The organism is Arthrobacter sp. 01N442, from assembly GCF_056399345.1.
Map to the genome: position 1 here is coordinate 446,117 of NZ_JBFTRD010000002.1, position 53,572 is coordinate 499,688.

Annotated in this window: 58 protein-coding genes and 1 tRNA gene (2 of these 59 cut by a window edge); 28 read left to right on the forward strand and 31 right to left on the reverse strand. The window is 67.8% G+C overall.

All coding sequences use genetic code 11. The features are described from left to right. Positions 1–31, reverse strand: the 5' end (the start) of a protein-coding gene (locus AC1DNC_RS04475; protein ID WP_476861344.1) for an MFS transporter. Its footprint begins 1,259 nt before the window's first position; 31 of the gene's 1,290 nt are visible here — the first part of the coding sequence; the start codon lies at positions 29–31; its stop codon lies off the left edge, out of view. Between the two features lie 117 nt (positions 32–148). On the opposite strand from AC1DNC_RS04475, the gene AC1DNC_RS04480 reads away from it, so the two are divergent. From AC1DNC_RS04480 to AC1DNC_RS04490, 3 genes are all read left to right on the forward strand, one after another. After that, positions 149–526, forward strand: coding sequence for a ClpX C4-type zinc finger protein (locus tag AC1DNC_RS04480; protein WP_476861345.1), 378 nt, complete (start codon positions 149–151; stop codon positions 524–526). Positions 527–607: 81 nt separating this feature from the next. Continuing rightward, complete coding sequence (locus AC1DNC_RS04485) at positions 608–2,230, forward strand: HNH endonuclease signature motif containing protein (protein ID WP_476861346.1); 1,623 nt, start codon at positions 608–610, stop codon at positions 2,228–2,230. 153 nt (positions 2,231–2,383) lie between these two features. Beyond that, positions 2,384–2,854: an N-acetyltransferase family protein gene (locus tag AC1DNC_RS04490; RefSeq protein WP_476861347.1), complete on the forward strand. Its 471-nt coding sequence runs from the start codon at positions 2,384–2,386 to the stop codon at positions 2,852–2,854. A 34-nt stretch (positions 2,855–2,888) separates the two neighbouring features. Here AC1DNC_RS04490 and AC1DNC_RS04495 read toward each other — a convergent pair whose 3' ends face one another. Both AC1DNC_RS04495 and AC1DNC_RS04500 read right to left on the reverse strand, forming a co-directional pair. Continuing rightward, positions 2,889–3,521 (reverse strand): class I SAM-dependent methyltransferase, encoded by a 633-nt coding sequence (locus AC1DNC_RS04495; RefSeq protein ID WP_476861348.1) that lies wholly within the window; start codon positions 3,519–3,521, stop codon positions 2,889–2,891. Between the two features lie 49 nt (positions 3,522–3,570). After that, entirely contained in the window at positions 3,571–4,356 is a 786-nt protein-coding gene (locus tag AC1DNC_RS04500; protein ID WP_476861349.1) for a GNAT family N-acetyltransferase, read from the reverse strand. A 140-nt stretch (positions 4,357–4,496) separates the two neighbouring features. Between AC1DNC_RS04500 and AC1DNC_RS04505 the strand changes: the two genes are divergently transcribed. Next, complete coding sequence (locus AC1DNC_RS04505) at positions 4,497–5,171, forward strand: class I SAM-dependent DNA methyltransferase (protein ID WP_476861350.1); 675 nt, start codon at positions 4,497–4,499, stop codon at positions 5,169–5,171. Here the strand turns inward: AC1DNC_RS04505 and AC1DNC_RS04510 are convergent. Further along, on the reverse strand, positions 5,168–5,677 hold the full coding sequence (locus AC1DNC_RS04510) for a GNAT family N-acetyltransferase (RefSeq protein WP_476861351.1): 510 nt from the start codon (positions 5,675–5,677) through the stop codon (positions 5,168–5,170). The genes AC1DNC_RS04505 and AC1DNC_RS04510 overlap by 4 nt on opposite strands. A 114-nt stretch (positions 5,678–5,791) precedes the next feature. Between AC1DNC_RS04510 and AC1DNC_RS04515 the strand changes: the two genes are divergently transcribed. Beyond that, the gene (locus AC1DNC_RS04515) at positions 5,792–7,147 is read left to right on the forward strand and encodes a uracil-xanthine permease family protein (protein ID WP_476861352.1); all 1,356 of its coding nucleotides are present in this window, start codon (positions 5,792–5,794) and stop codon (positions 7,145–7,147) included. Between the two features lie 94 nt (positions 7,148–7,241). Here AC1DNC_RS04515 and AC1DNC_RS04520 read toward each other — a convergent pair whose 3' ends face one another. Then, entirely contained in the window at positions 7,242–7,772 is a 531-nt protein-coding gene (locus tag AC1DNC_RS04520; protein ID WP_476861353.1) for a hypothetical protein, read from the reverse strand. 220 nt (positions 7,773–7,992) lie between these two features. Between AC1DNC_RS04520 and AC1DNC_RS04525 the strand changes: the two genes are divergently transcribed. Continuing rightward, positions 7,993–8,484 carry a DUF6328 family protein gene (locus AC1DNC_RS04525; protein ID WP_476861354.1) on the forward strand — a complete coding sequence of 164 codons (492 nt, stop codon included), beginning with the start codon at positions 7,993–7,995 and terminating at the stop codon, positions 8,482–8,484. A gap of 3 nt (positions 8,485–8,487) precedes the next feature. Continuing rightward, a complete protein-coding gene (locus AC1DNC_RS04530) occupies positions 8,488–9,198 on the forward strand; it encodes a DUF6766 family protein (RefSeq protein WP_476861355.1) in 711 nt (236 codons plus the stop codon). A 7-nt stretch (positions 9,199–9,205) separates the two neighbouring features. Here the strand turns inward: AC1DNC_RS04530 and AC1DNC_RS04535 are convergent, their stop codons facing one another. Together AC1DNC_RS04535 and AC1DNC_RS04540 are read right to left on the reverse strand one after the other, a co-directional pair. Beyond that, the gene (locus tag AC1DNC_RS04535) at positions 9,206–10,780 is read right to left on the reverse strand and encodes an MFS transporter (RefSeq protein WP_476861356.1); all 1,575 of its coding nucleotides are present in this window, start codon (positions 10,778–10,780) and stop codon (positions 9,206–9,208) included. A gap of 139 nt (positions 10,781–10,919) precedes the next feature. Next, a complete protein-coding gene (locus AC1DNC_RS04540) occupies positions 10,920–12,044 on the reverse strand; it encodes a glycerate kinase (protein ID WP_476861357.1) in 1,125 nt (374 codons plus the stop codon). A 101-nt stretch (positions 12,045–12,145) separates the two neighbouring features. On the opposite strand from AC1DNC_RS04540, the gene AC1DNC_RS04545 reads away from it, so the two are divergent. Together AC1DNC_RS04545 and AC1DNC_RS04550 are read left to right on the forward strand one after the other, a co-directional pair. Continuing rightward, a complete protein-coding gene (locus AC1DNC_RS04545; RefSeq protein ID WP_476861358.1) occupies positions 12,146–12,913 on the forward strand; it encodes a histidine phosphatase family protein in 768 nt (255 codons plus the stop codon). Further along, positions 12,897–13,790 (forward strand): NAD(P)H-hydrate dehydratase, encoded by an 894-nt coding sequence (locus AC1DNC_RS04550; protein ID WP_476861359.1) that lies wholly within the window; start codon positions 12,897–12,899, stop codon positions 13,788–13,790. The genes AC1DNC_RS04545 and AC1DNC_RS04550 overlap by 17 nt, the downstream gene beginning before the upstream one ends. 52 nt (positions 13,791–13,842) lie before the next feature. Here the strand turns inward: AC1DNC_RS04550 and AC1DNC_RS04555 are convergent, their stop codons facing one another. From AC1DNC_RS04555 to AC1DNC_RS04575, 5 genes are all read right to left on the reverse strand, one after another. Next, positions 13,843–14,634 carry a glycerophosphodiester phosphodiesterase family protein gene (locus AC1DNC_RS04555; RefSeq protein WP_476861360.1) on the reverse strand — a complete coding sequence of 264 codons (792 nt, stop codon included), beginning with the start codon at positions 14,632–14,634 and terminating at the stop codon, positions 13,843–13,845. 44 nt (positions 14,635–14,678) lie between these two features. Further along, the gene (locus AC1DNC_RS04560) at positions 14,679–14,924 is read right to left on the reverse strand and encodes a hypothetical protein (RefSeq protein ID WP_476861361.1); all 246 of its coding nucleotides are present in this window, start codon (positions 14,922–14,924) and stop codon (positions 14,679–14,681) included. Between the two features lie 104 nt (positions 14,925–15,028). Further along, positions 15,029–15,847: an HAD family hydrolase gene (locus AC1DNC_RS04565; RefSeq protein WP_476861362.1), complete on the reverse strand. Its 819-nt coding sequence runs from the start codon at positions 15,845–15,847 to the stop codon at positions 15,029–15,031. Between the two features lie 133 nt (positions 15,848–15,980). Continuing rightward, entirely contained in the window at positions 15,981–16,478 is a 498-nt protein-coding gene (locus tag AC1DNC_RS04570; RefSeq protein ID WP_476861363.1) for a YbhB/YbcL family Raf kinase inhibitor-like protein, read from the reverse strand. 9 nt (positions 16,479–16,487) lie between these two features. Next, positions 16,488–17,453: a carbohydrate kinase family protein gene (locus tag AC1DNC_RS04575; RefSeq protein WP_476861364.1), complete on the reverse strand. Its 966-nt coding sequence runs from the start codon at positions 17,451–17,453 to the stop codon at positions 16,488–16,490. A 74-nt stretch (positions 17,454–17,527) separates the two neighbouring features. Between AC1DNC_RS04575 and AC1DNC_RS04580 the strand changes: the two genes are divergently transcribed. Continuing rightward, the gene (locus AC1DNC_RS04580; RefSeq protein WP_476861365.1) at positions 17,528–18,805 is read left to right on the forward strand and encodes an MFS transporter; all 1,278 of its coding nucleotides are present in this window, start codon (positions 17,528–17,530) and stop codon (positions 18,803–18,805) included. 32 nt (positions 18,806–18,837) lie between these two features. On the opposite strand, the gene nhaA is transcribed toward AC1DNC_RS04580, so the two are convergent. From nhaA to AC1DNC_RS04600, 4 genes are all read right to left on the reverse strand, one after another. Next, positions 18,838–20,199, reverse strand: a complete 1,362-nt coding sequence (gene nhaA / locus AC1DNC_RS04585) for a Na+/H+ antiporter NhaA (RefSeq protein ID WP_476861366.1) — start codon at positions 20,197–20,199, stop codon at positions 18,838–18,840. A 77-nt stretch (positions 20,200–20,276) separates the two neighbouring features. Further along, a complete protein-coding gene (locus AC1DNC_RS04590; protein WP_476861367.1) occupies positions 20,277–20,972 on the reverse strand; it encodes a potassium channel family protein in 696 nt (231 codons plus the stop codon). Next, on the reverse strand, positions 20,965–22,356 hold the full coding sequence (locus AC1DNC_RS04595; RefSeq protein WP_476861368.1) for a TrkH family potassium uptake protein: 1,392 nt from the start codon (positions 22,354–22,356) through the stop codon (positions 20,965–20,967). The genes AC1DNC_RS04590 and AC1DNC_RS04595 overlap by 8 nt, the downstream gene beginning before the upstream one ends. Before the next feature lie 79 nt (positions 22,357–22,435). Next, on the reverse strand, positions 22,436–23,230 hold the full coding sequence (locus AC1DNC_RS04600; RefSeq protein ID WP_476861369.1) for an alpha/beta hydrolase: 795 nt from the start codon (positions 23,228–23,230) through the stop codon (positions 22,436–22,438). 206 nt (positions 23,231–23,436) lie between these two features. Here AC1DNC_RS04600 and AC1DNC_RS04605 point away from each other — a divergent pair, with 206 nt between their 5' ends. Beyond that, entirely contained in the window at positions 23,437–24,543 is a 1,107-nt protein-coding gene (locus tag AC1DNC_RS04605; protein ID WP_476861370.1) for a GTP pyrophosphokinase, read from the forward strand. Positions 24,544–24,602: 59 nt separating this feature from the next. Here AC1DNC_RS04605 and AC1DNC_RS04610 read toward each other — a convergent pair whose 3' ends face one another. Next, the gene (locus AC1DNC_RS04610; protein WP_476861371.1) at positions 24,603–25,043 is read right to left on the reverse strand and encodes a protein-tyrosine phosphatase family protein; all 441 of its coding nucleotides are present in this window, start codon (positions 25,041–25,043) and stop codon (positions 24,603–24,605) included. 130 nt (positions 25,044–25,173) lie between these two features. Between AC1DNC_RS04610 and AC1DNC_RS04615 the strand changes: the two genes are divergently transcribed. Then, a complete protein-coding gene (locus AC1DNC_RS04615; RefSeq protein WP_476861372.1) occupies positions 25,174–25,467 on the forward strand; it encodes a DUF4287 domain-containing protein in 294 nt (97 codons plus the stop codon). A 39-nt stretch (positions 25,468–25,506) separates the two neighbouring features. Here the strand turns inward: AC1DNC_RS04615 and AC1DNC_RS04620 are convergent, their stop codons facing one another. After that, positions 25,507–27,030, reverse strand: a complete 1,524-nt coding sequence (locus tag AC1DNC_RS04620) for a SulP family inorganic anion transporter (RefSeq protein WP_476861373.1) — start codon at positions 27,028–27,030, stop codon at positions 25,507–25,509. A gap of 173 nt (positions 27,031–27,203) precedes the next feature. Between AC1DNC_RS04620 and AC1DNC_RS04625 the strand changes: the two genes are divergently transcribed. The 3 genes from AC1DNC_RS04625 (at position 27,204) to AC1DNC_RS04635 (ending at position 29,533) form a co-directional block, all read left to right on the forward strand. Next, complete coding sequence (locus AC1DNC_RS04625; protein WP_476861374.1) at positions 27,204–27,596, forward strand: MerR family transcriptional regulator; 393 nt, start codon at positions 27,204–27,206, stop codon at positions 27,594–27,596. A 125-nt stretch (positions 27,597–27,721) separates the two neighbouring features. After that, positions 27,722–28,732 carry a bile acid:sodium symporter family protein gene (locus AC1DNC_RS04630; RefSeq protein ID WP_476861375.1) on the forward strand — a complete coding sequence of 337 codons (1,011 nt, stop codon included), beginning with the start codon at positions 27,722–27,724 and terminating at the stop codon, positions 28,730–28,732. 201 nt (positions 28,733–28,933) lie between these two features. Beyond that, positions 28,934–29,533, forward strand: coding sequence for a DUF6919 domain-containing protein (locus AC1DNC_RS04635; RefSeq protein WP_476861376.1), 600 nt, complete (start codon positions 28,934–28,936; stop codon positions 29,531–29,533). Between the two features lie 32 nt (positions 29,534–29,565). On the opposite strand, the gene AC1DNC_RS04640 is transcribed toward AC1DNC_RS04635, so the two are convergent. From AC1DNC_RS04640 to AC1DNC_RS04660, 5 genes are all read right to left on the reverse strand, one after another. After that, the gene (locus AC1DNC_RS04640) at positions 29,566–29,862 is read right to left on the reverse strand and encodes an antibiotic biosynthesis monooxygenase family protein (protein ID WP_476861377.1); all 297 of its coding nucleotides are present in this window, start codon (positions 29,860–29,862) and stop codon (positions 29,566–29,568) included. An 89-nt stretch (positions 29,863–29,951) separates the two neighbouring features. Then, on the reverse strand, positions 29,952–31,724 hold the full coding sequence (locus tag AC1DNC_RS04645) for an acetyl/propionyl/methylcrotonyl-CoA carboxylase subunit alpha (RefSeq protein WP_476861378.1): 1,773 nt from the start codon (positions 31,722–31,724) through the stop codon (positions 29,952–29,954). Next, entirely contained in the window at positions 31,724–33,436 is a 1,713-nt protein-coding gene (locus AC1DNC_RS04650) for a 5-oxoprolinase subunit B/C family protein (protein ID WP_476861379.1), read from the reverse strand. Before AC1DNC_RS04650 ends, AC1DNC_RS04645 begins: the two co-directional genes overlap by 1 nt. Before the next feature lie 41 nt (positions 33,437–33,477). Continuing rightward, on the reverse strand, positions 33,478–34,839 hold the full coding sequence (locus AC1DNC_RS04655) for an MFS transporter (RefSeq protein ID WP_476861380.1): 1,362 nt from the start codon (positions 34,837–34,839) through the stop codon (positions 33,478–33,480). Positions 34,840–34,945: 106 nt separating this feature from the next. Continuing rightward, a complete protein-coding gene (locus AC1DNC_RS04660; protein WP_476861592.1) occupies positions 34,946–35,704 on the reverse strand; it encodes a LamB/YcsF family protein in 759 nt (252 codons plus the stop codon). 121 nt (positions 35,705–35,825) lie between these two features. Between AC1DNC_RS04660 and AC1DNC_RS04665 the strand changes: the two genes are divergently transcribed. Beyond that, positions 35,826–36,512 carry a GntR family transcriptional regulator gene (locus AC1DNC_RS04665; RefSeq protein WP_476861381.1) on the forward strand — a complete coding sequence of 229 codons (687 nt, stop codon included), beginning with the start codon at positions 35,826–35,828 and terminating at the stop codon, positions 36,510–36,512. A 23-nt stretch (positions 36,513–36,535) separates the two neighbouring features. Here AC1DNC_RS04665 and AC1DNC_RS04670 read toward each other — a convergent pair whose 3' ends face one another. Continuing rightward, positions 36,536–37,057: a hypothetical protein gene (locus AC1DNC_RS04670; protein ID WP_476861382.1), complete on the reverse strand. Its 522-nt coding sequence runs from the start codon at positions 37,055–37,057 to the stop codon at positions 36,536–36,538. A gap of 130 nt (positions 37,058–37,187) precedes the next feature. On the opposite strand from AC1DNC_RS04670, the gene AC1DNC_RS04675 reads away from it, so the two are divergent. Next, positions 37,188–37,523 carry a hypothetical protein gene (locus AC1DNC_RS04675; protein WP_476861383.1) on the forward strand — a complete coding sequence of 112 codons (336 nt, stop codon included), beginning with the start codon at positions 37,188–37,190 and terminating at the stop codon, positions 37,521–37,523. A 22-nt stretch (positions 37,524–37,545) separates the two neighbouring features. Here AC1DNC_RS04675 and AC1DNC_RS04680 read toward each other — a convergent pair whose 3' ends face one another. After that, entirely contained in the window at positions 37,546–38,283 is a 738-nt protein-coding gene (locus tag AC1DNC_RS04680) for a LysR family substrate-binding domain-containing protein (RefSeq protein ID WP_476861384.1), read from the reverse strand. 78 nt (positions 38,284–38,361) lie between these two features. Between AC1DNC_RS04680 and AC1DNC_RS04685 the strand changes: the two genes are divergently transcribed. Next, the gene (locus tag AC1DNC_RS04685; RefSeq protein ID WP_476861385.1) at positions 38,362–38,766 is read left to right on the forward strand and encodes a DUF5997 family protein; all 405 of its coding nucleotides are present in this window, start codon (positions 38,362–38,364) and stop codon (positions 38,764–38,766) included. Positions 38,767–38,858: 92 nt separating this feature from the next. Here the strand turns inward: AC1DNC_RS04685 and AC1DNC_RS04690 are convergent, their stop codons facing one another. After that, the gene (locus tag AC1DNC_RS04690; protein ID WP_476861386.1) at positions 38,859–39,236 is read right to left on the reverse strand and encodes a VOC family protein; all 378 of its coding nucleotides are present in this window, start codon (positions 39,234–39,236) and stop codon (positions 38,859–38,861) included. Positions 39,237–39,382: 146 nt separating this feature from the next. On the opposite strand from AC1DNC_RS04690, the gene AC1DNC_RS04695 reads away from it, so the two are divergent. Both AC1DNC_RS04695 and AC1DNC_RS04700 read left to right on the forward strand, forming a co-directional pair. Next, a complete protein-coding gene (locus tag AC1DNC_RS04695) occupies positions 39,383–40,012 on the forward strand; it encodes a hypothetical protein (protein WP_476861387.1) in 630 nt (209 codons plus the stop codon). Next, on the forward strand, positions 40,009–40,647 hold the full coding sequence (locus AC1DNC_RS04700) for an NADPH-dependent F420 reductase (RefSeq protein ID WP_476861388.1): 639 nt from the start codon (positions 40,009–40,011) through the stop codon (positions 40,645–40,647). The genes AC1DNC_RS04695 and AC1DNC_RS04700 overlap by 4 nt, the downstream gene beginning before the upstream one ends. A 20-nt stretch (positions 40,648–40,667) precedes the next feature. On the opposite strand, the gene AC1DNC_RS04705 is transcribed toward AC1DNC_RS04700, so the two are convergent. The 4 genes from AC1DNC_RS04705 to AC1DNC_RS04720 form a co-directional block, all read right to left on the reverse strand. After that, a complete protein-coding gene (locus AC1DNC_RS04705) occupies positions 40,668–41,150 on the reverse strand; it encodes a pyridoxamine 5'-phosphate oxidase family protein (RefSeq protein ID WP_476861389.1) in 483 nt (160 codons plus the stop codon). A gap of 136 nt (positions 41,151–41,286) precedes the next feature. After that, a complete protein-coding gene (locus AC1DNC_RS04710) occupies positions 41,287–42,813 on the reverse strand; it encodes an APC family permease (protein WP_476861390.1) in 1,527 nt (508 codons plus the stop codon). Further along, positions 42,810–43,724: a universal stress protein gene (locus AC1DNC_RS04715; protein WP_476861391.1), complete on the reverse strand. Its 915-nt coding sequence runs from the start codon at positions 43,722–43,724 to the stop codon at positions 42,810–42,812. The genes AC1DNC_RS04710 and AC1DNC_RS04715 overlap by 4 nt, the downstream gene beginning before the upstream one ends. A 68-nt stretch (positions 43,725–43,792) precedes the next feature. Next, positions 43,793–45,184, reverse strand: coding sequence for a flavin monoamine oxidase family protein (locus AC1DNC_RS04720; protein ID WP_476861392.1), 1,392 nt, complete (start codon positions 45,182–45,184; stop codon positions 43,793–43,795). Between the two features lie 169 nt (positions 45,185–45,353). On the opposite strand from AC1DNC_RS04720, the gene AC1DNC_RS04725 reads away from it, so the two are divergent. Both AC1DNC_RS04725 and AC1DNC_RS04730 read left to right on the forward strand, forming a co-directional pair. Beyond that, a complete protein-coding gene (locus AC1DNC_RS04725; RefSeq protein WP_476861393.1) occupies positions 45,354–46,043 on the forward strand; it encodes a TetR/AcrR family transcriptional regulator in 690 nt (229 codons plus the stop codon). Between the two features lie 75 nt (positions 46,044–46,118). Continuing rightward, positions 46,119–47,114 (forward strand): zinc-binding metallopeptidase family protein, encoded by a 996-nt coding sequence (locus tag AC1DNC_RS04730; protein WP_476861394.1) that lies wholly within the window; start codon positions 46,119–46,121, stop codon positions 47,112–47,114. Between the two features lie 81 nt (positions 47,115–47,195). Here the strand turns inward: AC1DNC_RS04730 and AC1DNC_RS04735 are convergent. After that, positions 47,196–47,278, reverse strand: a tRNA-Leu gene (locus AC1DNC_RS04735). Positions 47,279–47,663: 385 nt separating this feature from the next. On the opposite strand from AC1DNC_RS04735, the gene AC1DNC_RS04740 reads away from it, so the two are divergent. The 6 genes in view from AC1DNC_RS04740 to AC1DNC_RS04765 are tightly spaced (at most 2 nt apart) and all read left to right on the forward strand, a layout consistent with a single transcriptional unit that may run on beyond the window. Continuing rightward, positions 47,664–48,407: an FhaA domain-containing protein gene (locus AC1DNC_RS04740; protein WP_476861395.1), complete on the forward strand. Its 744-nt coding sequence runs from the start codon at positions 47,664–47,666 to the stop codon at positions 48,405–48,407. Next, on the forward strand, positions 48,404–48,886 hold the full coding sequence (locus AC1DNC_RS04745; RefSeq protein ID WP_476861396.1) for an FHA domain-containing protein FhaB/FipA: 483 nt from the start codon (positions 48,404–48,406) through the stop codon (positions 48,884–48,886). Before AC1DNC_RS04740 ends, AC1DNC_RS04745 begins: the two co-directional genes overlap by 4 nt. Positions 48,887–48,888: 2 nt before the next feature. Beyond that, positions 48,889–50,556 carry a PP2C family protein-serine/threonine phosphatase gene (locus AC1DNC_RS04750; RefSeq protein ID WP_476861397.1) on the forward strand — a complete coding sequence of 556 codons (1,668 nt, stop codon included), beginning with the start codon at positions 48,889–48,891 and terminating at the stop codon, positions 50,554–50,556. Beyond that, positions 50,553–52,010, forward strand: a complete 1,458-nt coding sequence (locus AC1DNC_RS04755; RefSeq protein ID WP_476861398.1) for an FtsW/RodA/SpoVE family cell cycle protein — start codon at positions 50,553–50,555, stop codon at positions 52,008–52,010. Before AC1DNC_RS04750 ends, AC1DNC_RS04755 begins: the two co-directional genes overlap by 4 nt. Next, positions 52,007–53,464, forward strand: coding sequence for a peptidoglycan D,D-transpeptidase FtsI family protein (locus tag AC1DNC_RS04760; RefSeq protein ID WP_476861399.1), 1,458 nt, complete (start codon positions 52,007–52,009; stop codon positions 53,462–53,464). Before AC1DNC_RS04755 ends, AC1DNC_RS04760 begins: the two co-directional genes overlap by 4 nt. Next, positions 53,461–53,572, forward strand: the 5' end (the start) of a protein-coding gene (locus AC1DNC_RS04765) for a protein kinase domain-containing protein (RefSeq protein ID WP_476861400.1). Its footprint extends 1,700 nt past the window's final position; 112 of the gene's 1,812 nt are visible here — the first part of the coding sequence; the start codon lies at positions 53,461–53,463; its stop codon lies off the right edge, out of view. The genes AC1DNC_RS04760 and AC1DNC_RS04765 overlap by 4 nt, the downstream gene beginning before the upstream one ends.

The window sequence follows — 53,572 nt, forward strand, 5'->3', positions numbered from 1 at the left end:
CGATGAAGAGCCAACGGAACGGTCCGCCCATGAGGTGCTCCCCTTCGGCGGCACTGCGGCTATTCTTGGAGGCAACTGGAGTACGTAAGGTCACACCTGACAGTGTCAGGTGTGACCTGACGCTGTCAATAGCAACTGGGAAAGGGGCATGATGAACGACGGCGGTGCAGACCGGCGCTATTGCTCGTTCTGCGGACATACTGGAGCGCCCGACCGAAGGCTTGTGGCCGGGCCGGGGATCTCAATCTGCGAACTGTGCGTCGGCGCGGCCCGCGAGCTTCTGGACGTCGCCGGGGACGCTTCCAAGAGTCCGGCCGCCTCTCTGGGTCCCGCTTGGGCGCAGCTGGCCGATGATGAAATCCTGCAGCACTTGCCTGAGATCTCGCGGGTCGGATCCGAACTCGAGGAGCAGTTGCGACGTTGGGTCGGTGCCGCCAGGGAGCGAAACATCAGCTGGTCCCGGATCGGCACCGCACTGGGCATCACCCGGCAGACGGCCTGGGAGAGGTTCAAAACCGAGGCCTGAGCCGGGGGCCCGAGCTGTGGCGCACAGCTGCCGGCATCGGGAGCTCCTAATAATGTCGGTGGTCTCTGATGGACTTAGCTCATGGGAATCGGTGCAGCTCTCATCGCTCGCCCGGCCGGTCGGCCTGGCGGTGATGGCCGCGGGGCTGCGTTGCTGGGCAGCGTCCTGGGTCAGTTGCGGGAGCTGTGCGCGACGGCGGTCGGGGATGCGGCGCTGCTGGGGTTCGGTGAAGCGGCGGAGTTCGCCAGCCGGGTAGAGGAGATTTCCCGGGCGGTGGAGTACCTGCAGGTGGTAGCCGCGGAGGCCGTGGACCGGACACGCAAGGAAGTTGCAGCGGATGCGCTCCCGGCCGCCGGCGACGGGTACCGCAAGACCGGGGACTTCCTCCGCGCCCGGCTCCAGATCAGCGCCGCCGAAGCCCACCGCCGGCTCTGCCTCGCCGGGACCGTGCTGCCGCGCACCGGGATCACCGGGCAGGTCCTTCCGCCCCTGCGCGAGGAACTCGCCGCAGCCGTGGCCGCCGGTTCGGTGCCCTCCCGGTCGGCCACTATCGTCAGCCAGGCACTGGAGCGGGTCCGGCCGGTGTGCGACCCGGACACGGCCGTCCGGATGGAACACGCCCTGACCGCTACCGCGGCGGAGCACGACCCGGATTTCCTGGCCCGGATCGCCCGCCGCTGGATGGACGCGATCGACCAGGACGGCGCCGAACCCTCTGAGGAGCTCCTGCGCCAGCTCCAGGGCGCGTTCGTCCGCAGGCCCCGCCACGGCCTGCAGCACCTGGAAATCTTCGCCACCACCGAACAGTTCGAACACCTCCTGACCGTGATGAACACCGCCACCAACCCCCGCACCGGTGCGGGTGCAGAGGCAGGCGCCAGCGGGGAGGACGGTGGAGCGGGCGCCGACGGCGGCGGGCCGGCCAGAGACAGCGACGGCGGAGCCGCGGACCTGGACCGGCGGTCGAGGCCGCAGAAACTTCTCGACGGACTCATCGGCGCCTGCAAAGTCGCCCTCGCCTCCGGCGGTCTGCCCGCCGCGGGCGGCCTACGCCCTCAGGTCATGGTCACCATCGACTACCGCGACCTCCTCGACCGCCTCCAGCGCACCACCCGCACAGCGACTAACTGGTTCGACAGGACCGCCGGCACCAGCACCGCCACCGCCGACATCAGCGCCGCCGGCACCACCCCGCCAGAAGGGACTGGGCACACCAACACCCCCGGCAGCACCTGGTGCTTCGACAGGCCTGGCGGCAAAGGCACCGGACCGCTCGGCTTCACCGGCACCGGCACGATGGCATTCACCGGACCCGTCACCGCCGCGACCATCCGCAAAATAGCCTGCGACGCCGACATCATCCCCGTCCTCCTCGGCACCCAAGGCAGGATCCTCGACATCGGCCGCACCACCCGGCTCTTCCCATCCCACCTCCGCAAAGCCATCACCGCCCGCGACCAAGGCTGCACCTTCCCCGGCTGCACCATCCCCGCACCCTGGTGCGAAGCCCACCACATCACCTACTGGTCCAAAGGCGGCAGCACGTCCGCCGACAACGGAACACTCCTGTGCTCCCACCATCACCACCTGACCCACAAAGAACAATGGACCATCCAACCGCGCAACGGCGTCCCCTGGTTCATCCCGCCACCCCACCTCGACCCCACCCAGACACCCCGAAGAAACCACTACTTCAGATCGTGAGCGGCGCCGCTCACCGGACGAATCACGGAGTCGAGGGCGCGCGGCACTGGTACCGACACGGACCCCCTACGCAGACACGTGGAGTACAACGGCTACCGCGAATGAAAGTCTGGGCAGCAAAGGACCGAAGCAACACACGGGAGGGACCGGTACATGCCGTTTGCGGAGCTCGTCGTGCGGCCGGCCACACCCGAGGACGCGGCCGAGGTGCGGCGGTTGTCCATCGCGTTCACATCAAGCGCCCAGGATCTGCCGCAGCAGGACTTCGACGGCCGGTTCGCTGGCCGGGTCGCCGACGCCGCATGGTGCGTCGCGGTGGCCCAGGCCGGCAGCCGCCTGATCGGCTATGGCGTAGCCCAGGACTTCAGACCGGGCCTACGCACCACGTTCACCACTGGCCGCGTACATGACCTGTACGTGGAGCCGGAGGCGCGCGGAAAGGGCGTCGGCAGGGCGCTCATGGATCATCTTTTCGGCTGGGCGAAGGCTCGCCCGCAGCCCATGATTCTCGACTGGCAGGCCAGCCCGTCAGCGGTCGCGTTCTACGAAGCTCTGGGCTTTGAGCCTGATCGTATCGGCGACTATTCGACTTACCCCGGCTTCACCCTCGACCTGCGCAAATAAAACACAGCCCGGCGCAGCCACCCACCCGCAAAGCTCAACTGCCGAGGACGAACACCCCGTCCGGGCCGCCGTCGGCGCGGCGCTTGCCGGCGTTCGCGTAGACACTCACTGACCACGGTAAGTCCTCGCTGAAGGAGCCCAGGTGCCAGTCCGAGAAGCGATGGGCCAAGGTGAGTTCCGAGCCGCTGGCCGCCAAATCTTGCTGCGCAGGTCCCCCGCGGGCCGCCGTGGAAGTGCCGACGACGAGGCAGCCGCCCGGCTTCAGGATGGAGGGGAGCCGCTCAAAAATCCCCGCCAGCTCGTCATCCGTGAGAAAGGCCGGGACGTTTCCTGACAGGAGTACGACGTCGTAGGCGGCGGGCAGCCCGTGACCGGCCAGCCCAGCGGCAGAAACGTCGCCGGCGCCGATGCTCCGGAACCATGCTGGGTCGAACCGTTCGCGGGCGACCGCCAGAACGGCCGCACTGGGATCGACGCCGTACGCCAAGTGGCCACGGTCTCGAAGGGCACCGACCGCGGATCCGATGCCGCAGCCAAGATCCAGGATGTGGGATCGTCTCGGGCACAGCATGTCGACGAAGCGTGCGTCGACTTCCAGGTCACAGCCGGACACGGCCAGGCCGCGCATCTTGGCGGCGTAGGCAGCGTAGTCCGGTCCGTGATTCACGGGTTCAGTCTGCCACGGCGTCCGCCGCGCCGGTGGTCAACGCCAGCGCTTAGCGCCGCCAGCGGTACGGCGTCGTCGTGGACACCCGGACCAGGCCGTAGCGCTCCAAAATCGGGCGTGAATACTCGGTCGAGTCGCTGTGGATGAGGGTCTTGCCCAGCGACAGCGCCGCCCGCGCGCGGGCTGCCGTCAGCGCCCGGTAAATCCCCCGGCCCCGCCATTCCTCCCGGGTGGCCCCGCCCCAGATGCCGGCAAAGTCCGTGTCCGGCACCGGTTCGAGCCGGCCGGCACTGACGATCTCCCCGCCGTGTTCGGCGACCCACAGCTCCATCCCGTCATCGCGCGCCATCCGGCGCAGGATTGCTTCGGCGTTGCCGTCAGAGGCCGGGCTGCCAAAGACTTCGTCCTGCATGGCGCTCATGGCGCGGATGTCCGCCTCGTCCGTCACGCGCCGCAGGCTCACCCCGGGCGGCAGGTCCACGTCGACGTCGAGCGCGCTGGCGGCCCCGATCATGACCGACTCGGTCTCATCGGCCTCAAACCCATTCTCGAGCAGCGCCTCATGCAGCCCGGGGGCATGGTCGTGGCCCCGGGTTTTCCATTCGACCCGAACAATCTGCGGATCCGCGCGGTAGAACGCCACCGCCTCGGCCACCCACCGCGCGATCGTCGCTGCGTCGGCCCCGGCTAGGTCCTGATAGGTCACAAAGCCGCGGCCGCCAGCGAAAGTCACCAGCCGCAGCGGGCCCAGCCGCTCGACGGAGACCGCGCTGGGGGTCTCCGCATCTGTCCGGAGCTGTTGGTCGTAGGCCGCAAGGAGTGTCGAAGTGTCCATCGGACCCCACGGTACCGCGAGGACCCAAGAATCCGGCTGCACGACGTGAGCCGAGGAATCGCTGGTTGAATCCAGAAACACCTGCCTCGTCGAACGTGAACTGTGACGCCCGCCGGCGCCGAGGTGGGTACGCTCAGGCAATGGGAAACTCCGAGGACCTGGCCCGGCTCAGCTCCACCTACAACGCGGTGGCCGAGTCGTATTCGGCAGCCCTTCCGGACACCCGCTTTGAAGCCCCTCTCGATATGGCGATGATCGAGGCGTTCTGCGCGCGACTGCACCCGACCCCCGATCGCAAAGTGATCGACGCCGGGTGCGGGACCGGACGACTGAGCAGCCATCTGGCCGAAGCCGGGCTGGACGTCACCGGCGTGGACCTCTCGCCGGGGATGGTCCAGGTGGCCCGGCGCCGCCATCCCGGGCTCGCCTTCGAAGTAGGCGAGCTGACCAGGATCCCGGCGGCGGAGGCTGCCGCGGACGGCATCCTCGCCTGGTACTCGATCATCCACTCTTCCCCGTCGGAGCTTCGGGAGATCGCCGTTGAATTCCGTCGGGTGCTCCGGCCCGGCGGCTTCGCACTTGTCGCCTTCCAGGTGGGCAGCGGCCAACGAACGATCCGCCGCGCTTACGGGCACGACGTCGACCTCCGGGCGGAACTGCACTCTCCCGCCGACGTCGCCGACTGTTTTGCGGAGCAGGGCTTCGTTTCGGAAGCGGAACTGGTCCGGGCTGCGCGGCCCAGCGAAAAGCACCCGCAGGCCATGCTGCTGGTGCGCAAACCGCCTGCGGCCGCCGGAGCGCCGTCGGCCCCTTAGTCCCTTTCCGCGGGCTGTCCGACGCTGATCCAGTAACGCCACACCTTGGCTCCGGAGTCACCGGCACTCTCGCGCACTCCACCCTGGCGCTCGATCGTTGCCGCTGAGGCGACATTGCCGGCCGCGCAGACCAGCAACACCCGTTCAATCGCGAGCCGATGCGCCACATCGACCATCTGCCCAAGCGCCCAGGCTCCCAAGCCGCGCCCGCGCGCGGACGGCCGGATGCCGAAGCCGATATGCCCGGCCCAGTCCACGCTTGCGTTACCCGCGTGCCGCAGCGCGATCCCGCCGAGCACCTGTTCCCCGTCGATGATCCACCGGTAGGTGCACTGCGCCGAGTCCCCGTCCAGCCGTTCCAGCCACGCCCTAAAACCGGCGGCGGTGTCGACGTCGTCCGCCGGCAGTAGCCCGAAGCCATCCTCGTGGAGGCCGGGTCCCCACTCGGCATGCGCTTCGAGCCAGGCGGCATAGAGACGTTCTGTCGGAGCAATCAGGGCGGCCATTCCGCAACTCTATCGATGCCGTCCCGGCACCGGAGTCTCCCGGCCGGCGCGGTAAAGTGGCACCCGGAAGATTCCTTCCCGGTCCCGCCACACATTCTTGAAAGGCTCGCTGCAATGAGCATGCTCGGCACCAAATGGAAGATCCACGGAAACGGCAAGTCCATCCGCCCCGGCGAGGTCGTCAGGCCGGATGAACGCCTCGCGTGGCCCCTGACCATCGGCGTGGGCATGCAGCACGTTGTCGCCATGTTCGGCGCCACTTTCCTGGTGCCGATCATCACGGGCATGCCGCCGGCCACCACGCTGTTCTTCTCCGGCATTGGCACCCTGCTGTTCCTGGTCATCACGCAGGGCCGGGTGCCCAGCTACCTCGGCTCCTCCTTCGCCTTCATCGCCCCGATCATGGCCTCACAACAGCAGTTCGGCATTCCCGGCGCGCTGGGCGGCGTGGTGCTGGCCGGCGTCGGACTGGCCATCATCGGCGCCGTCGTGCAGAAGTTCGGCGCGGGTTGGATCAACCGGCTCATGCCGCCGATCGTCACGGGCGCCATCGTGGGGCTGATCGGCCTGAACCTGGCTCCCGCGGCCAAGAACAACTTCGACGCCGCCCCCATCACCGCCCTGGTCACCCTCGTTGTGATCATCGTGGTCAGCGTCTTCTTCCGCGGCATCCTGGGCCGTCTCAGCATCCTGGTCGGCGTCGTGGTGGGCTACCTCGTCGCGATGATCCGCGGCGAGATCAACTTCGCCAAGGTCGACGCCGCCGCCTGGATCGGGCTGCCGCACTTCCAGACCCCCGAATTCCACCTCGGCGTCGTGGGCCTTTTCGTCCCGGTGGTGCTGGTGCTGGTGGCGGAGAACATCGGCCACGTGAAGTCGGTGTCCGCTATGACCGGCCAGAACCTTGACGGCGTGTCGGGACGCGCGCTGATGGCCGACGGCGCCGCGACTGTCCTCGCCGGCCTGGGCGGCGGATCCGGCACCACGACCTACGCCGAAAACATTGGCGTCATGGCCGCAACGAAGGTCTATTCGACGGCGGCGTACTGGGTGGCGGGCATCTTCGCCGTCGTGCTGAGCTTCTCGCCGAAGTTCGGCGAACTGATCGCAACTGTCCCGGCCGGCGTGCTCGGCGGCGCAGCCACCATGCTGTACGGCATGATCGGCGTCCTGGGCGTGAAGATCTGGGTGCAGAACAAGGTCAACTTCTCCAACCCGATCAACCTCACCACCGCCGCCGTGGCCCTGATCGTGGGCATCGCCGACTACACCTGGACCATCGGCGACCTCAAGTTCACCGGCATCGCGCTGGGCTCCGCGGCCGCCCTGGTGATCTACCACGGCATGAAGGCCATCGCGAAGGCCCGCGGCACCGTGGCAGAACCGGAGACCGAGGACGCCGCCCCGGTCGCGGCCGTCAAGGCTGCCGTCAACGCCGCCGCGAAGCGCTCATCGAAGAAGCGCCGCTAACCGCCGGCAGCCACACAACCCGCCGCACCAAAAAGGCCGGCGCCCTCCCACCTTACGGTGGCAGGGCGCCGGCCTTCGGCTTGTCCGCGGCGGCTTAACCGGCGTCGAACGATTCCTTGTCTTCGCGCTCACGGTCCTTCGGTGACTGCTCTTCCGGCAGGTCCGTGCCGCTGCCGTCCGGAATCCCGGCGGCGTCCTGGCCGGACTCCGAGGAGAAGGGCCGGCCCGGCTCAGCTTCCTCGGTGTTGGCTTCGTCCATCTCCGCGTCCGAGGAGGGGACCGCGCCGCCGGCCTGGGCGGCCGCTTCGTTGCCCTGCTCGAATCCGGCTTCGCTGCTTTCGTTTTCCGCGTTCATCTGTTCCTCCGTTCCTCCGAAGCGTCCTGCTCCGGGCTCTCCCGCACTGTCCTGGTCCTCGGCACCGAACTGGCTTAGGTCCGGCGTACCCGCAGGGTAGCTCTCACCGTCCGGGCTGTCCTGGTTGAGGCCCGCGGCATCAAAGGCCTCTTCATCGCGGGGCTGTGCGAACGACTTTGCGTCTCCACCGGGCAGTTCCTGCTCCGCGGTAGGGGTGCCGTAGCCGCCCGCTTCCTCTTCGATGGGGCGTCCTTGCTGGTCCTGAGTCATGTCGTTCCTCCTGCTTTCTGGCATTCGGCCGGTCGAATCTGGATGATCGGATCTTGAGTCCAGCTGCGCCCCGGGAGCGCGGCCTTCCCTTGATTTCCACCGTACCCGAAAAATCCTCAGTAAGCTTAGTAACGAGACGATTTTGTGTGGTTTCGGGCAGGCTGACCGTGCCCTTCCTGAGACTCAGGCAGGGCAGGGTGGAACTCGAAAGGAAACGACGATGCCAAACGCCGAGGAAACCCGGAAGGACAGCCGGGATGAAAGCTTCGACGAGAAGATGGACCGCAACTGGGCCGAACTGCTGCAGGAGCTGCGGGTCCTCCAGACCGGCGTCCAGATCCTGGCCGGCTTCCTGCTGACCCTGCCGTTCCAGTCCCGTTTCGAGACGCTGGACGGCTTCCAGTTGGCGCTCTACCTCGTAAACGTCGTCCTGGCGGCCCTCACCACGGCCCTCATCCTGCTGCCGGTGAGCGCGCACCGGCGGCTCTTCCGCAAGGGGCTCAAGGAGATTCTCGTGGCTAGCGCGGACCGGATCGCGAAAGTGGCCCTGGCCGGCGTCGCCCTCCTGAGTGTGGGCACCTCTGCGCTGGTTTTTGACGTCACGGCCGGACGGACCGCCGGACTTGCCGCGGGCGGCGCGCTGCTGGCCGTACTGTTGGTCCTGCTCGTGCTGATTCCCAACAGGCTCCGCCGCCGGGCCGGACGGGAATAGGACATGACTGAAACCGCACCTCACAAAATCCACCCAAAGTCGGGAGCGAAAATGCGCAAGTGGGCCAAGGAACATGGACTGCTGCTGGCAAACATTGGACTTTTCGTTGTCTTCTTCGGCGGCATGGTCATCAGCGGGGCCGCGGACTACAGCGAGGACCAGCTCGCCCACGGCCAGTCCGCCGTCGGAATCCTCGAGTACCTGGGTACCGGCGCGTTCCTGGAGGCGACGTTCGAGAACTGGGAATCCGAGTTCCTCCAGATGGGCATGTACGTCATCCTGACGGTGTTCCTCTTCCAAAAGGGCTCCTCGGAATCCAAGCCAATGGGCAAGAAAGCTCCGCAGGACGAGGATCCGCGGCAGGCTGCGCTCAAGCCGGCGGCACCGTGGCCGGTGCGCCGGGGCGGGTGGGTGCTGAAGCTCTACGAACACTCCCTCTCGATCATGTTCCTGCTGCTTTTCCTGATGTCAGTCGCGCTTCACGCGGTCGGCGGCAGCGAGGAGTACAGCCAGGAGCAGCAGGCCCACGGCCAGCCGCCGGTCAGCGTGCTGGGCTACTTCGCGACCAGCCGCTTTTGGTTCGAGTCCTTCCAGAATTGGCAGAGCGAGTTCCTTGCCGTCGCCGTGCTGGTGGGCGCGTCGGTGTACCTGCGGGAGAAAGGCTCCCCCGAGTCGAAGCCGGTGGCCGAACCGCACTACGAAACCGGCGCCTAGGCGACCGCTACCCTGCGGGGGTGTCCCTGCGCTCGGGTGTTCCGTCCCGCAGCTCGGGGTCCCGCGACTCGGGCTCCCCTTCCCGCACCTCCTCGGCCTCGGCCGGCTCGTAGGTGTGGTCGAACGGCATCTCGTTGAGGTTCAGGTTCTCATTCGATTCCTGCCCGGCCACGAGTTCGTGTGCTTCCTCGATGGTGTCAACGCTCGGCATCGATCCCATCAATGGCTTGCCCGCCGTCTCCTTGATGAAGTAGACCGCCACGGCCCCGATCGCCGAGGTGGCCATCAGGTAGTACGCCGGCATCATCTCGTTGCCCGACGCCGCTATCAGGGACGCGATGATGAACGGCGCCGTGCCACCAAAGATGGCGACGGCAAAGTTGTAGGCGATGCCCATTGCTCCGTAGCGGCTGGCGGTCGGGAAGAGCGCCGGCAGCGTCGAGGCCAGGTTCGCCACGTAGAACGTCAGCGGGAAAGCGATCAGCGCCAGGCCCAACAGCGTGGACCAAATGGCCCCAATACCGATCAGGAGGAAGGCCGGGGCGGCCAGGATTACGGTGCCTAGGGACCCGATCCAAAGCACCGGCCGGCGTCCGATCCGGTCCGAGAGCTTGCCGGTCAGCGGAATCGCGGCGGACATCAGGACCAGGATCGGGATGGTCAGCAGCGTGCCGTGGAGTTCGTCATAGCCCTTGTTCGAGGTCAGGTAGGTGGGCATGTACGACGTCAGCGCGTAGCCGACCGTGTTGGCCGCCGCCACCAGGATCATGGCGAGCAGGATGCCGCGCCAGTGCGAGGCGAAGATGGCAACCGGGCCCTTGGTTTCCGCGGCTTCCCCGGCCGGACCAGCCGTTCCCTGCGCGTCGAGGCTGGCCTGGAAGGCCGGGGACTCCTCGATCTTCATCCGGAAATAGATGGCGATGAGGCCCAGCGGCCCGGCAATGAGGAACGGTACCCGCCAGCCCCACGCCTCCATCACGTCGCCGCCCAGCGTCACCTGCAGCAGCGTGACCAAGGCGGCGCCGATGGCGAAGCCCATGTAGCTGCCGAGGTCCAGGAAGCTGGCAAAGTAGCCGCGCCGGGCGTCGGGGGCGTGTTCGCTGACGAAGGTGGTGGCGCCGGCGTATTCACCGCCAGTCGAGAAACCCTGGATGAGTTTGGTGGCGACCAGCAGCACGGCCGCCCAGATCCCGAGTGCGGCGTACCCGGGCAGCAACCCCACCACGAAGGTGGAGGCCGCCATGATGATGAGCGTCATGGCCAGGACCCGCTGGCGGCCGATCTTGTCGCCCAGCCATCCGAAAAACACCCCGCCCAGCGGCCGGGCGATGAAGGTGGCTCCGAAAGTACCGAGCAGGAACAGGTTCTGCACCGTTTTGTCCGCTTCGGGCAGGAAGACCGGACCCATGGTGGTGATCAGGTAGCCGAACACGCCGACGTCGTACCATTCCATCGTGTTCCCGACGATGGTGCCGCCGAGAGCCTTACGCATCACTCGCCGGTCAACGACGTTGATGTGTTCGACCTCCAGCCGGCGTTCCTGGAGCTTGGGCCGGCGGGGGCTGTTGCGCTTCATGGACATTTTGGTCTCCTGTGCTGGGCCACGGTTTGCCCGTGGCCCAGATGGAGAGTCACGGCCCCCAATTGGGCCCATTTTATCGGCGCAGGCGTGCCTGAAACCAGAGTTAATCCATCACAAGCGCGCAACTCCGCGCGGCGGTCTAGGCGCCTTCCAGCACCTGGCTCGTGGCCCAGGCCAGATACTTTGCCGCATTGGAGATGGCCTCGGCCGGGCTCGGAGCCACGTCCAGCAATTGTGCGGCCGCGACCACCCCGTGGCGCTCCAGGTCTTCGGGGGTGACGAGGATCCTGCCGGCGACCACGATCACGGGGATGCCGCGGCCGCGGGCGGCGTCCGCCAGCGCAATCGGCGCTTTGCCGGTCAGCGACTGTGAATCCAGCGAGCCCTCGCCCGTGATCACCAGGTCCGCATCCGCGAGCTTCCCGGCGAGCCCGGTCAACCCGGCCACGAGTTCAAATCCACCCTCGAGAGAAGCGTTGCTCAGGGCCAGGAACGACGCCGGGAAGCCGCCGGCGGCGCCCGCGCCCGGGACGTTGACGTCGCGGCCGGTGGTCTGCCGCAGCACCGAGGCCCAGTTGCGCAGCCCGGCGTCGAGCAGCTCCACGGCCTCTTCGTCGGCGCCCTTCTGGGGCCCAAAGACGTGCGCAGCACCGTCAGGCCCATAGAGCGGATTCTGCACGTCCACGGCAATCCTGAACGTTACGGCTGCCAGCCGCGGATCCAGGCCGCTGAGGTCCACGGCGGCAACGTCGCCGAGCGAGCCGCCGCCGAGCGGCACCACGTTGCCGGCCGCGTCCACCGGCTTGATGCCAAGGGCCCGCAGGGCGCCGCTGCCGCCGTCGCTCATGGCCGAGCCGCCCACGCCAAGCACGATTTCAGTGGCGCCCGCATCCAACGCGGCCGCTATCAACTGCCCGCACCCGTAGCTGTGGGCCCGGAGGGCGTTCGCCGGCGTCGGTTCCATGTGCGCGAGGCCGGATGCCTGCGCCGTCTCGATAACTGCGGTTGCGCCGCCGAAGGAGTCCCGGCGGATCGCCCAGGCCGCACCGATGGGCGCCAGGATCGGTCCGACGACGGCATTCAGGCGTTCCTCGTAGCCGGCGGCAACGGCTGCCTCCAAGGTGCCCTCACCGCCGTCGGCCACCGGGAACTGGACGGCCTCCGCCTCGGGGTAGACGCGCAGGGCGCCCTCAGCAATGGCGGCGGCGGCCTCGGCGGCGGTCAGGGAGCCCTTGAACTTGTCCGGGGCGATCAGGATACGCATAGCTCCATCCTGCCAGCCGGCGCCGACATTTCCTTTCCGAGACAAGGCAGGGAGCGCGGGAGTAACGTGGGCACTTTCGGGCCGGCGAGCAGGAGGTAACTGTGGGCAACATCGGACACGGCGGCAGCTTGCCGGGCATCACGGGACTCGTCCTGGTCCGGCACGGGGAAAGCGAAGGCAATGTGGCCGCGACGCTCGCGCACCAGGCGGGGGCGCACGTCATCAATGTCCCGGCTCGCGACGCCGACGTCGGACTCTCGGACACCGGGCGGAAACAGGCGCTGGCGCTGGGCCGGATGCTGGCCCGCATCCCCGAACAGGAGCGCTGCGCCGTCTGGTCCTCCCCCTACGCCCGGGCCCGGCAGACCGCCGAACTCGCGGTCCAGACGGGCGGCTGGCGGGTGCAGCTCCGGCTGGACGAGCGGCTCCGAGACCGTGAGCTCGGGATCCTGGACATGCTGACCTCCGCGGGCGTGGAGGCGCGGCTGCCCGAGGAGGCCCAGCGCCGGCGGTGGCTGGGGAAGTTCTACTACCGGCCGCCGGGCGGCGAGTCCTGGGCCGACGTCGTGCTGCGGCTCCGCTCGCTGCTGGCCGAACTGGACCGTGAGCATGCCGGAGAAGAGGTCCTGCTGGTCTGCCACGACGCCCTGATCGTGCTGTTCCGCTACATTCTGCAAGGCCTTTCGGAAGCAGAGCTGCTGGACCTTGCCGCTACGACCAGCATTCTCAACGCCTCCGTCAGCCGCTTTGTCCGGCCCGGCGGGAGCGGCGCGTGGGAGCTGGAAAGCTTCAACGTGGCGGACCACCTGGCGGAGCATGGCGTACCCGTCACCGAGCACGCAGGAGACGCCGATGTCCACCCGCGCTAAGCCCTCGCCCGCAGTGCAGTTGACTCCGACGCTGCTGCGCGGCTGGCCGCTGCCCGGCGGCGGTTCCGGCAAGGATGACCGGGGTTCGGTGCTGGTGGTGGGCGGCGCGCGCAAGACGCCCGGGGCCGCCCTGCTCGCCGGCGTCGCTGCCTTGCGCTCCGGTGCGGGCCGGCTGACACTGGCGGTGGCGGAGTCGACGGCGGTCCAGCTGGCGGTCGCCTTCCCGGAGTCCGGCGTCGTGGGGCTGCCGGAGACTACGCATGGATCGGTCAAGGGCTCCGCAGCGTCGTTGCTGGCAGACGAAGTGGGCGCGGCAGACGCCATCCTGGTCGGACCGGGCCTGGACGACAAGGACGAGACCCTGTCCTTGCTGCGCGCGCTGCTGCTGCCGGGCAGGTCGCGACCGAAGCGCGGGCCCGCCGTCGTCCTCGATGCCTATGCCCTGGGCTGCCTGCCCGAGCTGGCCGGGGAATTGCAGCCCTGGGCGGGACGGCTGATCCTGACCCCCAACGTCACCGAGGGCGGCATCCTGCTGGGCCGCGACCTTGAAGACCTGCACCGCGACGTGCCGGGGATCGCCGAGAAGTACCAGGCCGTGGTGAGCTGCCAGGGTGTGATCGCGGAGCCGGGCGGGAGCGTTTGGGAAATCACCACTGGGCACAGCGGGCTGGGCACCTCGGGAAGCGGCGACGTGCTGGCCGGCGCCATTGCGGGGCTGCGGGCCCGCGGAACAGCCGACGCGCAGGCCGCCTGCTGGGGCTCCCACCTGCATGCCGCCGCGGGTGACCGGCTGGCGAGCAGGCTGGGCGGACTCGGCTATCTGGCGCGCGAGCTCTGCGATGAGTTGCCGGCGCTGATGGTGGAGCTCAGCAGCTAGGATTCACAACGGGCTACGGTTGCTGCGCGGGTTTTCAGGCGGCTGAGGGACGTCAGCCCGGCCACTGCCCGCGTTCCTGCAGGACCGTCTTCAGCAGGTCCGCGCGGTCGGTGACGATCCCGTCGACGCCGAGGTCCAGCAGCCGGTGCATCTCGGCCGGCTCGTTGATGGTCCAGACGTGGACGTGCAGGCCGTGGCGGTGGGCGCGGCGGACGAACCCCGCGGTCACCACCGGCACGGCCCCGTACCGGACCGGCACCTGCAGTGCGTGCACGTCGCGGAGCGCCACGCGGCGCAGCAACGCCGCCGGAAGCAGCGGTCCCAGCAGCACGAACAAGGCGTTGGAGGCCATCCCGGCGGAGCTTGCGGCCGGACGGCTCAGGCGCCGCAGCACGGCCCGGCGCCGGCGGTCGGAGAAGCTGGCGATGAGCACGCGGTCGTGCAGGCCAAACTGCTCAATCGCCGCGGCCAGCGTGGCCACCGAGTTCCAGTCCTTGACGTCGAGATTGAGCCGGATCTCCGGAAACTCCGCGACCAGCTCCGCCAGCAGCGGGATCGGTTCGACGCCGGCGATCCGGGCCTGGGCCACCGTCTCGGCGGAGAGCTCGGAAATCCGGCCGCTGCCGTCCGTAACCCGGTCCAGGGTTTCGTCATGGAAGAGCAGCAGCACCCCGTCGGCGGTGGTGTGGACGTCCGCCTCGAGGTAGCGGTAACCGAGGTCGACGGCGGCGCGGAACGCGGCCATCGAGTTCTCGGCGCCGGACGGCGAGAAACCGCGGTGGGCCATCGCGACGGGCGCTCCGGCAGCGTCGCCGGCGGCGAGGAAGGGGTGCGGGGCAGTCACTCCTGAAGCGTACCGGAGCACCCCGGCCCAGCGGGAAGGCGTGTTCAGGCTCCGTGCGGCAGGATCTCTACGCCATCGCTGCAGTGCAGCAGCGTCCGGCCGGCGCCGTCAAGGTCCACCCAGACGGTGGTGTGGTCCAGTGTGACCTCGTCGACCAAACCGCCGGTCTCAAAGCCGGGCGAGAGCCGAACCCGGACCCGGTCGCCCTGGCGCAGGCTCTTCCAGTGCGCGTCCGGGTCCACCCGCCGGAGCGGCTGGTCATCAATATGTCGGTTGCCGTACCTGGCCATGATTGCCCCACCATCAGTCAAGAGATCCGTTCGGTCCTGCCAGCCTAGGAGGCCAAGATGAACGGCAGTTGTCCGGCAGCTGGGAATCCCGTGCGGGGCATCGCTTACGTGAGCCGGACGCCCAGCTCGGCGAGTTTGGCCTCGAGGACCTGGGCCACGCCGTCGTCGTCGAAATGCGGCGCCTGCCGGCCGGCCGCCCGGATAGCCTCCGGGTGTCCGCTGGCCATGGCGTAGCCGTGCCCGGCCCAGCGCAGCATCTCGATGTCGTTGGGCATGTCGCCGAAAGCCACGACGTCCTGCGCTTCAACGCCCAGGGACGCCGCGTATTCAGCGAGGGTCACGGCCTTGTTGACGCCGGGCAGCGACAGTTCCAGCAGCGCAATGTTGGGGGCGGAGTGCGTGGCGGCGGCCAGGTGGGCGACGGCGGGAGTGACCTCGGCGAGGAACTCGTCCGCCGAACCTTCCCGGACCACCGCGAGGAACTTCACCACCGCGTCGTCCGCACTGAGTGTCTCCTGCAGCGGGGCAGGCGTGAATTCGGCGAGCAGTCCGCTGGAGCCGGTGCCCAGGAAGCCCGGTTCAAGGTGGAAGCCGGTGAGGGTTTCGGCGGCGAACAGCGCGGAGGGGCGAAGCCGCTGGATGATGCGGCGGGCTTCGAAAACGGCCTCGAGCTCCAAGGCGCGGGCCGAGACCATGCGGTCGGCTTCGAGATCCCAGACCACCGCGCCGTTGGAGCAGATCACGGTTCCGGTGTGGCCGAGCTGCTCCTGCAGGGGATGCAGCCAGCGCGGGGGCCGGCCGGTGACGAACACCAGCTCCACTCCGGCGTCGCGGCAGGCGTGGAACGCGCGCACGGTCCGGTCGCTGATTTTGCCGTCGTGGCCCAGGATCGTTCCGTCAATATCACTTGCTACCAGCCGCATACTGCCAGTCTACGTTGGCTGCGACCGCGCCATTTCGACGGTTCCCTGCCCAGTCGACGCTCGCCGACGTCGAGGGCGCAGGGAACCGTCGAAACGGGCCCGGGCAGAGGGTGTACGACGGCGACGGCGGCGGTCAGTGCCGTTCGTACAGGCCGGTCATGCTCGCCCGGGCCAAGGTGTGCGGGCCGAGTTTGGCTTCCAGCTTGGCCGGGGAGGCGCCGGCGTCGAGCCCGGACTTTTCAACGTTCAGGGCGTGCACCGTGATGATGTAGCGGTGCGGTCCGTGGCCCTTGGGTGGGGCGGCCCCCAGGTAACCGGCTGACCCGCCGTCGTTCCGGAGCTGGAAGGCGCCCAGCGGCAGTCCGCCGCCGTGCCGGGACCCCGCCCCGGCGGCCAGCGAGGTGACGTCCGCCGGAATGTCCAGCACGGCCCAGTGCCAGAAGCCGCCGTGGCCCGGGGCGTCCGGGTCGAACACCGTGACGGCGTAGCTTCGGGTGCCGGCCGGGGCGCCGCTCCAGCTCAGCGGCGGCGATTCGTCCTTGCCGCCGGGTCCGGTCGCTGCGCCGCGCTGGGCCGCCGGCAGGATCTGGCCGTCCTCAAAGGTGTCGCTGCGTAGCTTGAAGGTTGCCATGGCTTCCTCTCAGTTGCTGGTTAGGCCCGCGCGTTCAGGGTCCAGCTCCATCCGGTTTAGTTCGGCGCGGGTGGGCGGGTTGGCCCCGGCGCGGGAGACCGTGACGGCAGCCGCAGAGGCGGCGTGGCCGAGCAGTTCACGCAGGCTCTCCGCGGAAAGCCCGCGCAGGTCCTTGCGGTTCTGGGCGCCGTTGAGGCCCCGGTCCACGATGCCGGAGAGCAGCGCGGCCATGAAGGAATCCCCGGCGCCCACAGTGTCCGCCACCTTCACCGCCGGCGCCGGAACGTGTCCCTCGCCGGCGGCATTGACGGCCCACGGCCCGGCCGCGCCGCGCGTGACCACCACCATGGCCGGGCCTTCCGAACCGCCGAGCGAGAGCCACCGGCGGGCCGAATCCAGCGGGTCAACACCGGGATAGAGCCATTCGAGGTCCTCATCGGAGGCCTTGACCACGTCCGCGAGGGTGACGAACTTTTCGGCCTGATGGCGTGCGTAGTCGGCGTCGGTGATGATGCTGGGCCGGCAGTTGGGATCGAAGCTGATGGTCGTCGAGGGATGGGCATGTTCGACGGCGGCGAGCACCTCGGCGGCGCCGGGCGCCAGCATGGTGGCGATCGAGCCGGTGTGCAGCAGCGTGCCGCCCTGCAGCATGAACGGCAGCCGGTCCGCGAGGCCGGGGAGCTCCCAGGCGAGGTCGAAGGTGTAGCTCGCGGCGCCGTCGTTGTCGATCAGGGCGGTGGCCACCGACGTCGGCAACTCATCCGGCCCCAGCGGCAGCAACACCGAACTGGATTTGAGGTGCGCCGCGACGGATTCGCCGTAGGCGTCCCGGCCGTAGCGGCCGATGAACTGCACCGGGTGGTCCAGCCGGGCCAAGCCCACCGCGACGTTCAGTGGGCTGCCGCCGACATGGGCCTGGATGCCTGAGGAGCGCTGGACAACATCAACCAGGGCCTCACCAATGACTGTGAGCATGCTCATACTCTGCCAGAGAACGCCGCCGTGCGCGCACATTTGTCGGCATACCCCTGGGGGTATAACCTGAATGTATGGCAGCTATCGAATCCCCGACCCGCCAACGCGGCGCGTCAGGCGCCGCGATCCTGGGGCTGCGCCAAAATCTCGCCCAGTTCATGCTGCTCGTGGCGGTCAACGCGCTGGTCGGCGGCACCCTCGGCCAGGAACGCACCGTGCTTCCGCTGCTCGCAAGCGACGTGTTCCACCTCGACAAGTACACGAGCGCCCTGACCTACATCCTGGCCTTCGGCTTGGCCAAGGCTGCCACCAACTACTTCGCCGGGACGCTCTCGGACCGCTACGGGCGCAAGCCGGTGCTGGTGGCCGGCTGGCTGATAGCCCTGCCCGTGCCGCTGCTGTTGATCTTCGGCACCAGCTGGTCCTGGATTGTCGCCGCCAACGTGATTTTGGGCATCAGCCAGGGTCTGACCTGGTCCACCACGGTGGTCATGAAGATGGACCTGGTCGGGCCGAACCGGCGCGGCCTCGCGATGGGCTTCAACGAGGCCGCGGGCTACCTTGGCGTGGCTGGGACGGCCCTCTTCACCGGCTACCTCGCGGCATCCTACGGCCTGCGGCCCGCGCCGTTCCTGCTCGGTGCCGCCTTCATCGCCCTGGGGCTGGGCCTGTCCGTGCTGGCCGTCAAGGAAACGCACCACCATGCGAAAACGGAAGCCGCGAACCACGTCGACGCGCACAGCGGTGCCGGGGCTTCGCTCAGCACCCGCGAGATCTTCACCCTGACCAGCTTCCGGGACCGCTCGCTCTCCTCGGTGAGCCAGGCCGGACTGGTCAACAACCTCAACGACGGCCTGGCCTGGGGCCTGTTCCCGGTGCTCTTCGCCGCCGCCGGCCTCTCGATTGAACGCATCGGCATCCTCGCCGCGGTCTACCCCGCGGTCTGGGGCGCGGTGCAGCTGGTCACCGGCGCCGCGTCGGACCGGCTGGGGCGCAAGTGGCTGATCGCCGGCGGCATGCTCGTCCAGGCAGCGGGCCTCGCCCTCGTGGCGGCCGGCCACGGCTTTAAGATCTGGCTACTCGCGGCCGTCCTGCTCGGCATCGGCACGGCGATGGTCTACCCCACCCTGCTGGCGGCCATCGGCGACGTGGCCCACCCGCAATGGCGGGCACGCTCGGTCGGCATCTACCGGCTCTGGCGCGACGGCGGCTTTGCCGTGGGTGCACTGCTGTCCGGGCTGCTCGCGGACGCCTACGGCATCCCGGCGGCGGTCGCCGTCGTGGCCGCGTTGACGGCAGCGTCCGGGCTGGTGGTCGCGGTACGGATGCGGGGCACCGACCACCACGCGTAGCGCCGCGCCGGCTAAGTCCGGCCCGCGGCGGCTCAGCGTGCAGCGCCGCCTTCCTGGTAGACATCGGGAATCCCGTCGTTGTCCGAGTCGCGCCGCTCCTCTTCCTCCGCAAGCCGGTACTGCCGGTTGCGGGTGCGCAACACCACGCTCGCCAGCAGTGCGGCCAGCAGGGATGCCGCCAGGATGCCCACCTTGGCGTGGTCGTCATGGAGGCTGCCGTTGCCGAAGCTGAGCTCAGCCACCAGCAGCGACACGGTAAAACCGATCCCGGCCAGGATAGAAACGCCAACTACGTCGATCCACTTGAACGAGTCGTCCAGCCTCGCCTTGGTCACCTTGGTAAGCAGCCAGGTTGTTCCCATGATGCCGGCGGGTTTCCCCAGGACGAGGGCCAGGATGATGCCGAGGGCAACTGGATCGGCAAGCGCCGAGCCCAGCCCGTCCCAGCCGCCCACGGCGACGCCCGCGGAGAAGAAGGCGAAGACCGGTACCGCAATGCCGGCCGAGATCGGCCGGAAGCGGTGCTCGAAGATTTCCGACAGTCCCGGCCCGGCTTCCGGCCCCCCGCTGGCTTTGGAGCGGAGCACCGGGATGGCAAAACCGAGCAGCACCCCGGCCACCGTCGCGTGGATACCCGAAGCGTGCACCAGCGCCCAGGTGGCCAGGCCGAGGGGCAGCAGGATGAACCACGCCGCGGGGGCCTTGAGCCCGAAGAAGCGGCGGTACCGATGCGCCAGGTAGGTGTACAGGCCCAGGGGAAGCAAGGCCAGCAGCAGGGGGACGATCTGGAGATCACTGGAGTAGAACACGGCAATGATGGTGATGGCGATCAGGTCATCCACCACGGCGAGCGTCAGCAGGAAGATCCGCAGCGCGCTCGGCAGGTGCGAGCCGATGATGGCCAGGACCGCGACGGCGAAGGCAATGTCCGTGGCCGTGGGGATCGCCCAGCCGCGCAGGGTCTCCGGGCTGCCGAGGTTCACGACGGCGTAGATCGCGGCCGGGACGATTACCCCGCCCATGGCCGCGGCGACCGGGACGATCGATTTGTTCAGCTGGCGCAGATCGCCGGCCACGAATTCGCGTTTGAGCTCCAGGCCCACCAGGAAGAAGAAGATGGCGAGCAGCCCGTCCGCGGCCCAAGCCCCGAGACTGAGGTTTAGGTGCCAGGGCTCGTAGCCGAACTTGAAGTCGCGGAGGGCGAAATAGCTTTCCGACGCCGGCGAGTTGGCCCAGATAAGCGCGGCAACGGCCGCCAGCACGAGCAGGGCTCCGCCGACGGTTTCCTTCCGGAGGATTTCGCCGATGCGCAGCGATTCGGCATAGCTGCCGCGGCCAAAGATGGTCAGGCGCGGCGTGCCGGACGGCGGCGTGGGAGGCGGGGTGTGGCTCATGCGGAAGTCCTCAAAATTGGGTCGACTGAACTATGCCGACCAGACTTCCCGGCGCACCTGTCCCCAGTCTACTTTGCCTACGGCATCGTGCTGAATCGTTCCGCCTGTGACTTGGCACCCTGGACGATGATCTGGTCCTCCTCATAGAGGACCGTTTGCGCCGTGGTGTGGCCCCAGGTCCCGCCGGGGCGCTTGACGGCCACCACGGTCACGCCGAATTTCTCCCGTAGTCCCACGACCCCGAGCGGGCGGTCCCGGACGATAGCCGGAGGGCCCGTCCGGATCATCACAAAATCGTCCTCGAATTCCACGTAGTCGAGGATGGAGCCGAGGACCAGGTGGGCCACCCGCCTGCCCATGTCATGCTCAGGCCGGATCACGTGCTCGACGCCGAGCTGGGCGAGGATTTCGGCGTGCGGCTCGCTGATGGCCTTCGCCCAGATCTGCGGGCGCTGGAATTTCAGCAGCCGCGAGGTGGTCAGGATGCTGGCTTCAATGTCGGAGCCGATGCCCACCACCGCGCGGTCAAACTCGTGCACGGACAGCTGGCGCAGCACCTCCTCCTTGGTCGAATCGGCCCTGACCACATGGGTGAGGCGCCCGTTGAAGGACTGGACGATTTCCTCGCTGGCGTCTACCCCGAGGACCTCGGTCCCCTGGGCCTCGAGCTCCAGGGCCAGGGAGCCGCCGAAGCGGCCGAGGCCAATGACCACCACCGAGGACGCCTTGGTGCTGGCGGCCGCCGTGCGGGCGGCAAAAATGTTCTTAGCCAATGAGCGGCCTTTCCTTGGGGAATTCGTAAAGCAGGGGCCGTTCGCGCAATGCGAGGGCGGCGCCGAGGGTCACGGGCCCCAGCCTGCCGACGAACATCAGCAGGATCAGGACCAGCTGGCCGGCTGGCGGCATGGCGGCGGTGATGCCCGTGGACAGGCCCACCGTCGCGAAGGCGGAGACAACTTCGAAAAGGATCCGCTCCTGGCCAAAGTCGGTAATGAGCATCAGGAATATGGTGGATCCGAACACCAGCGCCATCGCGAGGAGCACCACGGTGATCGCTTGGCGGTGGACGGCGCGGGAGAGCCGCTTCCCGAAGATGTTCACGGCCGTGCCGCCCTGGAGTTCGGTGGTGAGGATGAAGAAGAGCACGGCGAAGGTGGTGATCTTCAAGCCACCGGCGGTTCCCGCCGGGCCGCCGCCGATGAACATCAGGATGTCCATGCCGAGCCAGGACACGGGATGCATCTGCGAGATGTCGATGCTGTTGAAACCGGCGGTGCGCGTGATGGCGGACTGGAAGAAGCCGGCGAGCACGCGGTCGCCGGCCGGCAGCGCGCCGAGTGTGGCCGGGTTGGTCCACTCCACAGCAGTCAGGAACGCGGTTCCGCCGGTGAGCAGCACCGCGGTGCCGACCAGGACCAGTTTGGTATTCATGCCCCAGAAGATCGGGCGCCGGTACTGCCGGACCAGTTCAAAGAGGACGGGGAAGCCGAGGCCGCCGATGATCACCGCCGCGGCAATCGGAAGGCACACCCAGGGGTCGCCGACGAACCCCATCAGATTGTCTGAATACAGGGCGAAACCGGCGTTGTTAAAGGCTGACACCGCATGGAAGATGCCGCGCCACACAGCCTCGCCGGGCGGGTAGCCGTAGCCGGCCATAAAGCGGGCCGCGAGGATCACGGCCAATAGTGTTTCCACGATCAGGCTGATGCCGAGGACGCCCACCAGCACCCCGCGGACGTCGCCGAAGCCGGTGCTTTTCGTCTCCGCGGCGGCGGACAACCGGGATTTCAGGCCCAGCCGGCGGGCGGTCAGGACCCCGAGCAGGGTGCCGAAGGACATCACACCGAACCCGCCGATCTGGATCAGCACCAGGATGACCACTTGGCCGAAGCCGCTCCAGAACACCGGCGTGTCCACGGTGCTCAGGCCCGTCACGCAAACGGCTGAGGTGGCCGTGAAGAGGGCCTCCAGGAAGGTGGCCCCGCCGTCGCCGGTCTTTGCCATCGGCAGGGACAGCAGGCCGGTCCCCGCGGCGACGGCGCCGGCAAAGCCCAGGACGATCACTTGGGCGGGATGGCGGGGCCCGAAAGCACGCGCAAACTTGGTGAAGCCCGCCACGGGGGCACGGAGCACCGCGGGAACGTTCACATGCATGGGGCCACGCTATCACCGGTGCCGGCGTCCTTCGCCGGGCCTCTTCCGGCGCCCGCTCCCCGGGGCCGCCTCGCCCGGTTCAGCCCAAGAGTTGCTGCACGAGTTCGCGGCACTTCCGGTAGGCGGCCGCCTTGGGGTCGATCAGCGCGAAGTGGTCGCCGGGAACCTTGAGCAGTTGAACCGGGGCGCCTCCTGCCTTGGCCGCGGCGGAGTAGCCCTCGGACTGGCTCATCGGCACGGTGTCGTCCTCGGTGGTGTGGACGGCGTAGACGGGGACCTGCAGCGGCACCGCGCTCATGGGATCGGCGAACTTATGCCGTTTGGGGTACTTATCCGAAGATCCGCCCAGGAAGTTACTCACCGCGCCGTTGCTCAGATTGAGCCGCTCCGCCTCGGCCAGGTTCAGCAGCCCCGACTGGCTGACGACGCCGGTGAGGTGGACCGCGTCGCCGTCGCCCTTGCGCTGCAGCTGGCGGTCCGCGTCCGGGGCACCGAGCTGGCCAAGCCGGCTCCGGCCCGCCGCCCAGACGGCCAAGTGCCCGCCCGCGGAGTGGCCGAGGGCCACGACGCGGTCCAGGCCCAGGGCGTGCTCGCCGGCGATGTCCCGGAGCTTGTCGATACCGGCCAGGACATCGGCAAAGGTGTGCGGCCAGCCGCCGCCGTTGCCGGCCCGCCGGTACTCAAGGTTCCAGGCCGCTACGCCGTGCGCGGCGAGGTCCTTGGCCAGCGGTTCGCCGAGTTCGGCGCCGTACTGCGACCGCCAGTAGCCGCCGTGGATGACCACCACCACGCCCCTGGGCTCGGCCGCGTCCGGGAGGAAAAGTTCCCCCCACTGGCTCGGGTCCTCGCCGTAGTGGTACTTCTGCCGCTTCACTGTGTCCTCCTTGGGGCCCGGTGAACAAGCGGCGACCGCCCCCAAAGTCGCCGCCGCTGCGGTCGCGATGAAAACCCGACGCCGCACATCAGCCATGAGCAGAGCCTACCTTGGGCCCCGGACGGCGCCGCGGAAGCCGGCGCCGTATTGCCGCCATCCGGGGACACGCTGGACCGGCTGTCACACCCGCGCCGTAAGCTAGGCCCATGGCGAGCAACTGGGAGCGGCTGGACCCCGCGCTGCGCGAATCCGTGCAGGACAACGTGGAACTCTATGAGCGGGTCCGTCCTGCCTTGAAACTGGTCACCCGCGAGGTGCTGCTGATGCTGCGGACCATGCTCAAGGGCACCGAAGTGACGCCACTGTTCGTGACCGGACGGACCAAGACCGTGGAGTCCTTCCGCGAGAAGATTTCCCGCATCGAGGAGCCGCTGGAACCGGGCGCCCCGCCGGTGCTGAAGTTTCCGGACCCGTTCCGCACGCTCAATGACATGGTCGGTATCCGCGTCATCACCAAGCTGCCAGCGGAAAACGCCGTCGTCGCCAACCTGATCAAACGCCAGCGCCAGCTTTTCGACTGCCGGGGAGACCGCGAAAAGGACATCGGTTCGATCGAATCCGGCACCTACGGCTACTCCAGCCGGCACCTGATCCTGCGGACCATCCAGAATGAGGCCGTGAAGGAGTACCAGCAGGTCTTCAACCCGGAGGCCCAGCCCAACGGCAGCTACTTCTTCGAATGCCAGATCCGGACGGTCTTCGCGCACGCCTGGAGCGAGATCGAGCACGACATCCGGTTCAAAGCCGAGGACCCGCGCGCCTGGACCCCGCACTTCGACCGCCAGTTCACCGCCACGGCCGCCATGCTGGAAACCGTGGAGGGCGCCTTCGCGGATCTGCACGAACGTTACGAGGAGGTGCGCAGCTACTGGGACATGGACGGCGAGGGCGCCGCGCAGCTCACCCCCAACCGGATCCGCGACGTCTGGCGGACGCTGCTGCCGCACGTGGACCGGAAGGTCGACGACGACTGGGGCTGGGCTGCCGAGCTGATGGCCGCGCACGGCCTGAACCAGACCGTACAGCTCGCCGGCCTGCTCAGCGCCAACCGCATCACCGAAGTCCGCAAGGCCCTGGACCACCGCTACTCCCCCGGGCCCGACCGGCTGCTCGATGACCTGCTGCTGTGGCAGTACGGCACCGCGCACATCGACCTCACCGCGGAACCGGCCGACGCCGTCCCGCACCCGCGGCGCGACAGCCTGCAGCGCCGGCTCAAGCAGATCGAGCGCTACCGGCTGACCCAGGGCTAGGTTTTTGGGCAGGCTTTCGGCACTGGCAGCCCGGACCGGACCGAGCCGTTCCCCGCCCCTCAGCGGTGGGGGTCCTGGAACCTTGCGACGTAGCGCCGCTGCCAGGGCGTTTCCACGGCGCTGCGCCGGTAGTTCCGCCGCACGAATGCAACGGCGTCGGCGGCGGGAACGCCGTCGAGCACCGCGATGCAGGCAAGGGCGGTGCCGGTCCTGCCCCGGCCGGCCCAGCAGGCCACCTCGACGCGTTCCGTTTCGGCGCGCCGCCACGCCTCGCGGAAGGCATCGAGGGCATCGGCGTCGTCGGCGGGTACGTGCAGGTCCCGCCAGCGGACCCAGCGGGACTCCCACGCGGTTGGCCGCGGGCGGCTGCCCAGCAGATACAGGCCGAATTCCGGCAGTGGTCCGGGAGGAACCGGCGCCAGCAGGCCCCGGCCGCGGATCAGGCGTCCGGACGGAAGACTGAGCACACCCGGTTGGCCCGGTTCCCATGTCTGCGCCATAGTCCCGAGCGTAGCCCCTCCCGGATACCGGCCAAAGGATCGCAAAATTAGGGCCACACGGGTCTGGCGGTGAAGGATTCCGGTCCCTAGAGTGGCCCGGAACTCAAGAACCGCTGAAGGGAACCCAAGGATGTCATTCCAGGCGTACCTCGACACGATCGAGGACAAGACCGGACTCACCCCGCGCCAACTCCTAGAGCTCGCCCAGCAGAAGGGTTTTGATGACGCGACCGTGAAAGCCGGCGAAATCCTCGACTGGTTGAGGGCGGATTACGGGCTGGGCCGCGGCCACGGCATGGCAATCGTCCACGTCATCCGGCAGGGACCGGGCATCAGCAGCAAGTACGTTGGTGCCACCGGTGCGCACAGCGACGAGTCGGACACGCTCTGGCTCGACGGCAAGGCATCGAAGCCCTCGTCGTAGTTCCGCTGCCCGGGCGCCGATCTCCTAGTGTCCCGTCTCCTAGTGTCCGGCCCCGAGCTTCCCGCCGAGGCGTTCGCGCATCAGCACGCTGGCGTCGTTGAGGCCGACAACAGTCACGGTCTTGCCGTGATGGCGGTACTTCTCGGTGATGGCGTCCAGCGCCGCAATGGTGGAGGCATCCCAGAGATGCGAGGCGTGCAGGTCGATGACAACGCGCTCGGGATCCAGCGCGTACTCAAACTGGGTGTAAAGGTCGTTGGAGGAAGCGAAGAAGAGTTCGCCGTCGACCTTGTACGTCGCGACGGGGCCGCCGTCGTCCTCTGTCACCGTCCGCGCGACGGTGACAAAGTGAGCCACCCGGCGGGCGAACATCACCATTGCCACCAGCACGCCGACGCCGACGCCGATCGCCAGGTTGTGGGTAGCCACGGTAACGATCACGGTGGCGACCATGACGGCGGTTTCACTCTTGGGCATCATTTTCAGAGTCCGCGGACGGATGCTGTGCCAGTCGAACGTGGCCACGGAAACGAAGATCATCACGGCCACCAGGGCGGCCATGGGGATGAGCGAGACGATGCCGCCGAGGGCAACCACCAGGATCAGCAGGAAGACCCCGGCGAGAAACGTGGAGATCCGGGTGCGGGCGCCGGAAGCCTTCACGTTGATCATGGTCTGGCCGATCATCGCGCAGCCGCCCATGCCGCCGAAGAATCCGGTGACGACGTTTGCCACGCCTTGGCCCCAGGCCTCACGCGTCTTGGGCGAGCGGGTGTCCGTGATGTCGTCGACCAGCTTGGCGGTCATCAGGGATTCGAGCAGCCCCACGAAGGCCATCGCGAGGGCGAAGGGGAAGATAATCTGCAGGGTCTCCAGCGTGAACGGCACATTGGGGACGAAGAGGGCGGGCAGCGAATCGGGCAGTTTCCCCTTGTCCCCCACGGTGGGAACCGCGATGGCGGCAAAGACTGTGATGAGTGTCAGCGCCACGATCGCCACAAGCGGGGCGGGAACTGCCCTGGTGAGCTTGGGCAGCCCGAACACGATCAGCAGGCCCAGCGCCGTCAACGGATAGACCAGCCACGGGACCCCCAGCAGCTCGGGGACCTGGGACATGAAGATCAGGATGGCCAGCGCGTTCACGAAGCCGACCATGACCGAGCGCGGGATGAAGCGCATCAGCTTAGCTACGCCGGAGAGACCCAGGATGATCTGGAAGATCCCCGCCAGGATCACGGCAGCGACGAGGTAGTCAAGGCCGTGGGACTTCACCAGCGGGGCGATCACGAGGGCGACGGCGCCGGTCGCGGCCGAAATCATCGCGGGCCGGCCGCCGACGATCGAGATGGTGACGGCCATGGTGAAGGCCGCGAAGAGCCCGATCCGCGGATCGACGCCGGCGATGATCGAGAAGGCGATTGCCTCCGGAATCAGGGCCAGAGCGACGACGAGGCCGCCGAGGACCTCGGTTTTCAGCCGTCGCGGGGACAGCAGTGCGCCCCGGACCGATTGCAGTTGTTCGGGGGTGGAAGCCGGGGGCTTCCCGGCGGTTTTGATGGCCATCGCTGGCTCCGTTCAGGGTCAGGGAGGACGGCAAGGCGCCCTTACGTGCGAAGAATGTGGGGCGCTGCATCGCGCCGGGAGGGAGCGGGACCGGACTCGGCGGTCGCACCACTCACCCCCAACTCTACCCTAACGTGATGGTAGAGTTGAATCCGGCAGAAAAGGAGCCAGCAATGACGGAACAGACCGGGAGCACCATGCACATCGGCGAACTGGCCGAACGCACGGGACTTTCCCTGCGCACCATCCGCCATTACGACGACGTCGGACTCCTCCCCGCGACGGCCCGCACCGATGGTGGCTTTCGGGTCTACTCCGAGGCAGACGCCGCGCGCCTGATGCTGATCAAGCAGATGAAACCGCTGGGCTTCTCCCTCGAGGAAATGGCCGAGATCCTGGGCTTGCTGGGAGCGGAGGGGTCCGCCCCGGCTGGTGCCTACGGCGCCGGCCCCGCCGCGCGGCTGGCCGAATTCCTGGAACGGGCCGAGCACCAGCGCGCCAAGATGGCCCGAAACCTGCTTCAGGCGGATGAGTTCATCGCCCTGCTGGGGCGGCGAACCGCCTGAACTCCCCGCCTACTCCGCGGGCGGGATCTGCCCGTCCGGAGACCCGCGGCCTTAAATCTGACATACTCGTCCGCCGACTGGTCATAAAGTAGCCGCATGGCGGACGCCAGTGGCACCATGCTTGGATGCTTGAGGCAACCAAATCCCCTGAATCCGCTTCGGAGGCCCGCGCCGACGCGGACGCTCCGGTAAATCCGGCCCTCGCCGCCGAGGCCAAGATCGCCCGCATCGCGGTCACCGTGTTCCCGCTCCTGGTGGTGGTGGTGGGCGTCGCGGGCTTCCTCCTGCCGGGTGCCTTTAAACCGCTCGCGCCGAGCGTGCCGTACCTGCTCGGCATCATCATGTTCTGCATGGGCCTGACCCTGACCCCGCCGGATTTTGCCTCCGTGGCGAAGCGTCCGTGGGCCGTGGTGCTGGGAATCGTGGCGCACTACGTCATCATGCCCGGCGCCGGGTGGCTGATCGCCCAGGCGCTGCACCTCGAGCCGGAACTCGCCGTCGGGCTGATCCTGGTTGGCTGCGCACCGTCCGGCACGGCGTCGAACGTGATGGCGTTCCTGGCCAAGGGCGATGTGGCCCTCTCGGTGGCCGTCGCCTCGGTGTCGACGCTGATCGCCCCGATCGTCACGCCGTTGCTGGTGCTGTTCCTGGCCGGTTCCTACCTGCAGATCGATGCGGCCGGGATGGTGCTGGACATCGTCAAGACCGTGCTGCTGCCGGTGGTTGCCGGCCTGCTGGCCCGCCTGTTCCTGAAGAAGGTCGTCGCCAAGGTCCTCCCGGCTCTGCCCTGGGCCTCCGCCGTGGTCATCTCGCTGATTGTGGCGATTGTGGTGGCAGGCAGTGCGAACAAGATCGTGGCCGCCGGCGGCATCGTGTTCCTCGCCGTGGTGCTGCACAACGGCTTCGGCCTGGGCCTCGGCTACCTGGCCGGCAAGCTCGGCCGCCTGGACGACAAGGCGCGCCGCGCCCTGGCTTTTGAAGTGGGGATGCAGAACTCCGGCCTTGCCGCGACGCTGGCAACGGCGCACTTCACCCCGTTGGCCGCACTGCCGTCCGCGGTGTTCTCGCTCTGGCACAACGTTTCCGGCGCCATTGTGGCCGCCTGGCTGGCCCGCCGCCCGCTGCGCGACGCCTAAGGCCGGCGCGGACCGCGTCCCCCATCGGTTGCTCCGTAGTCGCCGTTTTCAGGCCTCAAAACGGCGTTTACGGAGCAATCGACGCTGGATGCGGGCGAAGCTCGGGTGACGCGGTGTGAATCCCGTCTTGCGGTGCAGGCGCGGGTTCAGCAGGATGAAGTGAACCGGGTTCAAGGCACGCAGGGGAGGTGGGACTCGCTCATGGATGACCAATACACAACTGAACGGGACAGCTTCGGCAGGCTGCTTGCGGACCGGCAGGTCTGGCGGCAGGCGACGACGATCCCGGCGGCCGGAGAACTGACCGCGCGCTGGCTGGAAGGCCGGAGCCAGTACCAGCCGGGAACGTTCACCCCCGGCATTGACGCAGAAACCGGGGCGATCGCCGGGCAATTGGCCGAGCTCAACCGGAACGGGCTCTTCACCAAGGAATCCCAGCCCGGGCTCAGGGAGGACGGCAACGCCCAGCGGGCCTACGTGACGGGCTACTGCGCAGCAGAGTCGGCCGGCAGCCTGCTGGATCTTTCCGCGCGGACCGAATTGGTGACGGTGGCACACGCCCCGGGGGAAATGAGCCGCGCCTCGATTCCGGTGACCCTCCAGCAAGCGGAGATCGTCACCGTACTGGGCACGAGCGAAAGCCCGATCGAAGCGGAGCAGCTTCAGGACTGGTCCGCCGAGGCCAACGAATCGCTGGCGCTGGTCCTGGCCGAGTCCTGGTACGTCGAGATTTTCGACCCCGTCTGGGGCCGCGACGGTGTACTGCTGGCTGCGGTCCTCGAGGCGCTGACGTCAGACTGACGACGACGGCGTCCTCCCCGCCAGCTGCGCCTTCAGCCGATGCTGGCCGCCTCGTCGAGCGTGCGCGATTCAAAGTGCTCCAGCATCTCGCGCATCGCCTCGACCCCCTGGGTGAAGGTGGCTGACGCCCGCCACTGGTCGATCTGTTCCAGCGATTCCCATGGACCGGTGCTGATGAACCTGTTCCGGACGTCGTGGTCGTGCATCAGGACAGCCTTGGTATGCGGGTAGTCCTCCTGCGTCTTCCTCGCCAGATCGCGCCAAGCCTGGACAAAATCATTCTCGCGTCCCGGGTGGACCAGCCAGATTCCAAGCGTGTAGACAGACATGGCTGCCGCCTCCATTCTCCGTACGGGGTTGATACCGCCGATTATGTTCCGGGGAGTGGCGACGCGGTAGGGCCGGATTGCCCGCCGGGTTATCCGATCAGCGCCAGCACGGCTCCGGCCGCGACCACGCCGCCGGCCGCCGTGCGAACGTCCGAGAGTGTTCCGTCCCGGTGTGCGGAGACCTGGGTTTCCATCTTCATCGCTTCCAGCACGACGACGGGTTCCCCGGCGGCCACCTCGGCCCCGGGCTCGACCAGCCACTTCACCACGGTTCCGGCCATGTCCGCCCGCAGCTCCCCCGGGTCAGCAGCCGCGGAGGCGCCGCCGTCGGACGCGTCGGTCCAACCCTCCAACGAAACGCCGGCGGGAAGTCCGCCGCCGGAGCGCGCCCAGCCGTCCAGCAGGTCCGCCGGCAGTCCGACGGCGAGTCGCTTGCCGTCGACCTCAATCGTGATGGTGCGGCGTTCGCCGTCGGGCGCCGTGGTGCTGTATCCGGGGTCGGCCGCGATGGAGACCGTGTCCGCGAAGTCGGTTTCGATCCAGCGGGTGTGGATTCCCAGCTCGTCCTCCGAGGTGAAATCCGGGGACTCCAGGACGGCCCGGTGGAAAGGAACCACGGTGGCTACCCCGGTGATGCTTAGTTCCGCGAGGGCGCGGCGGGCACGACGCAGGGCCTGCTGCCGGTCCGCGCCGGTGACGATCAGCTTGGCCAGCAGCGAGTCGAACTGCGGCGGGACGAACGAGCCGGAGCGGACCCCGGAATCGAGCCGGATCCCGGGCCCGGTGGGGCCGGAAAACTGGGCCACGGTGCCGGGCGACGGGAGGAAGCCACGGCCCACGTCCTCGGCGTTGAGCCGGAATTCGAAGGAGTGGCCACGCGGCGTTGGATCTTCGGTGAAGCGCAGCGGCTCCCCCGCCGCGATCCGGAACTGCTCCTGGACCAGGTCGATCCCGGTGGTCTCCTCGGTGATGGGGTGCTCCACCTGCAGGCGGGTGTTGACCTCCAAGAAAGCGACCGTGCCGTCCGCCGCAACGAGGAATTCCACCGTGCCGGCGCCGGAGTAGCCCGCCCCCCGGCAGACGGCCTTGGACCCCCGGTAGATCTGCTGCTTCTGTTCGTCCGTAAGGAAGGGTGCGGGGGCCTCCTCGACCAGCTTCTGGTGCCGGCGCTGCAGCGAGCAGTCGCGGGTGCCGACGACGACGACGTTCCCGTGGGTGTCGGCGAGGACCTGTGCCTCGACGTGGCGTGGCCGGTCCAGGTAACGCTCCACGAAGCATTCGCCGCGGCCGAAAGCGACGACCGCCTCGCGGACGGCGGAGTCGAAGGCCTCTTCGATTTCGTCGAGGGCGCGGACCACCTTCATGCCGCGGCCGCCGCCGCCGAAGGCCGCCTTGATCGCGATCGGCAGGCCGTGCAGCTCGGCGAAGGCACGCGCTTCCGCCGCGGACCCGACCGGGCCGTCGCTGCCGGCCACGAGCGGCGCGCCGGCCAGGACTGCCGTTTCGCGGGCGGTGATCTTGTTGCCCAGCAGCCGGATCGCGTCCGGCGCGGGCCCGATCCAGGTCAGTCCGGCGTCGAGGACCGCCTGGGCGAAGTCGGCATTCTCGGACAGGAAGCCGTAGCCGGGGTGGACCGCGTCGGCGCCGGATTCTGCCGCGGCGGCGAGCAGCTTGGGGATGTTCAGGTAGGTGTCCCCGGGCGAATTGCCGCCCAGTGCGTAGGCCTCGTCTGCCGCGGAGACATGCACGGCGTCGGCGTCGATGTCGGCGTAGACGGCGACGGACGCCAGGCCGGCGTCGTCGCAGGCCCGGGCGATCCGGACGGCGATTTCGCCGCGGTTGGCAATCAGGACCTTGCGCATCAGTTACTCACTTCTCGTTCGGCTGCGGGGGTGGAGGCGGGGGTGGCTGCGGGGGTGGCGGACGCCGGGGTTACGCCGGGCTCGGCCCAGCGGAAACGGATGCTGCCGCCGATCGGGACCTGCGCGGCAAGGTCCAGCTGGGAGTCGACGACGACGGCGATCACGGGGTAGCCGCCCGTGATCGGATGGTCGGCCAGGAACAGGACGGGCAGGCCTTCGGGCGGGACCTGCAGGGCGCCGGCAACCGTCCCTTCGCTGGCCAGCTCCCCCTCGCGGGTGCGCTGCAGCGGTGTTCCGTCCAGCCGCATGCCCACGCGGTTGGATTGCGGTTTCACCTGCCACTCCTGGCCGGTGAGGGAGTCCAGGGCGGCCCGGTCGAACCAGTCCGCGCGCGGGCCGCGCACGACATCGAGCACGGTAACGGCCGTTCCGGGGAAGTCGGGCTGCAGTTCCGGGTTCCCGACCACGCCTGACTCGGCCTCCCCGCCGGCGGCGAGGAGCTGCCCGGCGGCGAGTGGGGCGGGCCCGATCCCGGACATCGTGTCGGTGGCCCGGCTGCCGAGGACCGGGGCGGTGTCCACCCCGCCGCGCACCGCGAGGTAGCTGCGGAAGCCGCTTTCCGGGGCGCCAATGCTCAGCGTCTCGCCGTCGAGGAGGGCAAAGGGCGTGGCCACCGGCACGGTGCGGTGCAGCGGTTCTACCTCGCGGCCGGCCGGCGTGCAGATGGACAGTTCCGACGGCGCCCCGGCGACGGCCAGGACCTGGTCGCCGACGGCCTGGACCGTCAGTCCGACTGTGAGGCCGCCGGCTACGGTCTCGATCGCCACTGTCTCAATACCGGCTGCGCCGGGTGCGTTGCCGACGAGGCGGTTTGCGCGGCGCAGCGAGGCACGGTCGACGGCGCCGGAGGCAGAAACGCCGAGGCCGGAGTGGCCGTGGCGTCCGAGGTCCTGGATCAGGCTCTGCAGTCCGGGCGAGACGACCCGGAGCCCGGATGCCACCTCCGCCGAAGGGGCTTCTGGGCGATCCTCGGGCTGCGGTTCCGGGGCGAGCGTGACCGCTTCCCGGACTGCACGGAACTGGATCCGGTGGCCAGGTGCGGCCAGCGCAGGCTGCTCGCGGTCCAGGTCCCACATCCGGGCGTCGGTGTGGCCGATTAGCTGCCAGCCCCCCGGCGAACGGCGCGGGTAGACGGCGGAGTAGCTTCCGGCCAAGGCCACTGCCCCGGCGGGCACGGCGGTGCGGGGAGAACTCCGGCGGGGGACGTTCAGTGCCTCGTTCTCGCCGACGAGGTAGCCGAACCCCGGGGCGAACCCGGCGAAGGCCACGGTCCACTGCTGGCTGCTGTGGGCGGTGATCACGCCCTCGATGCCGAGGCCGGTCAGCTCCGCGACCTCGGCGAGGTCCTCGCCGTCGTAGACGGTATCGATGAGGACCAGGCCGCCGTCGCGCTGCACCGGGGCGGTGAGGTCGAGCTGCAGCAGCTGCGCGGCGATCCGGCGGGCGGCGTTCGGCGAGTCGGCCGTGACCATGACAGTCTCGGCGGCTGCGAGCACGTCCAGCTGCCCGGCCAAGGGGTGCTCGAGGAGCAGCGCCTGCAGGGCCAAGACGGCCTGGGTGCCGGTCAGTTCGGCGAGCACCGCGCGGGTTCCCACTGCCCGCACCGCGCGCACTTTGTGGCCGGCCACCTGCTGCTTTGCCACCGATTCCATTACTGCCTCCATGATTGCCGCCGTATCCGGGTCCGCGCCGGCTAGGCGCGGGCTTCCTGCAGCAGGCGTTCTTCCTCGCTGGTCTGCGGGTTCTTGCCGATCGCCAGGCCCACCACGGTCACCACGGCGGAGACCGCGAGGTAGCCGGCGATCAGGAACCAGTTGCCGGTGGCGGCGAAGAGTGCCGTGAAGACCAGCGGTGCAACGGCGCCGCCGATCACACCGGCCAGGGTGTAGGCCAGCGAGCTGCCGGCGTAGCGCAGCCGGGCGGGGAACTGCTCGGTGATGTAGGCCGCCTGCGGGCCGTACATGAAGGCGTGGAAGGCCAGGCCGATCACGACGCCGATGGTCAGCATCAGCACCGACTTGCCCTGGATCATCAGGAAGAACAGCGGGATGTACACGGCCGTGCCGACGGCGGCGATGCCGTAGACGAGCCGGCGGTTGAAGCGGTCCGTCAGCGCGCCGGCGGCCGGGATCAGGGCCAGCTGGAACGCCGAGCCGATCAGGATGGCGCCGAGGACGTTGCCGGTGGTCATGCCCAGCTGCTTGGTGGCGTACAGGGCCACGAAGACAGTGAACAGGGAGTAGAGCACGTCAGGGCAGATGCGGGAGAGGGCGGCTGCCACCAGTGCGCGGGGTTCCTTGGTGAAAACTTCCTTGATGGGTGCCTTGGGGGCCTCGCCGTGGGCCTGGATGGCCTTGAAGACGGGGGTTTCCTCAAGCTTGAGCCGGATCAGCAGGCCGAAGACCACCAGCAGGGCGGAGGCGAGGAAGGCCACGCGCCAGCCCCAGGACAGGAAGGCCTCGTTGCTGAGGGTTGCCGCGAGCAGGGCCAGGACACCGTTGGCCATCAGGTTGCCGGCCGGCGGGCCGATCTGCGCGGCCGAGGACCAGAAGCCGCGCTTGCGGGCGTCGCCGAATTCGCTGGAGAGCAGGACGGCCCCGCCCCATTCGCCGCCGACGCCGATGCCCTGCGCGAGGCGCAGCAGCACCAGGATCGCGGGAGCGGCGACGCCGATCGCGGAGTAGTCAGGCAGCACGCCGATGAGCACGGTGGCCACGCCGATCAGCATGAGTGTGACCACCAGGACGTGCTTGCGGCCGATCTTGTCGCCGAGCCGGCCGAAGATGATGCCGCCGATGGGGCGGGCCAGGTAGCCGACGGCGAAGGTGGAAAAGGACAGCAGCAGGCCAACCAGCTCGTCGCCCACCGGGAAGAAGATCTTGGGGAAGATCAGCGCCGAAGCCACGGAGTAGATAGCGAAGTCGTAGTACTCCAGCGAGGTGCCGGTGACGCTCGCGATGTAGGCCTTAAGGGCGCCCGGCGGCAGGTTCCTTTTGCCGGCCTTCTTGCCGGCCGTCTTGCCGGTGGCCGGGGCGGCCTGGTGCGGTGCGGTCATGATGTTCCTCCAGATGCGGGTGCTGCCTGTGCTGGGTGGGTTGTTGAGGTTGCGCCGGGTTGATCGGGGGTGGGACCCGGCGCGGGCGAAGCTCTTGGTGGTGTGCCTAGACGAAGGAGGCGGTGCCGATGCCGGCGGCGCTGAGAGCCTCGCGGACGGCGGCCGCCATGGCCACGGCTCCCGGGGAATCGCCATGGACGCAGATGCTTTCTGCGCGGATTTTAAGGATGGAACCGTCGACGGTGCGGACGGCAGAGTCGGTGGCCATCCGGAGGACGTGTTCGGTGACCTCGGCGTGGTCGTGCAGCACTGCCCCGGGAAGCGTGCGGGAAACCAGCGTGCCGTCCCGGTTGTAGGCGCGGTCCGCGAAGGCCTCGGTGACCGCGCGGAGCCCGGCCGCCTCGGCCAAGCGGAGCACTTCCGAGCCCGGCAGGCCCAGGATGGGGAGGTTGGGATCCACGGATTTCACGGCGTCGACGACGGCTTTCGCCTGGGCGGTGTGCGCGACGATCGCGTTGTACAGGCCGCCATGGGGCTTGACGTACCTGACCGTCCCGCCCTCCGCGGCGGCTAGAGCCTGCAGTGCGCCGATCTGGTAGACAACATCGTCCGCCAGCTCGATCGGGTCGATGTCGAGGAAACGGCGGCCGAAACCGGCCAGGTCGCGGTAGCCGACGTGGGCGCCGATCATGACGCCGGCCGCGACCGCCTCGCGGCAGGTCCTTCGGATCACGCTGGGGTCTCCGGCGTGGAACCCGCATGCGACGTTGGCGCTCGAGACCGACTGGAACATCGCGGTGTCGTCGCCCAGGCTCCAGCGCCCGTAGGACTCGCCGACGTCGCTGTTCAGGTCGATGGTGTTCAAGCCGGTGTTTGCCATTGTGATCCTCGTCTCAGTTCTTGCTCTCTACAAGGATGCACCATCCTGTTGGATTGTTCAACAATCTGACAATTCTTTCTGAGGACAATCGTGTAGATTCGGCACTATGACGACTTCCGAGGCCAGCGCCGGCGCCCTCGCTGCCGCGGCACGACTGCGCATCGCCGTCCCCTCCGTGGCGGACCGGGTGGCGGCCGAACTACGCCAGCAGCTCGCCGACGGAGTGTTGCTGCCCGGCACCCGGCTGACCGAATCGGTTATCGCCGAGGAGCTGGGCGTCTCGCGGAACACGGTGCGGGAGGCCTTTGCCGAACTGGCGGCCGAGCGCCTGGTGGTCCGCCATCCCAACCGCGGCGTCTTCGTGGCCAGCCTTGGCCCCGGCGACATCCACGATGTGTACACGGTGCGGCGCGCCATCGAGGTGTCCGCCCTGCGCGGCGGGGGCACTCCAGAGCGGGTGGCCGCCGTACGCGCCGCGGTCGAGGAAGGCAAAGCGGCGGCGGCCGCCGACGACGAGGAAGCCCTCGGCACCGCCAACCAGCACTTCCACCGCGCGATCGTGGCGCTGGCCGGCAGCCGCCGCCTGGACACGACCATGTCGCAGATCCTCGCCGAGATGCGGCTGTTCTTCCACAAGGCCACGGTGGATGCGCACTTCTACCGCAGCTACCTCGACGACAATGAGCAGATCTGCGCGGCGCTGGAAGCCGGCGAACCGGACCGCGCCGCTGACCTATTGCTGGCCTACCTGGACCGCTCGGAGCAGAAGCAAAGCGCCGTCCACGGGGAGTAGGCCCGTTCCGGGTCGGGCGGGACTCAGAGGCACTCGTCCACGATCTTGCCGGTGACGCCTCCGATGATGGTGCCCAGTCCTGCCCCGGCAGGACCGCCGAGGATGCCGCCGATCGCGGCTCCCGCCCCGGCCAGTGTCTCCTGCCAGTTTCCGCCGGATTTTTTGTAGACGACGCCGGTGCTGCCACCGCCCTCCGAGGCGTCCACAGCCACGTAAGAGCCAGCCGAGGCTGAGGCGAAGGCCAGTGCCACCGGGCTGGCTCCCGGATCCAGGAGCAATTTGTCGTAGGCCTTCCGGACTTCGTGGTAGGCCGCGGACGCCTCCTTCTTCCCGGAGCTGGCGGCAAATCCTTCCTCGCAGATCCGGCCCAGGACCGGAACCTCCGCGTCGGTAATGAACCCCATCTCCTGGAGCCTGGCCAGGATGATCTTGCTTGCCTTCAGCCGGTCTCCCTTGGCCTCCCGCATGATGCGTGCGGACTCCCTTGAGACCGCGCTTTGCAGGTCTCCTACACCGACCCCCAGCACCTGCTTTTTGTCCGACATTGTGCCCACCTCCATGAACTGTCCGTCCTGCAAGTGCGCACAGATTACGCCCGGCCCGGGTGCACCGGAAGACCCTGCGGATTGCCGGACCGGGCCCAGCCGGGCGGAGCATTCTTGCTAGGCTGGCGGGATGAATCGACGCCTCGCCGCCCTGTCCGCCGCATCACTCATGATCATGCTTTCCGGCTGCGGCCAGGTGCAGCAGGCGGCCGATAAAGCCGTCAGCGACGGCGCCTCCCAGGTGGCCAGCGCGGCCGGCAACGAGATCAAGAAGCAGGCCTGTTCCCTCGTGGCGGACGGCCTGGTCAGCGTCCAGGACAAGAAGGCCCTGGCCGGCCTGGTGTCCGGCGCCCAGAGCGCCGGGGTGCCGGCGGAGATCACCACGCCGCTGAAGCAGATCGCGGACTCGGGCGACAAGGTGCCGGCGGATTCGGTCAAGGCCCTGCAGGACGCCTGCGCCAAGTAGCCCGCAGGATCTGGTTGGGCGGCTAGCGCTTTCCCTTTTTCCGGGACCCCTTGCCGCGGCCCTTGTCCGGGTTCGGCGCGTAGCGCTGTGCCACCTTGGGCTTCTTGACCGCGGGTCCGCGCCGGTCCGGCTTCGGCTCGCGCTTGGGTTTCTCCTGCTGGGCCGAAGGCTGCCGGGAGCTGGCGGCGGTACGGCCGCGCACGATTCCGATGAATTCCTCGATCACCGCATCGGTTGAATCGCTGGGCCACGCCAGGGCGATCTCGGTCGTGGGCGCGCCGGTCAGCTTCCGGGCCACCGTGTCCTTGACGTTGAAGTGCCGGGCCACGGACATCGGCAGGACGACCAGCCCGGCACCGGACGCAACCACCTGCAGCGCCTGCTCGGCCCCGCCCAGCGCGGCGACATCGAGGAAGGTCTCGGCGGACAGGTCCGCCAGCGCCACCTCTTCGAACACGGAGATCTCGTGGCCCTTCGGCGCCACCACCACGGGCTGTTCCTCATAGAGCGGGATGACGCTCAGGCCCTCGCGCTCCACCGGGAGCCGGACGAAGCTCAGATCCGCCGAGCCGTCGCGAAGGACGGCGAGCTGGGCGCCGTCGTCGGACATGAAGGAATGCAGCGGAACGTCGGGCATCCGCTCTTCCCAGCGTCGGATCCATTTACCGGGGGTGACACCGGCAACGTACGCGAACCGCAGTTCCCTGGGTGCGGGCGGCTGTTCGTCGTGGAGCTGGGCTGTTTCTTCTTCTGCGGGCACACGTTCACAGTACCTTCAGTGCCGCCGGGTGGTGCTGTTTTGGTGCCCTGCGGGCTGGCCGCCAGATACCCTTGAAGCATGACCTCTGCGAACTCCCAGTCCATGAAGCCGGCCACCGTCGCCAAGAAGCTTGGCATCTACCTGCCCGCGACGCCCCAGGAGTTCCAGGATTCGGTTATCACCCGGGCCGATTTCGCCGAGCTTCAGGCCAATCCGCCGGAGTGGCTCGCCGAGCTTCGCCGCAACGGCCCGCACCCGCGCCCCGTTGTCGCGCAGAAGCTCAACGTCTCCATCAGCGGCCTGGCCCGCGGCGGCGTCGAAGAGGCACTGACGACGGCGGAAATCACCGCGCTGCTGCAGGCTCCCCCGGCCTGGCTGGTCGCCGAGCGCGCCACCCACGCCGCGGTCCGTGCCGAGGCCCAGCGCGTCAAGGACGAGGCTGCCAAGAAGGACGCCAAGAAGGCCCGCGCCAAGGCCGAGTAGCCTCCGTCCCTTCCCCGCAGCCCGTTTCGACGGTTCCGTGCACACTCGACGCTACGGACCATCGATCCGGCAGGGAACCGTCGAAACGGCGCTCAGTCCTGGTGCAGCTGGACGTAGTTGCCGCAGCCGTCGTCGAGCACCGCGCTCGTCCCCCAGGGACTGTCCGACGGTTCCGCCTGGAAGATCACGCCCTTGGCCGTGAGACGCTCGTACTCCGCCCGCACGTCCGGGACGCCGAACACGATGGCGGGCATCCCGGCGTCGTGAACCGCGTTCATGTAGGAGGCACCGATCGGGTTGTCGCTGGGTTCCAGCAACAACCCCGCGGACTCCCCGCCGCCCGGATCCTTGATGATGTAGAGGTTCTGTTCGGGCATCGCCATGAGTGTCTCGAAGCCCAGGGTTCCGGTGTAGAACTCGTGGGCGGCGGCCGGATCCTTGACGTGGATACTGCACATTTTCAGTCGCATGGGCCCTAGGCTACGCCGCGACGGACCCGGCTGGGAACCAGCCCTGCCCGGCGCCGCACCGCCCATTGACGGCCTGACCCGGATGGATTCCAATGGAATCAACGGAACTGCGCCCGCCCGGGACGGGTTCCGTGGGGAGGTGCGCCATGCCGTCACTATTTGAGTCTGCTCCGCTGGGGGCCTGGCAACTCCTGTCCTTGGCCCTCCTCGTCGCGCTTGCCGTTGCCGGCACGGTTTACCTTGCCCGGAAGCACGCGGCGTCCGAGGGCGGGCTGCCGGACGCCGTGTTCTGGGACGGTTTCGCCGGGTTCGCGATCGTGGGCCCGGCTGTTCTCCTGCCCTCGCTGGTCTCCCCCGTGACCGGGTTGATGCTCGCAGCCCTCGCCGTCACGACGGCTGCCGCCAGCTACCGCTGGACGCCCAGGCTGTTCCGTTGGCAGGAGGTTAGGCGTACGCTCCGGGCCGCAGCCATCGCGGATGCGGCAGCGTCCGAGCGGCACCGCGCGGCCCTCGCCCGGTGGCAGCGCTATGAATTGGACCCCGCGTTCTGCATCGATTTCCCGGCCATGAGCGATCCCGCCCGGCCGGAGACGGCGGCCATGATTAAGGCCATGAGGGCCGCCGAGGAGCTGCGCGGTGGATCATTCCGGGCCGGAACGGACGCCGGCAGGACAAATGGCGGCTACAGCAACGCCGTCGACCGGCTCGAACAAGCACTGGCAGAGGCAGAGCGCGCCGCCGGCGCGCTGGACGTTTCCAATGAAGGGGCACGATGACTGACATCACGATTATCGGCAGCGGCAACATGGCCCGTGCGATCGGCTTACGGGCGGTTTCGGCCGGGCGGTCCATCCAGATTCTCGACCGCAGTCCGGACAACGCCGCCAAACTCGCGGCGGAGCTTGGCGCCAACACGACCTCCGGCGGCCTTGGCGATGTTCCGGAGGGGGACATTGTGGTTCTGGCCCTGTACTTCGAGCCGGCCAGGGAAGTGGCCACGCACTACGGCGACACCCTAAGCGGTAAGACCGTGATCGAGATCAGCAACCCGGTCAACATGCAGACCGGCGACTCGCTGGAGGTCGAGCCCGGGACATCCGCGGCGGAAGAGGTGGCCCGACTTCTTCCCGGGGCCCGGGTGGTGAAGGCGTTCAACACGACGTTCGCCGGTCCCCTGGCGGAGGGCTCCACGAAAGGCGTACAGCTGGATGTGTTCATCGCCTCGGACTCGGAGCCGGCCCGCAACGAGGTGGCGGCGTTCGTTGCCGCGGCGGGACTCCGGCCCCTCCAGGTCGGGGCGTTGCGACACGCCCGCGAACTGGAGGGGATGCAGTTGCTGGTGATCGGCCTGCAAATGAATCCGGCGTACGAGACCTTCAACTGGGGAACGGCGCTGAAGATCCTCGACTGAGCAGCGCCAACCGCGCCGGCCTAGAGTTCGACCGTGCCGCTTTCGCCGACGCTCATCCGGCTGTTGGTGACCTTGGATTTCACCCACTGCAGCACGGTCGCCGCCGTACCGCCCGGGCTGGTCCAGTACTCGGCCGAATCGGAGTCCACGCGCAGCAGGACAACCTCCGGGGTTTCCGGACCGTCCGGGAACCATGCTTCGACGGCCTGGTTCCACCGGTCGCGGATTTCCTGGCGGTCCGTGACCACGTTGGCCGTGCCCGCCACGGACACCCACTCGGTCCCCTTGCCGAAGGACACGTTGACGGCGGGGTTGGCCGTGATGTGCGCTACCTGGGAGGTGCCTTCGGAGGTGAAGAACCACATGTCGCCGTCGTCCTGGACGTCCTGGACGGCCAGCGGGCGGCTGACCAGGGCACCCTGCTCGTTGATGGTGGTGAACATCCCGATCCGCGAATCGTTAATGATGTCCGTCACCTTTTTGATGTCCTGTGCGTCCGACATGCGCTCACCTCGTCCTTGATTCAACGGAGGAAGGTCCTCCTCCCGTCAGCCTATTGATAAGTGTGCTTACTTTTCAAGGCACACTCGGGACTGGCGGAAGAAGGACCTTCGGAGATCCGGATTGGCGTCCGCCGAATCAGTTGCCGCGGGTCAGGACCTGTCCCTTGAAGAACTCGGGGCGGAGTTTGGCCATTACCAGCATGAGCACTACACCGAGCAGGATGACGCCCATGCCCAGGATGAAGACCAAGCCCAGGCCGCCAATCGACGAGCCGGAACCGTACTCCGGATCCATCGAGTCGTAGGCGGTCTTGACGAACATCACCAGCAGGATGACGCCGCCCAGCAGCGGGGCGAGGAACTTGAAGAAGAACGAGTGCGCTCCCCTGAAGGCCTCGGCGCGGAAGAACCAAACGCAGGCCAGGGCCGTGATGCCGTAGTAGAAGCAGATCATCATGCCGAGGGCCGTGATGGTGTCCCACAGCGCGTTCTCGGAGAGGGTCCGGGTGACGACGTAGAACACGGCGGCGGCCACGGCCGAGGCGATGGTGGCGTAGCTCGGGGACTTGTAGCTGGGGCTGATCTTGCCGAACTTGTGCGGCAGCGCCTTGTAGTGGCCCATCGACAGGAGGGTCCGGGCCGGGGAAACGAAGGTGGACTGCAGCGATGCGGCCGAGCTGCTCAAGATGGCCAGCGACATCAGGATCGCGAACGGGCCCATGACGGGTCCGGCAAGCACGGCGAAGATGCTGCCCTGGTTGTCCGGGTTACCCGCGCCGAGGCCTTCGGTTCCGATGCCGGCGAACGCCAGCGTGGCGAGGGCGACGGTCATGTAGATGATCACGATGACAAGGACCGTCACGGTGGCCGCGCGGCCCGGGGTCTTCTCCGGGTTCTTGGTCTCCTCGTTCATGGTCAGCGTGACGTCCCAGCCCCAGTAGATGAAGATGGACAGCGAGACGCCGGCCGCGAAGGCGGAGAAGGATTCGACGGCGAAGGGGTTGAACCAGTCCGGCGCGATGGCGGTGGCGTCGAAGGCCGTGCCGTTGGCCACGTGGCTGAAGGCGGCGACCGCGAACCAGCCCAGCACCAGCAGCTGGAACGCGACCAGGACGTACTGGACGGTCTTGGTGGTTTCCATGCCGCGGTACGAAATCCAGCAGGCCAGGGCGATGAAGACCAGCGTCGTGGCGATGTTGAGCGGCAGGTTGGTGGTCAGGTCCGCCAGATCCGGGTTGCCGAAGAGCTGGGCCAGCATGAGGTAGAAGAAGTCCACGGCGACGGCGGCGAGGTTGGACAGCACGATGATGGTCGCCGCGATAAGCCCCCAGCCACCCATCCAGCCGAGCCACGGGCCGAAAGCCCGCGATGCCCAGGTGAACGAGGTGCCGGCGTCGGGCATCGCGTTGTTCAGCTCGCGGTACCCGAAGGCCACCAGCAGCATCGGGATGAAGCCGACCAGGAAGATCGCCGGCAGGTGGACGCCGACCTCGGAAACCGTCGGGCCCAGGGCGGCGGTCAGGGTGTAGGCCGGGGCGATGCAGGAGACGCCGATGACGACGGCGCCGATCAGCCCCACCGATCCGGCCTTCAGGCCCTTCTCGCTCAGGCCATGGTCCTGGGTGTGTGTTGCGGCCTTGGCGGTCGCGTGTTCGGTGCTCATGCTTGTGCCTCTCGGGAGGTGTCATTCGACGTTGAATGGGTCAGGTGCTTGAGTTCGTAGTCGCTGGGGACCACGATCATCGGCACCGGCAGGGCGCGCAGGATGCGGTTGGCGGTGCTGCCCAGGAAGATGGAGCGGCTCCGGGCGAGGCGGCTTGAGCCGATCAGCAGCACCTCGCCGTCTTCCCAGTCCAGTCGGTCCACGGCCTCTTCCACGCTGCGGCCCTGGGCGACGACGACGTCGGCCTTAGCGGCCGGCGCGGCGCCGGAAGCATCGGCCGGCAGGGCTGCCGCAAGATGCTTCTGCGCGTAGTCGCGGGCGGCATCGGCCGCCACGTCCGAGTCGCCAGCATCCAGGGTTAGCAGCGATACGACGCGCAACGGAACCTCCCGGTTCACTGCCATCGAGACCGCGAAATCCAAGAGTTCCTCGGCACCGGCACGGTTCCCCAGCCCGCAGCTGACGCGGGTCAGCGCCTCCCGGCGGTGGTAGCCGTGCGGAGCCAGCGCCACCGGAACGGTCGCTGCGTGCAGCAGGGCGCTGGCCACGGAGCCGACGGTGAAGCGCTTGAAGAGTCCGTTGCTGGTGGCCCCGATGATGAGCATGTCCGCCTGGAATTCCTCGCAGGCCTCGATCAGGGTCTGCGCGTCTGATTCCCCGCTGCGGACATGGGCCTTGGCGGGGACGTCCGCCGGGATGAGGGCGAGGGCTTCGTCGAGCCATTCCGCCGCCTGCTGGTGCAGGTAATTGTCGTAACCCGCGGCGGGAGCGTGGGCCGCGTTGAACGGTCCGGCGTCCGGGATGGCCACCACCAGGTCCAGGCTCGCTCCACGGCCGCGGGCCAGGGAGACAGCCAGATTGACGGCATCACGGCCTCTGGCATTGGCGGAATACCCCACTACGTAACGCATCTGGCCGACCTCTCTGTTTTATTCGTTAGGGATCTGGGACAAGGGTTGTTGCTTCGGGCTTCGCCGGACTAGCGGGCGGCCGGTGCGCGGTCGGCAGCGGCCGCGATCCGGGCCGCGATCCGGCGTCCCATCCGCACTGCGCCGTCCACGTGCTGGTACCCCTCGGCCGCGAGGTCGGAGGAAGCCCAGTAGATCGGGCCTACCGGAGCGTGCTGGTCTTTGCCGTACCGGTGCAGGCCGCCCAGGTCGTAGCTGGCGGCGTACGCGCCGCGGGTCCATTCTTCGGAGCCCCAGTCGGACTCGTAGTAGACCTCCGGTTCAAGGGCTTTCTCACCCAGGAAGCCGGCAATCGACTCGAGGATGGCGCGGCGGCGTTCCTCGGCGCTGAGTTCGAACATGGCGTCCGCTTTTTCGTCCGAGACAAAGCCCACCAGGGTGCCGCGGGGGTCTTCGTGGTTGGTGTTGTCGTAGACCTCCTGGACCAGCGCGTCGGCACCGAAGCAGGTGCCGGACAGACCGTCTTCGCGCCAGAACGGCGTGCTGTAGACGGCGTGCACCTTGATGACCAGGCCGAGGGACTGGTGCTGGTGCATCTGGTGCTGGCGGCGCGGCAGCGGCGGGTTGTAGGAGACCCGGGAGTAGAGGTTCGGCGGCACGGCCATGACCACGAAGCGGGCGTTCACGGTGGCGCGGTCCGAGATCACGGTGACCCGGTGGGCGCCACCTTCCGCGCCTTCCTCCCAGTTAATCGTGCGCACCGGGCTGGAGAGGACGACGTCGTCGCCCAGTTCCGCAGCCTGCAGCAGCGAGACCTGCTGCATGCCGCCGACGACGCGCTTGTCCAGGATGAAATCCTCATCGGTGAGGTTGGTGAAGGAACCAGCCGACGCCGCCATCAGGACTGCCTGCAGGGCGGAGAAGGCGTGGGCCGGCTTGGTCAGCATGCCGCCGGCAATGAACAAGCCGATGTTGTTGCAGGCTTCCTCGTCGGCGGAGTTCTGGCGCAGCCAGTGGTGGAAGGAAATGGTGTCCAATTCACGGGCTTTGGGGTGGGCCCAGGGCTCGCTGGCGCCGATTTCCGCGGCAAGCGAGTCCAGCAGTGCGGTCAGTTTGTCCATTTCGGCAGCGGTGGCGTCGCTGACCGGGAAGGTGTCACCGGAGTAAAGGGTGCGCTTGCCGTCGGCGCCGATGTAGACACACTGGCCGTCACGGTAGCGCTCGTACGTCTTCAGTCCGAGCTCATCGAGGAGCTCCAGGAGCGCTGTCTGGTCCGGGGAGACCCACTGGCCGCCGATCTCCAGCATTGCGCCGTCAATGGTGTCCGTCCAGGTCCGGCCGCCCACCCGGTCGCGGGCTTCGAGCACGGCGACGCTCAGTCCGGCCTTCTGCAGCCCGCGGGCTGCGGTCAGGCCGGCGGGGCCGGCTCCAACGATGACGACGTCGCGGTCAAGTTCCAGCATGATGTCCTCTCTGTGGCCGCGGAGTGATGCGAACCACTAAATGAATGCCATTCATTTAGGACGACTATAGCGGTAACGTTGCAAAGAGGGAAGACCCCGGCGCAAGATCGCATCCGGTGGAATAATCCGGTGGAATAGTCCAGAGGACAGCCCAGTAGAAAGGCCCGGAATGCCGGCAGCCAAAAGCGTCACCGCGGATCCGCACCGACCCGATGCCAAGCCGCGCCGCAGGGTCGGCAGGCCTCCTTCTGCTGTCCTCGACCAGGACGGGATCACCGCGGCGGGCCTGCGATTGGTGCGCAAGAGCGGTTATGACGGCTTCACCATGGCGGCTCTGGCCCGCTCGCTGAACGTGGCGCCGTCGGCCTTGTACAACCATGTCTCCTCGAAACGCGAGGTGCTGGTCCTCATCCAGGACCACCTCACGTCCTTTGTGGACGTGTCGGCTTTCGAGACCGAACCGTGGGAACAAGCGGTGCGGGACTGGGCCTGGAGCTACCGTGACGTCTTCTCGCGGCACACGCCGCTGATCCCGGTGATCGCGGTGCTCCCGGTGGCCGATGCACCGAAGACCCTCGCCATGTATGAGGCGGTGAGCGCGGGGTTCAGCCGGGCAGGCTTCCCGCAGGAGCGCATCATCTCCGCCATCGTGGCCCTGGAATCGTTCATCTTCGGCTCGGCCTACGACGTGACGGCTCCGGCGGACATCTTCGATTCCGGCAGCCTGGCGGCCGCGACGCCGAACTTCTCCGCCGCCGTCGCCAGCCTCGGAGAGCAGGGCTACGCGAACCAGGCCGATGTCGCCTTCGGCCTCGGCCTTGAGGCGCTGATCGCGGGCTTCGGGGCTCTGCGCGGTTAAACCGGCGGTTAAACCGGCGGCGCGGAACCGGCCGGGCGGACCGGGGGCAGCCCGACTGGTCGGTAGGATCGGGAAGTGAAAAAACAGTCCTGCGGTGTGTGCGGTTCAGCCGTCTATTTCGAAAATTCGGCCTGCTTGCACTGCGGAACGCAGCTGGCCTATCTGCGCACGTCGCGGGCCGTGGTTGCGACAGACAAGCACGGACAGTACACGGACCCGTCGGGAGCCATCTGGCGCCGCTGTGCGAATGCAGCCCTTTCCGGGTGCAATTGGCTTGGGCCCCAGAGCGGCAGCCAATGCTTCAGTTGTGAGCTCACGCGCACCCGCCCCAATGACAGCGATGCCAAGGGCCTGTCGCAGTTCCTCGCGGCGGAGCAGGCCAAACGCCGCCTCGTTGCCGAACTGGACGAGCTTGGGCTGCCAATCACCACGCGCGCCGAAGACCCCGACGGCGGCCTGGCCTTCGACCTTTTGTCGAGCGTCAACGAAAAAGTGATGATCGGACACGCTGGCGGCGTCATCACCATCAACCTGGCCGAAAGCGACGACGCCTACCGTGAGAGGATGCGGGCCCAGCTGGACGAGCCCTACCGCACGATGCTCGGCCACTTCCGGCACGAGGTGGGGCACTACTTTGAGACGGTGCTCGTCTTCGGCGACGCCGGGCGGACGCGCGAGGCCCGCGGTCTCTTTGGCGACGACACCAAGGACTACCAGGCGGAAATTGACCGGCATTACAGCGAAGGCGCTCCGGAGAACTGGAACGATCGGTTCATCTCCGAGTACGCAACCATGCACCCTTATGAGGACTTTGCCGAGTCATTCGCCCATTACCTGCACATCTGGGACACCCTCGACACGGCGCGGGAATTTGGCCTGCTCCCCGCCGCGAACCGGGAACCCTCTTTCCGAGCCCTGGTGGAAACCGAATGGCTCCCGCTCTCGATCGCCCTGAACCAGGTCAACCGCAGCATGGGCAAAGACGACCTCTACCCCTTCGTCCTCTCCGATGCCGTGATCGAGAAGCTCGAATTCGTCCACGCTCTGCGCATGTCGGCAGCGGCCAACTGAGAAAGGAGCTCGGCCGGAAGAGCTCGGCGGCGGGCAACAAAAAAGAACCCCGGTCCGAAGACCGGGGTTCGTTCATTTGCGTGCGCGAGGGGGGATTTGAACCCCCACGCCCTTTCGGACACTGGCACCTGAAGCCAGCGCGTCTGCCGTTCCGCCACTCGCGCGCAACTTCTTTCACTGCTGAAGGCCCGGAAACCGGACCAGCAACCTCGTAAAAGCAGCGAGATCAAGCATAACGGACAATTGCGGGAAAACACCAATCGGGGCTGTCGGGGTGCCAAACCGGCGCGATTACGGCGCTCAAAAACGGACCGGCCAGCCCCCGGCGGCTCCCGCGCTGTCCCAGCCGTCCGCCGGACATCCGCGCACGTCAGGGCCGGTCCGGAGCAAATTTGCCGGCCGCAGCGGCGGGCCGCATTAAGGCCATTCCCAGCCTTGCCCAGTAGTATCTGATGTAGGAGTGCCCGGATACGGCGGACTCCCGCGAATGTTGGAAACCGAGTTCCCGAACAAACGCTGCACCGCAGCTGCCAGGAAAGGAGAAGGACCATGGGCTTGCTGGACAAAGTCGAGCGCGGCATCGAAAAGGCCGTCCGCGGAGTCTTCTCCACCGGTTCCCGCGCGCAGGTTGAGCCGGTTGAGATAGCCAGCCACCTCCGCCGGGAAGTGGACAACAAGGCCCTCACCATCGCCGCGGGACGCACCCTGGCCCCTAACGTTTTCGATGTCCTGCTCAGCGCTGACGATTTCCAGCGGGCCCAGGAATGGGGAACGCCCCTCGCGGAAGAACTGTGCGACGTCGTCATCAACCACGTCCGCAGCCAGGGGTACACCCTGCAGGGTCCGGTGCGCATCAGTTTCCGCCGCGACGAGGACCGCCGCGCCGGCGATTTCGAGATCACTTCCCGAACCGAAAAGGCCGGCGGCTCTCCCGCCCAGCCCGGCAGCCAAGGCGTCATGCCCGCCGCCCCGAACCGCCAGCCCGGCCGCCTCCAGCCCGTGCTGGACATTGACGGCCAGCGCTATTCGCTGAACGCGCCCTCGGTGGTACTGGGCCGTTCCTCCGAAGCGGACATCCTGATCGACGACACAGGGGTGTCGCGCCGACACCTGGAAATCCGCACCGGCCAGGGCACGGCGGAGGCCATCGACCTAGGCTCAACGAACGGCAGCTACGTGAACGGCCACAAAGTCGTGGGCAGTTCGGAACTTACCGACGGCGCCACAATCACGATGGGACGGACCAAAATCATTTTCCGCCTTCTGCCCGCCAACCCGGGCGGCCGCCCGTGAGCGAACTGACCATCACTGCCCTGCGCTTTGGTTTCCTAATCCTGCTGTGGGTCCTCATCTTCAGCATCGTCTCGGCCATGCGCCGGGATCTCATGATCGGGCGCAAAGCCGCAGCCGGCGCCCCCACGGCCCGGCAGGTGCGCCGGAACCCCTCGTTGGCCGAGCCCGCACCCGTCCCGGCGAAGCAGCAGGCGCGCCAACTCGTCGTCACGGAAGGACCGCTGAAAGGCACCACCCTTCCGCTGGCTGCGAGCCCCATTCTGCTCGGCCGGGCACAGGAAGCCACTCTGGTCCTGGAGGATGACTACGCCTCCGGCCGGCACGCACGCCTGTTCCCGCAGGGCAGCCGCTGGTTCATCGAGGACCTCGGCTCCACCAACGGCACATATCTGGCAGACCAGCAGCTGACCCGGGCCCTTCCGGTTGAGCTGGGTGTCCCCGTGAGAATCGGCAAGACGGTCATTGAATTGAGGCCGTAGCCATGGCTGCCCCGGAATCCCCCGCAGACAAGGCAGCAACTGCCTCGAAGCGGCCGCTCATCATGCGCTACGCCGCGCGCTCCGACGTCGGCCGTGTGCGTGCCAAAAACGACGACTCCGCTTACGTTGGCCGCCACCTCGCCGTCGTCGCCGACGGCATGGGCGGGCACGCCGGCGGAGACGTGGCGTCCGCCGCAACCGTGCTGGACATGATCCATCTGGACCGCGACGACTACGACGTGGAAGCCGGCGAGGCGGACACCGTCCTGGCCGACGAGATCCAGACCGCCAATTCGCTGCTGTCCGAACTGGTCCACATGAACCCGAAACTCGCCGGGATGGGGACCACCGTTACTGCCCTGCTGCTGGCCGGGGGCAAGCTCCACTTCGCGCACATCGGCGATTCGCGCGCCTACCGGCTCCGCAACGGCAAGTTCGAGCAGGTCAGCGTGGACCACACCTTCGTCCAGCGGCTCATCGACGAGGGCCGGCTGCGCCCCGAAGAGGCCGAAACGCACCCGCACAAGAACGTCCTCATGCGGGTCCTCGGCGACGTCGATGCCAGTCCCGAACTCGACCTGGACGTGCTCGACGTCGAACCCGGGGAACGCTGGCTGCTCTGCTCCGACGGGCTCAACTATGTTGCCGGCCATGTTGTCGAGCGCACCGTCCGGGAGACCAAAAGCCTGCGCGAGTGCACCGAGAAACTCGTCGACCTCACGCTGGAGGCCGGTTCCCCGGACAACGTGACAGTCGTCATGGTGGACATCGCCGAACCGACGCCGGACGACGTCAATACCGCCGCCGTCGAGGTCATTCCCGAGCCTGCAACCGTAACCGCGACAGCGCCGGCTTCCGGGACCACACCGCCGCCCGGCACACCGGCCACGCCGCCGCCCGGGAGCGCCGGCAGCACCTACGCCGGCAAGACGTCCGAGAATGCCGGTGGGGACGCCGGCGAGGCGAAGGAACCCCAGCCCTCCACGGACCCGCACCTTGGCGAGCACTTGTCCGCCGAAGTCCTGCGTGAAGAACTCTCCACCCGCCCCCATGAACTCGTGGGCGCGGCGGCTTCCGCCGCTGCCTCCGGCTCCATTCCGTCCATCGCCGGCCGCACGGTGGCCCGCCGGGCGGCCACGGTGCTGACTCACAAGGCTGAGCCCGACAAGGAAGAAGCCGAGGACTTCAAGCCCCCGGTCAGGCACCGCCGATGGCTGACCATTTCCATCGCGGCGGCGATCGTTGCCGTGCTTGGCATCGGCCTGTGGCTCGGCTACGCCTGGACGCAGACCCGGTATTACATCGGTGAGCACGACCAGCGGGTTGCCATTTTCAATGGGGTCTCCCAGCGACTGGGCCCCATTCCACTCTCCACCCTCGAGACGGTGACCGATATTCGGATGTCTGACTTGCCTGAGTTCTCGCAGCAGCGTGTACGCCAGACTGTTCCCGCGCGGGACCTGTACGACGCGCAGCGGATCGTCAAGAACCTTCAGCGGACCGGCACGACGGCGCCCGCCGACGAGTGCCTGACGCCCTCCCCCACGCCCAGCACCAGCACGGCTAAGGCCACCGCGCGCGCCACTTCCGGCGCGGCCTCCCGGTCCAAATCTGCCACGCCGACACCGACGCCGACGCCGTCCCCGACTTACTGCGAGGGGGGCAAATGACACCGATCGATCCCACGCCCAAGCCGCGCCGCAACGCCGAGCTGCTCCTGCTGGTCCTGGCCCTCGCGGTCGGGATTGGTGCCAACGCGCTCGTCGGTGTCGACCGGCAAAAGGCCTTTGACACCGATTTTTGGTTCCAGTCCGGCCTCCTCGCGGCGGCGGCGCTGGCTTTCCACGTGGTGCTGCGCCTCCGCGTAAAATATGCCGATCCGGTAATACTTCCGCTCGTGGTGGCTCTTAACGGCCTCGGCCTGGCGATGATCAACCGGCTCGACCGCGTCGGGGAAGACACCGGCAATAACCAGCTGCGCTGGACCCTTGTGGCGATGGCCGTGGCCATTGCGGTGATCTTCGTCCTCAAGGACCACCGGCTGCTGCGCCGCTTTACCTACATCTCCCTCGCGGTCAGCGCGGTGCTGCTGATCCTGCCGCTGGTGCCGGGCATTTCCGCGGGCGAAGTGCTGGGCGCCAGCGTCTGGATCAAGCTCGGGTCGATGACTTTCCAGCCGGGTGAAATCGCGAAGATCACGCTCGCCATCTTCTTCGCCGGCTACCTCTCCTCCAACCGGGACCTGATCCTGCTGGCGGGCCGCAAGATCGGCCCCGTGCAGTTCCCCCGGTTCAAGGACATGGGTCCCATGATCACGGCGTGGCTGGTCAGCATCGGGGTGCTGATCTTCCAGCGCGACCTCGGTACCTCGATCCTGTTCTTCGGGCTGTTCCTGGTGATGATCTACGTCGCCACCAGCCGGATCAGCTGGGTGATTATCGGCGTCGTCCTGATGGTGGGCGGCGGCTTCGTGGCGTCCAAGGTCTTCTCGCACGTGGCCCTCCGGATCGACGGTTGGGTCAATGCCTTCACCCCCGAGGTCTACGACCGCGAGTTCGGCGGCAGCCGGCAGATCGTCGAAGGACTCTTCGGCATGGCTAACGGTGGACTGGTCGGCACCGGCCTGGGCCAGGGCCGTCCCAACCTCGTCCCCTTCGCCAACAGCGACATGATTGTCGCGTCCTTCGGCGAGGAACTCGGTCTGATCGGCGTCTTTGCGATCGTGCTGATGTACCTGCTGCTCTTCACCCGGGGTTTCCGGGCGGCGCTCGGGACCCGGGACGCGTTCGGGAAGCTGCTCGCCACGGGCCTGTCCTTCGCCATCGCGCTGCAGTGCTTCGTGGTGATCGGCGGCGTGACCCGCCTGATCCCGCTGACCGGACTTACGACGCCGTTCCTCGCCGCCGGCGGTTCCTCCCTGCTGGCGAACTGGATCATCGTCGGCCTGCTGCTGATGATTTCGCACACGGCGCGGGGGCCGGTGGACACCACGCCCTTGCCGCCGGGCCAGGATCCTGAAGTGAAGAACGACACCACGGCTCTGCCGCCGAAGCCGGTAACGGCACCGGCCCGCAGCGCCAGCACCAGTCCAGACGCTCCCACCGAGGCGGTGAAACACCTGTGAACCAGGCCATTCGCAATTCCTGGATCGCCGCGATCGCCATGTTCGCGCTGATCTTCGGTGCGCTCAGCTACGTGCAGGTGGTCGGCGCCGACGAACTCAAGGCCAATGCCTGGAACAAGCGCACGCTGCTGCAGAACTACTGCAACGACCGCGGCGCCATCATCGTGGGCGGCAAGCCCGTGGCGCAGTCGGTCGCGGGCAGCGAGAGCTGCCAGTTCCAGCGCAGCTACCCGCAGCCGGAGCTCTACGCCGGCATCACCGGATACTTCTCCAAGAACTATGGCCTGACCGGCATGGAACTGGCCATGAACGAACAGCTCGCCGGCAGCTCCGACCAGTTGTTCCTCGACCGGGTGGGCCAGCTTTTCCTGGGCAACCAGCCAAAGGGTGCCTCGGTCGAGCTGACACTGGACCCGAAAATCCAGAAGCTTGCCTACGACCTTATCCCCGAGGGCCAGCGCGGCTCGATCGTGGTGTCCAACCCGAAGGCCGGTGCGATCCTGGCCATGGTGTCTAAGCCGTCGTATGACCCCAACCTGGTGGCCACCCAGGATGCAGACGCTGAAGCAGCCAACATCACCAAACTGAACAAGATCCCCGGGATCAACCTGAACCAGTCCGTGAGCGGGCCCACCGGCGCGCTCCTGGCCCCGGGGTCGGTCTTCAAGATAGTCGACACGGCGGCGGCCCTCAGCTCCGGCAAGTACAACAAGGACAGCGTGCTGCCCAACCCAGCCGAGATGCCATTTCCGGGGATCCAGTACAAGCTGCCGAACTACGCCGGCGGTAACTGCTACACCCGGGACAAGGCCTCGTTCGCCTTCGCCCTGCAGCAGTCCTGCAATACCCCGTTCGCCAGCATCGCTATCGACCTCGGCCAGAAGGCAATCGAGGAGCAGGCCGCCAAGTTTGGCTTCGGTGACAACTTCGGCGACCAGCTGAAGCTGGAAATGGCCAAGAGCACCTTCCCGAGCGAACCGCTGGACGACGCAGGCCTGGCGCAGTCTGCAATTGGCCAGCGCGACGTCCGTGCCACGCCGTTGCAGATCAACATGATGACCGCAGCCATCGCGAACGGCGGCGTCCAGATGAAGCCCAACCTGATCAAGGCCCTGCGGTCTCCCGATCTGCGGATTCTCAACGAGCCCAGGCCCGAGGCGCTCCGGACGTCCACCAGCCCGGAAATCGCCCGCCAGATCACCGAGTGGATGACGAGTGTGGTCAGCGAAGGAATCGCCGGCGGCGCCGCGGTTCCCAACGTCGAGGTGGCGGGCAAGACCGGCACTGCCGAGCTCGGCACCGGCCTGAACAATTCTTGGTTTACCGGGTTCGCCCCGGCGAATGACCCGCAAGTGGCCGTCACGATTGTCATGCAAGGCGTGGACATCACCACCGGCGCAAATCTAACCAGTCCGAACGCGAAGAAGATTTTTGAGGCGGTGTTGAATAAGTGAGGCCTACATCGGGAATCACCCTCGGCGGCAGATTCCAGCTGACCACACGCATTGCGATCGGCGGCATGGGAGAAGTCTGGAAGGCCAAGGACCTGATCCTTGGCCGGA

Bases quoted from the DNA above. Each gene is read 5' to 3' on its own strand.
- AC1DNC_RS04480 (WP_476861345.1), top strand. From the start codon at position 149: ATGATGAACGACGGCGGTGCAGACCGGCGCTATTGCTCGTTCTGCGGA.
- AC1DNC_RS04485 (WP_476861346.1), top strand. From the start codon at position 608: ATGGGAATCGGTGCAGCTCTCATCGCTCGCCCGGCCGGTCGGCCTGGC.
- AC1DNC_RS04490 (WP_476861347.1), top strand. From the start codon at position 2,384: ATGCCGTTTGCGGAGCTCGTCGTGCGGCCGGCCACACCCGAGGACGCG.
- AC1DNC_RS04500 (WP_476861349.1), bottom strand. From the start codon at position 4,356: ATGGACACTTCGACACTCCTTGCGGCCTACGACCAACAGCTCCGGACA.
- AC1DNC_RS04505 (WP_476861350.1), top strand. From the start codon at position 4,497: ATGGGAAACTCCGAGGACCTGGCCCGGCTCAGCTCCACCTACAACGCG.
- AC1DNC_RS04510 (WP_476861351.1), bottom strand. From the start codon at position 5,677: ATGGCCGCCCTGATTGCTCCGACAGAACGTCTCTATGCCGCCTGGCTC.
- AC1DNC_RS04515 (WP_476861352.1), top strand. From the start codon at position 5,792: ATGAGCATGCTCGGCACCAAATGGAAGATCCACGGAAACGGCAAGTCC.
- AC1DNC_RS04520 (WP_476861353.1), bottom strand. From the start codon at position 7,772: ATGACTCAGGACCAGCAAGGACGCCCCATCGAAGAGGAAGCGGGCGGC.
- AC1DNC_RS04525 (WP_476861354.1), top strand. From the start codon at position 7,993: ATGCCAAACGCCGAGGAAACCCGGAAGGACAGCCGGGATGAAAGCTTC.
- AC1DNC_RS04530 (WP_476861355.1), top strand. From the start codon at position 8,488: ATGACTGAAACCGCACCTCACAAAATCCACCCAAAGTCGGGAGCGAAA.
- AC1DNC_RS04535 (WP_476861356.1), bottom strand. From the start codon at position 10,780: ATGTCCATGAAGCGCAACAGCCCCCGCCGGCCCAAGCTCCAGGAACGC.
- AC1DNC_RS04540 (WP_476861357.1), bottom strand. From the start codon at position 12,044: ATGCGTATCCTGATCGCCCCGGACAAGTTCAAGGGCTCCCTGACCGCC.
- AC1DNC_RS04550 (WP_476861359.1), top strand. From the start codon at position 12,897: ATGTCCACCCGCGCTAAGCCCTCGCCCGCAGTGCAGTTGACTCCGACG.
- AC1DNC_RS04560 (WP_476861361.1), bottom strand. From the start codon at position 14,924: ATGGCCAGGTACGGCAACCGACATATTGATGACCAGCCGCTCCGGCGG.
- AC1DNC_RS04565 (WP_476861362.1), bottom strand. From the start codon at position 15,847: ATGCGGCTGGTAGCAAGTGATATTGACGGAACGATCCTGGGCCACGAC.
- AC1DNC_RS04570 (WP_476861363.1), bottom strand. From the start codon at position 16,478: ATGGCAACCTTCAAGCTACGCAGCGACACCTTTGAGGACGGCCAGATC.
- AC1DNC_RS04575 (WP_476861364.1), bottom strand. From the start codon at position 17,453: ATGCTCACAGTCATTGGTGAGGCCCTGGTTGATGTTGTCCAGCGCTCC.
- AC1DNC_RS04580 (WP_476861365.1), top strand. From the start codon at position 17,528: ATGGCAGCTATCGAATCCCCGACCCGCCAACGCGGCGCGTCAGGCGCC.
- nhaA (WP_476861366.1), bottom strand. From the start codon at position 20,199: ATGAGCCACACCCCGCCTCCCACGCCGCCGTCCGGCACGCCGCGCCTG.
- AC1DNC_RS04595 (WP_476861368.1), bottom strand. From the start codon at position 22,356: ATGCATGTGAACGTTCCCGCGGTGCTCCGTGCCCCCGTGGCGGGCTTC.
- AC1DNC_RS04605 (WP_476861370.1), top strand. From the start codon at position 23,437: ATGGCGAGCAACTGGGAGCGGCTGGACCCCGCGCTGCGCGAATCCGTG.
- AC1DNC_RS04610 (WP_476861371.1), bottom strand. From the start codon at position 25,043: ATGGCGCAGACATGGGAACCGGGCCAACCGGGTGTGCTCAGTCTTCCG.
- AC1DNC_RS04615 (WP_476861372.1), top strand. From the start codon at position 25,174: ATGTCATTCCAGGCGTACCTCGACACGATCGAGGACAAGACCGGACTC.
- AC1DNC_RS04620 (WP_476861373.1), bottom strand. From the start codon at position 27,030: ATGGCCATCAAAACCGCCGGGAAGCCCCCGGCTTCCACCCCCGAACAA.
- AC1DNC_RS04625 (WP_476861374.1), top strand. From the start codon at position 27,204: ATGACGGAACAGACCGGGAGCACCATGCACATCGGCGAACTGGCCGAA.
- AC1DNC_RS04630 (WP_476861375.1), top strand. From the start codon at position 27,722: ATGCTTGAGGCAACCAAATCCCCTGAATCCGCTTCGGAGGCCCGCGCC.
- AC1DNC_RS04635 (WP_476861376.1), top strand. From the start codon at position 28,934: ATGGATGACCAATACACAACTGAACGGGACAGCTTCGGCAGGCTGCTT.
- AC1DNC_RS04640 (WP_476861377.1), bottom strand. From the start codon at position 29,862: ATGTCTGTCTACACGCTTGGAATCTGGCTGGTCCACCCGGGACGCGAG.
- AC1DNC_RS04645 (WP_476861378.1), bottom strand. From the start codon at position 31,724: ATGCGCAAGGTCCTGATTGCCAACCGCGGCGAAATCGCCGTCCGGATC.
- AC1DNC_RS04650 (WP_476861379.1), bottom strand. From the start codon at position 33,436: ATGGAATCGGTGGCAAAGCAGCAGGTGGCCGGCCACAAAGTGCGCGCG.
- AC1DNC_RS04655 (WP_476861380.1), bottom strand. From the start codon at position 34,839: ATGACCGCACCGCACCAGGCCGCCCCGGCCACCGGCAAGACGGCCGGC.
- AC1DNC_RS04665 (WP_476861381.1), top strand. From the start codon at position 35,826: ATGACGACTTCCGAGGCCAGCGCCGGCGCCCTCGCTGCCGCGGCACGA.
- AC1DNC_RS04670 (WP_476861382.1), bottom strand. From the start codon at position 37,057: ATGTCGGACAAAAAGCAGGTGCTGGGGGTCGGTGTAGGAGACCTGCAA.
- AC1DNC_RS04675 (WP_476861383.1), top strand. From the start codon at position 37,188: ATGAATCGACGCCTCGCCGCCCTGTCCGCCGCATCACTCATGATCATG.
- AC1DNC_RS04685 (WP_476861385.1), top strand. From the start codon at position 38,362: ATGACCTCTGCGAACTCCCAGTCCATGAAGCCGGCCACCGTCGCCAAG.
- AC1DNC_RS04690 (WP_476861386.1), bottom strand. From the start codon at position 39,236: ATGCGACTGAAAATGTGCAGTATCCACGTCAAGGATCCGGCCGCCGCC.
- AC1DNC_RS04695 (WP_476861387.1), top strand. From the start codon at position 39,383: ATGCCGTCACTATTTGAGTCTGCTCCGCTGGGGGCCTGGCAACTCCTG.
- AC1DNC_RS04700 (WP_476861388.1), top strand. From the start codon at position 40,009: ATGACTGACATCACGATTATCGGCAGCGGCAACATGGCCCGTGCGATC.
- AC1DNC_RS04705 (WP_476861389.1), bottom strand. From the start codon at position 41,150: ATGTCGGACGCACAGGACATCAAAAAGGTGACGGACATCATTAACGAT.
- AC1DNC_RS04710 (WP_476861390.1), bottom strand. From the start codon at position 42,813: ATGAGCACCGAACACGCGACCGCCAAGGCCGCAACACACACCCAGGAC.
- AC1DNC_RS04715 (WP_476861391.1), bottom strand. From the start codon at position 43,724: ATGCGTTACGTAGTGGGGTATTCCGCCAATGCCAGAGGCCGTGATGCC.
- AC1DNC_RS04720 (WP_476861392.1), bottom strand. From the start codon at position 45,184: ATGCTGGAACTTGACCGCGACGTCGTCATCGTTGGAGCCGGCCCCGCC.
- AC1DNC_RS04725 (WP_476861393.1), top strand. From the start codon at position 45,354: ATGCCGGCAGCCAAAAGCGTCACCGCGGATCCGCACCGACCCGATGCC.
- AC1DNC_RS04740 (WP_476861395.1), top strand. From the start codon at position 47,664: ATGGGCTTGCTGGACAAAGTCGAGCGCGGCATCGAAAAGGCCGTCCGC.
- AC1DNC_RS04750 (WP_476861397.1), top strand. From the start codon at position 48,889: ATGGCTGCCCCGGAATCCCCCGCAGACAAGGCAGCAACTGCCTCGAAG.
- AC1DNC_RS04755 (WP_476861398.1), top strand. From the start codon at position 50,553: ATGACACCGATCGATCCCACGCCCAAGCCGCGCCGCAACGCCGAGCTG.